General features: G+C 66.7%; 57 protein-coding genes, 2 tRNA genes and 1 pseudogene (1 of these 60 cut by a window edge). 42 read left to right on the top strand and 18 right to left on the bottom strand.

Annotation, left to right across the window (positions count from 1 at the left end; all coding sequences use genetic code 11):
• The 3 genes in view from NM961_RS10395 to NM961_RS10385 are tightly spaced (each overlapping or abutting the next) and all read right to left on the bottom strand, a layout consistent with a single transcriptional unit that may run on beyond the window.
• A protein-coding gene (locus NM961_RS10395; RefSeq protein WP_255914184.1) for a bifunctional DNA primase/polymerase crosses the window boundary here: on the bottom strand, positions 1 to 114 show its 5' end (the start). Its footprint begins 2,145 nt before the window's first position; the window shows 114 of its 2,259 coding nt (coding positions 1-114); the start codon lies at positions 112 to 114; its stop codon lies beyond the left edge, outside the window.
• Positions 111 to 416, bottom strand: coding sequence for a hypothetical protein (locus NM961_RS10390; RefSeq protein WP_255914183.1), 306 nt, complete (start codon positions 414 to 416; stop codon positions 111 to 113). Before NM961_RS10390 ends, NM961_RS10395 begins: the two co-directional genes overlap by 4 nt.
• Positions 413 to 820: a hypothetical protein gene (locus tag NM961_RS10385; RefSeq protein ID WP_255914182.1), complete on the bottom strand. Its 408-nt coding sequence runs from the start codon at positions 818 to 820 to the stop codon at positions 413 to 415. Before NM961_RS10385 ends, NM961_RS10390 begins: the two co-directional genes overlap by 4 nt.
• A gap of 295 nt (positions 821 to 1,115) precedes the next feature.
• On the opposite strand from NM961_RS10385, the gene NM961_RS10380 reads away from it, so the two are divergent.
• Positions 1,116 to 1,424 (top strand): hypothetical protein, encoded by a 309-nt coding sequence (locus NM961_RS10380; protein WP_255914181.1) that lies wholly within the window; start codon positions 1,116 to 1,118, stop codon positions 1,422 to 1,424.
• A 10-nt stretch (positions 1,425 to 1,434) separates the two neighbouring features.
• Here NM961_RS10380 and NM961_RS10375 read toward each other — a convergent pair whose 3' ends face one another.
• Complete coding sequence (locus NM961_RS10375; protein ID WP_255914180.1) at positions 1,435 to 1,647, bottom strand: helix-turn-helix domain-containing protein; 213 nt, start codon at positions 1,645 to 1,647, stop codon at positions 1,435 to 1,437.
• Positions 1,648 to 1,720: 73 nt separating this feature from the next.
• On the opposite strand from NM961_RS10375, the gene NM961_RS10370 reads away from it, so the two are divergent.
• From NM961_RS10370 to NM961_RS10285, 18 genes are all read left to right on the top strand, one after another.
• Complete coding sequence (locus NM961_RS10370; protein ID WP_255914179.1) at positions 1,721 to 2,164, top strand: helix-turn-helix domain-containing protein; 444 nt, start codon at positions 1,721 to 1,723, stop codon at positions 2,162 to 2,164.
• A 2-nt stretch (positions 2,165 to 2,166) separates the two neighbouring features.
• Complete coding sequence (locus NM961_RS10365; RefSeq protein ID WP_255914178.1) at positions 2,167 to 2,481, top strand: hypothetical protein; 315 nt, start codon at positions 2,167 to 2,169, stop codon at positions 2,479 to 2,481.
• A gap of 128 nt (positions 2,482 to 2,609) precedes the next feature.
• A complete protein-coding gene (locus NM961_RS10360; protein ID WP_255914177.1) occupies positions 2,610 to 2,882 on the top strand; it encodes a hypothetical protein in 273 nt (90 codons plus the stop codon).
• Entirely contained in the window at positions 2,879 to 3,100 is a 222-nt protein-coding gene (locus tag NM961_RS10355) for a hypothetical protein (RefSeq protein WP_255914176.1), read from the top strand. The genes NM961_RS10360 and NM961_RS10355 overlap by 4 nt, the downstream gene beginning before the upstream one ends.
• An 11-nt stretch (positions 3,101 to 3,111) precedes the next feature.
• Positions 3,112 to 3,312 (top strand): hypothetical protein, encoded by a 201-nt coding sequence (locus tag NM961_RS10350; protein WP_255914175.1) that lies wholly within the window; start codon positions 3,112 to 3,114, stop codon positions 3,310 to 3,312.
• Complete coding sequence (locus NM961_RS10345) at positions 3,309 to 4,043, top strand: hypothetical protein (protein ID WP_255914174.1); 735 nt, start codon at positions 3,309 to 3,311, stop codon at positions 4,041 to 4,043. Before NM961_RS10350 ends, NM961_RS10345 begins: the two co-directional genes overlap by 4 nt.
• Positions 4,044 to 4,051: 8 nt before the next feature.
• Complete coding sequence (locus NM961_RS10340) at positions 4,052 to 4,324, top strand: hypothetical protein (protein WP_255914173.1); 273 nt, start codon at positions 4,052 to 4,054, stop codon at positions 4,322 to 4,324.
• Positions 4,325 to 4,346: 22 nt separating this feature from the next.
• A complete protein-coding gene (locus tag NM961_RS10335) occupies positions 4,347 to 5,105 on the top strand; it encodes an ATP-binding protein (RefSeq protein ID WP_255914172.1) in 759 nt (252 codons plus the stop codon).
• A 27-nt stretch (positions 5,106 to 5,132) separates the two neighbouring features.
• Complete coding sequence (locus tag NM961_RS10330) at positions 5,133 to 5,690, top strand: DUF669 domain-containing protein (protein ID WP_255914171.1); 558 nt, start codon at positions 5,133 to 5,135, stop codon at positions 5,688 to 5,690.
• Between the two features lie 90 nt (positions 5,691 to 5,780).
• The gene (locus NM961_RS10325) at positions 5,781 to 6,629 is read left to right on the top strand and encodes a hypothetical protein (protein WP_255914170.1); all 849 of its coding nucleotides are present in this window, start codon (positions 5,781 to 5,783) and stop codon (positions 6,627 to 6,629) included.
• Positions 6,626 to 7,000, top strand: coding sequence for an A1S_2505 family phage non-structural protein (locus NM961_RS10320; protein ID WP_255914169.1), 375 nt, complete (start codon positions 6,626 to 6,628; stop codon positions 6,998 to 7,000). Before NM961_RS10325 ends, NM961_RS10320 begins: the two co-directional genes overlap by 4 nt.
• On the top strand, positions 7,000 to 8,091 hold the full coding sequence (locus tag NM961_RS10315; protein WP_255914168.1) for a hypothetical protein: 1,092 nt from the start codon (positions 7,000 to 7,002) through the stop codon (positions 8,089 to 8,091). The genes NM961_RS10320 and NM961_RS10315 overlap by 1 nt, the downstream gene beginning before the upstream one ends.
• Positions 8,088 to 8,753, top strand: coding sequence for an HNH endonuclease signature motif containing protein (locus NM961_RS10310; RefSeq protein WP_255914166.1), 666 nt, complete (start codon positions 8,088 to 8,090; stop codon positions 8,751 to 8,753). Before NM961_RS10315 ends, NM961_RS10310 begins: the two co-directional genes overlap by 4 nt.
• On the top strand, positions 8,750 to 9,013 hold the full coding sequence (locus NM961_RS10305; RefSeq protein WP_255914165.1) for a hypothetical protein: 264 nt from the start codon (positions 8,750 to 8,752) through the stop codon (positions 9,011 to 9,013). The genes NM961_RS10310 and NM961_RS10305 overlap by 4 nt, the downstream gene beginning before the upstream one ends.
• Before the next feature lie 3 nt (positions 9,014 to 9,016).
• Positions 9,017 to 10,609, top strand: a complete 1,593-nt coding sequence (locus NM961_RS10300; RefSeq protein ID WP_255914164.1) for a DEAD/DEAH box helicase — start codon at positions 9,017 to 9,019, stop codon at positions 10,607 to 10,609.
• Complete coding sequence (locus tag NM961_RS10295; RefSeq protein WP_255914163.1) at positions 10,584 to 10,790, top strand: hypothetical protein; 207 nt, start codon at positions 10,584 to 10,586, stop codon at positions 10,788 to 10,790. Before NM961_RS10300 ends, NM961_RS10295 begins: the two co-directional genes overlap by 26 nt.
• A gap of 10 nt (positions 10,791 to 10,800) precedes the next feature.
• Positions 10,801 to 11,022 (top strand): DUF4224 domain-containing protein, encoded by a 222-nt coding sequence (locus NM961_RS10290; RefSeq protein WP_255914162.1) that lies wholly within the window; start codon positions 10,801 to 10,803, stop codon positions 11,020 to 11,022.
• On the top strand, positions 11,022 to 11,993 hold the full coding sequence (locus NM961_RS10285; protein WP_255914161.1) for a tyrosine-type recombinase/integrase: 972 nt from the start codon (positions 11,022 to 11,024) through the stop codon (positions 11,991 to 11,993). The genes NM961_RS10290 and NM961_RS10285 overlap by 1 nt, the downstream gene beginning before the upstream one ends.
• On the opposite strand, the gene NM961_RS23985 is transcribed toward NM961_RS10285, so the two are convergent.
• Entirely contained in the window at positions 11,990 to 12,259 is a 270-nt protein-coding gene (locus tag NM961_RS23985) for a YegP family protein (protein ID WP_305119121.1), read from the bottom strand. The genes NM961_RS10285 and NM961_RS23985 overlap by 4 nt on opposite strands.
• Before the next feature lie 181 nt (positions 12,260 to 12,440).
• Here NM961_RS23985 and NM961_RS10280 point away from each other — a divergent pair, with 181 nt between their 5' ends.
• Positions 12,441 to 12,836: a hypothetical protein gene (locus tag NM961_RS10280; protein WP_255914156.1), complete on the top strand. Its 396-nt coding sequence runs from the start codon at positions 12,441 to 12,443 to the stop codon at positions 12,834 to 12,836.
• A gap of 219 nt (positions 12,837 to 13,055) precedes the next feature.
• On the opposite strand, the gene NM961_RS10275 is transcribed toward NM961_RS10280, so the two are convergent.
• Both NM961_RS10275 and NM961_RS10270 read right to left on the bottom strand, forming a co-directional pair.
• Positions 13,056 to 13,238, bottom strand: a complete 183-nt coding sequence (locus tag NM961_RS10275) for a hypothetical protein (protein WP_255914155.1) — start codon at positions 13,236 to 13,238, stop codon at positions 13,056 to 13,058.
• A 489-nt stretch (positions 13,239 to 13,727) separates the two neighbouring features.
• Positions 13,728 to 14,288 carry a GspH/FimT family pseudopilin gene (locus tag NM961_RS10270; RefSeq protein WP_255914154.1) on the bottom strand — a complete coding sequence of 187 codons (561 nt, stop codon included), beginning with the start codon at positions 14,286 to 14,288 and terminating at the stop codon, positions 13,728 to 13,730.
• Positions 14,289 to 14,448: 160 nt separating this feature from the next.
• Between NM961_RS10270 and uvrB the strand changes: the two genes are divergently transcribed.
• On the top strand, positions 14,449 to 16,482 hold the full coding sequence (gene uvrB / locus NM961_RS10265; protein ID WP_255914153.1) for an excinuclease ABC subunit UvrB: 2,034 nt from the start codon (positions 14,449 to 14,451) through the stop codon (positions 16,480 to 16,482).
• A gap of 155 nt (positions 16,483 to 16,637) precedes the next feature.
• On the opposite strand, the gene NM961_RS10260 is transcribed toward uvrB, so the two are convergent.
• Both NM961_RS10260 and NM961_RS10255 read right to left on the bottom strand, forming a co-directional pair.
• Complete coding sequence (locus NM961_RS10260) at positions 16,638 to 17,627, bottom strand: glycosyltransferase (protein ID WP_255914152.1); 990 nt, start codon at positions 17,625 to 17,627, stop codon at positions 16,638 to 16,640.
• 84 nt (positions 17,628 to 17,711) lie between these two features.
• Positions 17,712 to 17,786, bottom strand: a tRNA-Val gene (locus tag NM961_RS10255).
• 241 nt (positions 17,787 to 18,027) lie between these two features.
• Between NM961_RS10255 and NM961_RS10250 the strand changes: the two genes are divergently transcribed.
• Positions 18,028 to 18,579, top strand: a complete 552-nt coding sequence (locus NM961_RS10250; RefSeq protein ID WP_255914151.1) for an NADPH-dependent FMN reductase — start codon at positions 18,028 to 18,030, stop codon at positions 18,577 to 18,579.
• 55 nt (positions 18,580 to 18,634) lie between these two features.
• Here the strand turns inward: NM961_RS10250 and NM961_RS10245 are convergent, their stop codons facing one another.
• Entirely contained in the window at positions 18,635 to 19,702 is a 1,068-nt protein-coding gene (locus NM961_RS10245; protein ID WP_255914150.1) for a hypothetical protein, read from the bottom strand.
• 292 nt (positions 19,703 to 19,994) lie between these two features.
• Here NM961_RS10245 and NM961_RS10240 point away from each other — a divergent pair, with 292 nt between their 5' ends.
• The 14 genes from NM961_RS10240 to NM961_RS10175 all read left to right on the top strand — a co-directional run bounded on the left by NM961_RS10240 (position 19,995) and on the right by NM961_RS10175 (position 36,498).
• Positions 19,995 to 22,121 carry a TonB-dependent receptor plug domain-containing protein gene (locus NM961_RS10240; protein ID WP_255914149.1) on the top strand — a complete coding sequence of 709 codons (2,127 nt, stop codon included), beginning with the start codon at positions 19,995 to 19,997 and terminating at the stop codon, positions 22,119 to 22,121.
• A gap of 461 nt (positions 22,122 to 22,582) precedes the next feature.
• On the top strand, positions 22,583 to 24,487 hold the full coding sequence (thrS, locus tag NM961_RS10235; RefSeq protein WP_255914148.1) for a threonine--tRNA ligase: 1,905 nt from the start codon (positions 22,583 to 22,585) through the stop codon (positions 24,485 to 24,487).
• Positions 24,488 to 24,531: 44 nt separating this feature from the next.
• A complete protein-coding gene (gene infC / locus NM961_RS10230) occupies positions 24,532 to 25,059 on the top strand; it encodes a translation initiation factor IF-3 (RefSeq protein WP_257385075.1) in 528 nt (175 codons plus the stop codon).
• A 165-nt stretch (positions 25,060 to 25,224) separates the two neighbouring features.
• The gene (gene rpmI, locus NM961_RS10225; protein ID WP_133819098.1) at positions 25,225 to 25,422 is read left to right on the top strand and encodes a 50S ribosomal protein L35; all 198 of its coding nucleotides are present in this window, start codon (positions 25,225 to 25,227) and stop codon (positions 25,420 to 25,422) included.
• A gap of 15 nt (positions 25,423 to 25,437) precedes the next feature.
• Complete coding sequence (rplT, locus tag NM961_RS10220; protein WP_255914146.1) at positions 25,438 to 25,797, top strand: 50S ribosomal protein L20; 360 nt, start codon at positions 25,438 to 25,440, stop codon at positions 25,795 to 25,797.
• Between the two features lie 216 nt (positions 25,798 to 26,013).
• The gene (gene pheS, locus NM961_RS10215) at positions 26,014 to 27,009 is read left to right on the top strand and encodes a phenylalanine--tRNA ligase subunit alpha (RefSeq protein ID WP_255914145.1); all 996 of its coding nucleotides are present in this window, start codon (positions 26,014 to 26,016) and stop codon (positions 27,007 to 27,009) included.
• A gap of 57 nt (positions 27,010 to 27,066) precedes the next feature.
• Positions 27,067 to 29,445, top strand: coding sequence for a phenylalanine--tRNA ligase subunit beta (gene pheT / locus NM961_RS10210; RefSeq protein WP_255914144.1), 2,379 nt, complete (start codon positions 27,067 to 27,069; stop codon positions 29,443 to 29,445).
• 1 nt (position 29,446) lies between these two features.
• Positions 29,447 to 29,749 carry an integration host factor subunit alpha gene (locus NM961_RS10205; RefSeq protein ID WP_255914143.1) on the top strand — a complete coding sequence of 101 codons (303 nt, stop codon included), beginning with the start codon at positions 29,447 to 29,449 and terminating at the stop codon, positions 29,747 to 29,749.
• Positions 29,727 to 30,083 carry a MerR family transcriptional regulator gene (locus NM961_RS10200; protein ID WP_133819103.1) on the top strand — a complete coding sequence of 119 codons (357 nt, stop codon included), beginning with the start codon at positions 29,727 to 29,729 and terminating at the stop codon, positions 30,081 to 30,083. Before NM961_RS10205 ends, NM961_RS10200 begins: the two co-directional genes overlap by 23 nt.
• Before the next feature lie 149 nt (positions 30,084 to 30,232).
• Positions 30,233 to 30,309, top strand: a tRNA-Pro gene (locus tag NM961_RS10195).
• Between the two features lie 1,147 nt (positions 30,310 to 31,456).
• Positions 31,457 to 32,398: a helix-turn-helix transcriptional regulator gene (locus NM961_RS10190; protein WP_255914142.1), complete on the top strand. Its 942-nt coding sequence runs from the start codon at positions 31,457 to 31,459 to the stop codon at positions 32,396 to 32,398.
• Entirely contained in the window at positions 32,395 to 33,039 is a 645-nt protein-coding gene (locus tag NM961_RS10185; RefSeq protein ID WP_255914141.1) for a hypothetical protein, read from the top strand. Before NM961_RS10190 ends, NM961_RS10185 begins: the two co-directional genes overlap by 4 nt.
• A gap of 61 nt (positions 33,040 to 33,100) precedes the next feature.
• The gene (gene pip, locus NM961_RS10180) at positions 33,101 to 34,063 is read left to right on the top strand and encodes a prolyl aminopeptidase (protein WP_255914139.1); all 963 of its coding nucleotides are present in this window, start codon (positions 33,101 to 33,103) and stop codon (positions 34,061 to 34,063) included.
• Positions 34,064 to 34,296: 233 nt separating this feature from the next.
• A complete protein-coding gene (locus NM961_RS10175) occupies positions 34,297 to 36,498 on the top strand; it encodes a winged helix-turn-helix domain-containing protein (RefSeq protein WP_255914138.1) in 2,202 nt (733 codons plus the stop codon).
• A gap of 523 nt (positions 36,499 to 37,021) precedes the next feature.
• Here NM961_RS10175 and NM961_RS10170 read toward each other — a convergent pair.
• Positions 37,022 to 37,609 carry a hypothetical protein gene (locus NM961_RS10170; RefSeq protein ID WP_255914137.1) on the bottom strand — a complete coding sequence of 196 codons (588 nt, stop codon included), beginning with the start codon at positions 37,607 to 37,609 and terminating at the stop codon, positions 37,022 to 37,024.
• Positions 37,610 to 37,748: 139 nt separating this feature from the next.
• Here NM961_RS10170 and NM961_RS10165 point away from each other — a divergent pair, with 139 nt between their 5' ends.
• On the top strand, positions 37,749 to 38,960 hold the full coding sequence (locus NM961_RS10165; RefSeq protein ID WP_255914136.1) for a hypothetical protein: 1,212 nt from the start codon (positions 37,749 to 37,751) through the stop codon (positions 38,958 to 38,960).
• Positions 38,961 to 39,092: 132 nt separating this feature from the next.
• On the opposite strand, the gene NM961_RS10160 is transcribed toward NM961_RS10165, so the two are convergent.
• Positions 39,093 to 40,154, bottom strand: coding sequence for a BON domain-containing protein (locus NM961_RS10160; RefSeq protein WP_255914135.1), 1,062 nt, complete (start codon positions 40,152 to 40,154; stop codon positions 39,093 to 39,095).
• A 412-nt stretch (positions 40,155 to 40,566) separates the two neighbouring features.
• Between NM961_RS10160 and NM961_RS10155 the strand changes: the two genes are divergently transcribed.
• On the top strand, positions 40,567 to 42,099 hold the full coding sequence (locus tag NM961_RS10155; RefSeq protein WP_255914134.1) for an FAD-dependent oxidoreductase: 1,533 nt from the start codon (positions 40,567 to 40,569) through the stop codon (positions 42,097 to 42,099).
• A 221-nt stretch (positions 42,100 to 42,320) separates the two neighbouring features.
• On the opposite strand, the gene NM961_RS10150 is transcribed toward NM961_RS10155, so the two are convergent.
• The 3 genes and pseudogenes from NM961_RS10150 to ku all read right to left on the bottom strand — a co-directional run.
• Positions 42,321 to 42,938 (bottom strand): hypothetical protein, encoded by a 618-nt coding sequence (locus NM961_RS10150; protein ID WP_255914133.1) that lies wholly within the window; start codon positions 42,936 to 42,938, stop codon positions 42,321 to 42,323.
• Positions 42,939 to 43,270: 332 nt separating this feature from the next.
• On the bottom strand, positions 43,271 to 45,781 hold the full coding sequence (gene ligD, locus NM961_RS10145) for a DNA ligase D (protein ID WP_255914132.1): 2,511 nt from the start codon (positions 45,779 to 45,781) through the stop codon (positions 43,271 to 43,273).
• A gap of 45 nt (positions 45,782 to 45,826) precedes the next feature.
• A pseudogene (gene ku / locus NM961_RS10140) lies at positions 45,827 to 46,745 on the bottom strand (non-homologous end joining protein Ku); the annotation flags it as partial.
• 539 nt (positions 46,746 to 47,284) lie between these two features.
• Between ku and NM961_RS10135 the strand changes: the two are divergent.
• Together NM961_RS10135 and NM961_RS10130 are read left to right on the top strand one after the other, a co-directional pair.
• A complete protein-coding gene (locus NM961_RS10135) occupies positions 47,285 to 47,797 on the top strand; it encodes a DUF4142 domain-containing protein (RefSeq protein ID WP_255914129.1) in 513 nt (170 codons plus the stop codon).
• 137 nt (positions 47,798 to 47,934) lie between these two features.
• Entirely contained in the window at positions 47,935 to 49,137 is a 1,203-nt protein-coding gene (locus NM961_RS10130) for an NAD(P)/FAD-dependent oxidoreductase (protein ID WP_255914396.1), read from the top strand.
• A gap of 102 nt (positions 49,138 to 49,239) precedes the next feature.
• On the opposite strand, the gene NM961_RS10125 is transcribed toward NM961_RS10130, so the two are convergent.
• On the bottom strand, positions 49,240 to 49,851 hold the full coding sequence (locus tag NM961_RS10125) for a UdgX family uracil-DNA binding protein (protein ID WP_255914128.1): 612 nt from the start codon (positions 49,849 to 49,851) through the stop codon (positions 49,240 to 49,242).
• 747 nt (positions 49,852 to 50,598) lie between these two features.
• Between NM961_RS10125 and NM961_RS10120 the strand changes: the two genes are divergently transcribed.
• Positions 50,599 to 51,000 (top strand): globin, encoded by a 402-nt coding sequence (locus tag NM961_RS10120; protein WP_255914127.1) that lies wholly within the window; start codon positions 50,599 to 50,601, stop codon positions 50,998 to 51,000.
• Positions 51,001 to 51,273: 273 nt separating this feature from the next.
• On the opposite strand, the gene NM961_RS10115 is transcribed toward NM961_RS10120, so the two are convergent.
• A complete protein-coding gene (locus tag NM961_RS10115) occupies positions 51,274 to 51,939 on the bottom strand; it encodes a choice-of-anchor Q domain-containing protein (RefSeq protein WP_255914126.1) in 666 nt (221 codons plus the stop codon).
• Complete coding sequence (locus NM961_RS23980; RefSeq protein ID WP_305119117.1) at positions 51,890 to 53,413, bottom strand: hypothetical protein; 1,524 nt, start codon at positions 53,411 to 53,413, stop codon at positions 51,890 to 51,892. The genes NM961_RS10115 and NM961_RS23980 overlap by 50 nt, the downstream gene beginning before the upstream one ends.
• Positions 53,414 to 53,528: 115 nt before the next feature.
• Here NM961_RS23980 and NM961_RS10105 point away from each other — a divergent pair, with 115 nt between their 5' ends.
• A complete protein-coding gene (locus NM961_RS10105) occupies positions 53,529 to 54,323 on the top strand; it encodes a hypothetical protein (RefSeq protein WP_255914125.1) in 795 nt (264 codons plus the stop codon).
• Positions 54,324 to 54,451 lie beyond the last annotated feature (128 nt).

The raw sequence follows: 54,451 nt of genomic DNA, 5'->3' as shown, positions 1-54,451 counted from the left end.
GCTGCAGCCCAGGGCGGTGCCGGCGGCCACGACCCAGTGCAGCGGAAACACGGCGAGCCCGCGCGCGGCATAGGCGGCGGCGTACTCGGCCAGCGTGCGCGGCGATTCCGTCACGCGCCACCGTCGAGCTGCAGCGCGGGCGCGGGGTCGCCGACCACGCGCAGGTGAAAGCCGTCCCAGGTGACGGTGCGCGCGGTCTGTACGCCGCCGCTCTGCTGCTGCACGATGGCATCGATCGCGACAAAGTCGGCGCGATGCAGGGAAATGGCATCAGGCAAGGCCCGCCCCCCCTTGATCATGTACGCCTTCATCTTGTCGAACTGCTGCAGGACCTGCGTCACCCGCTTCGGCAGGGTGTAGGCGGAAAGCGCGGCGCTGGTCACGCGCGCCGGCGGTGCCTGGTTCGTGGTCGTCATGGGTTCACCCGGCCGCTCAGGGCCTCGCTCAGGACGCGCGAGCGCATGCGCTCGGCCTCCAGTTTTTCTTCGAGCTCGCGGATGCGGCGCTCGTTTTCGGATTCGCGCTTGCGCACCGTGCTGATGTCGTAGCCGCGCATGTGCAGCATCCACAGCAGCGGCACGTCGTTGCCGACCCTGTCCAGGAACAGCGACAGCCGCTCCCACTTGATGCCTTCTTGGCCGGACTTGATCCGCGACCACTGGCCCTTGTCCATGCAGGCATTGGCGCTTTCTTGCTTGTCGAAGTCGAAGCCTGCGATTTCGGCGGCCAAGCCGATGGCGTCGCCGAAACTGCGCTTTCGCGCGATCTCGTCGACCGAGACTTTTCCGAGTGGCAGCGAGGGTTGCGCAACAGGACTCATGGGCGTTGTGTTTGGTTGAGAGGTGTAAATCGGTAAAAAAAGGGGCGGCAGGCTGCCGCCCCAATGGGCCCCACGGTCACAACGAAATGAAGAATCCCAGCGCGCAGAGACAGGCACCGACGACCATGCCGCCGGCGAAGACGGCCGCGGCTTCGACGCGGGTGTATACGGGGTCGGAACAGGAGGGCGGTTCCGGCGGCAGCAACACCATCGCGCCGGGGCCCGGACTTTGTGGAGAAGGCGGATCTCCGGCATGCTGCGGGGCGCCAGCCACCACAACATCCGGAGACCCGCCATGTACCAAAGCGTCGTTATTCCATGGCTTGCTCGCGACGACTACGACGCTATGCGGAGCCTGCTGCCGAGACGAAGCTGGCAGGCCACCTACGACCTTTGGCTCGCTCAGGCCACCCGGGCTGCAGAGAAGGCGGCAAAGCAAGGCGCTGTCGTCCGGAAGATCGAGGTTCGCCCAGGCGAATTCGCCGCATGGCTCAGTCGGCCCGGATGGCTCAGTCGGCCCGGCGTGGCAATCAAGGCCAATCCCCTGCTCGCCTACGCAATGGAGATTGCCCATCGCGTCCACGCCCAGGGGCAGCCGCACTGAAATAGCCATGTCACGCCGCCTCTTGCTTGGGGCGGCGGTCGGTGCAGCGCGCGCGGTGCAGGGCATCGAGCCGCAGCGCCGCATTCCCCTTGGGCTGTTTCGTCCGCCCCTGGCGGATCTCGGAAACCGCTGAGGTGGAATGGCCAATCGCGGTCGCGATGGCTTCCAGTGTCATCCCTGCGGCGCAGAGATCTTCAACGATGGTTGACCAGTTCGTTTCCATGCCGATCAGACTACAGAATACTGTAGCTGGCAGTCAACAGCATTCTGTTACTGACGGCTGTAATGCTCGTGGCATGACGAGCATCGGCGAACGAGTCCGGGCGGAGCGGAAGCTGCAGGGCATGTCCCGGCAGGACCTCGCGCGCGCTACCGGCATGGGTTACAGCACCTTAGCGGAGCTGGAAAACGGGCGGATGCGCTCCACTACAAAGCTTCACGCCATCGCGGATGCGCTCGCCGTTTCGGCGGCCTGGCTCGAGACCGGGCGAGGCACGAAGCGGGTTGACGCGGCCGAGTTCCTGGCGTCGCAGCTGACGAGATTTGACGACGCCACGATGGCACAGGCAATCGACTTGCTCTACCAGATCGCCGACCACCGCCCTGACGATCACCGCTTTGCGCGGCTTACCTGGCCAATGATCCAAGTCGCCGCGAAGGCTGTCGCGCGCGCGGCGGCCGGCGAATCCCAGCGCAAGATCATTGCTGACATGTTGGCAGAAATTGATCAGGGGGTTTGACCATGCTCGACCAGGTAGCGTTGAAGTCGCTGGCGATTGAACTTGCGTCGGCGATGCCGCCGGCTCCGGCGCGCGAAGAACAAGATTTCCCACGACTTGACCAGTCGCCACGGGCCAGGGCGCTTCGGCGCATTTCCGAGATTGTCAAGACGCGAGGCTGGGAGGCGGCAGTGACGCGCGCGCTCGACCAGCACGGCGCAACATGCGTTGCGGACCTATCTGACGAAGCCGTGTACCAGCTTCGTGACCGCGTAGAACGGTATGAAGACTGCGCCGAAACCTGTTGCGATCCCGACGACGCGCTGCCCGCGCGGTAGGAAAAATGGCCGCCCGTGACGGGGCGGCCATTTTTCGAGCGAAAATTACAGAATACTGTTGACAGTCAATTACAGTATTCAGTAGTCTCTGCCCCGGGCCGCCGGATTCCCGGCAACAGGGGCGAAAGATGGAAGGCATCCAGACTAACCGTGAGCTCTTTCAGCAAGAGCTGGCGCGTCAGTACACCGCGCTTTTCGCAGTTGACCCAGACTACATTGCTGCGCGGAAGCGCCACACGCCCGAAGGCCTTGCTCAGTTGATGACTGCCGGCCTTGAGCGCGGCAGCGCCGACAAGTCTGGGCGGGGCGTGCGCAATACCTGCTCGGTTCTCGGGATCAAGCACACCTACAAGGCAATCTCTGCGTACATGGCGGGCGATTGCCAGGCGGCCCGCGCATGACCGCCGTCACCCCCGCCCAGCGCGGCCGCACCGCGGCCGCCCGCAACCAGATCCTCTACCGCGCCTGGGCCTGTGAGCAGGCGCTCGCTGCCGCCGCGCGCCGGCCGAGTGGCCGCCTCGGGCTCTCCGAATTAGCGCTGCTCGGCGCAGCCGCCCGCCACTCTGCGCTCGCATTCGAGCTGGCACCGGAAGCGGTGTCGAAGGCGGTGCGCTCGTGACCCATCGCAGTATGAGGGCCAGTCCCCGCACGATTCGAGCGACGATCATCGGCCACGCGGTCGGCGTCGAAGTGCTGCTGGTGCGCGCCTCCGACGCGGCAAGCGCCGCCGAGCGCGGGCAGTGCCTGCAGCGCGCCGAGCGCCGCGCCGAATCTGCCCTCTCCTGGGCGAGGCTGCTGAGCGCTCCTGTTGGCCAGGGCGGTGCCGCATGACGCCCCGCGCCTTCTACCTGCTCACGGCCTTGCTGGCGCTGCTACCGGCTGCGGCCGTGGCAATCGGGGCTATGTCGCCGACCACGGTAGCCGTGATCGTTCGCGCGGCACTCTACCTTTCCGGTGGCGTGTTGCTTGTCATGATCGCTGTCGATATCGCGCTCCGGTCTTGGGCGTGGCCTGCGCGGCGCCGCCCTACACCCAAGCTGCCCTTCCGCCCCCTGCGGGCAGCGCCGCCGCTGCGCAAGTCGCTGCGCCAGCGCGCGGTCGCCCGGCTCGGCCTGGTGCTGCTGGAGCGGGTGATGGTGCGGCGCCCGGCCGATGTCGTCATCGGCGGCGCGGCCGCGCCCTACCTGAAGCGCTGGTTCCTGATCCCGCGCAACCGCTGGTTCAACATCTACCTGCACCTGTTCCTGCGCAGCGACGACGACAGGGCATTGCACGATCACCCGTGGCTGAACTGCTCGCTGCTGCTGCAGGGCCAGTACACCGAGCACACCATCGCCGCCGGCGGCGTCCACCATCGCGCGCTTCGTCTCGCCGGCGACGTCGTCGTGCGCCGGGCCAAATCCGCGCACCGCATTGAGCTGCACGCCGGCAGCTGCATCACCCTGTTTTTCACCGGGCCCGTGCGCCGCGGCTGGGGGTTCCACTGCCCTCAGCGGTGGGTGCCGTGGCGCGACTTCACCTCCGCCGACGGCCGCGAAGTCGGCCGCGGCTGCGACCAGTAGGAGGCCGCATGTTCAACGTCGTGCACATTTTCCAGAAGCTGCTGCGCAGACCGGAACGGGTTCCGACTCAGCAGCAGATCCATGCCCGGGTGCGGGCCCGGCTCACCGGCCGCCGCAATCGTTTGTTGGTCACCGGGGAGCGCCTGGCCATTGCCCAGGCCAAGGCCTGGCGCTGGGTCTGCGCCGGCCTCGACGCCCACCAAGCCGTTGCCCGCGCCGTGGCCTGGGCAACCTGCGCCACCGACCCCTTCCCGCCGCCCGGCTGCGCCGCAGCCGCCTAACCCAACCCAACCGGAACCCGCCATGGCTATTTCACTCGCCAGCATTTCCCGCAGCGTCCGCAACTCGCTGCCGCCGCGCGTCGTCATCCACGGCGAAGGCGGCGTCGGCAAAACCACCTTCGCCGCCAACGCCTATCGCCCCATTTTCCTCCCCTTCGAAGACGGGCTCGCCGGCCTCGAAGTCGACAGCTTCCCGCAGATCACGGCCTACGCCGATGCCGTCGCCGCCATCAACAGCCTCCGCGCCGAAGCGCACGAATACGGCACCGTCGTCGTCGACAGTCTCGATTGGCTGGAGCCGCTGATCTGGCAGAAGGTCGCCATCGACAACGGCAAGCGCTCTATCGAAGACATCCCCTACGGCAAGGGCTATGTCGAGGCGGCGCCGCTCTGGCGCGAGATCCTCGACGGCCTCAATGCGCTGCGCACCGAGCGCGGCATGGCCGTGATCCTGATCGCGCACAGCGAAATCAAGCGCTTCGAAGCGCCCGACTCCGAGCCCTACGACCGCTACCAGATCAAGCTGCACAAGACCGCCGGCGCGCTGGTGCGGGAGTGGGCCGACATCATCGGCTTCGCGCACCACGAAACCGCGATCAAGAAAGAGAACACCGGCTTCAACAACCAGCGCGCGCGCGGCATCGCCACCGGCCGCCGGCTCCTGCGCGTCGTGGAGACGCCGGCATGCGTGGCCAAGAACCGCTACAGCCTGCCCGAAACCCTCGAGCTCACCTGGCCGGCACTGCTGGCGGCGATGTCGCCGCAGCCGCAGGCCGCCTAACTCAGCCCCCAGCACGGACACCCGACAATGGCAAACATTGGATTTTTTGACCCGAGCACGGTCCCGCCCCAGCAGGACTTCACGCCCATCCCCGCCGGCGAATACGTCGCGCAGATCGTCGACAGCGAAATGAAGGCGACGAAGACCAACAACGGCCAGTACCTGAATCTGACGTACTCGGTCCTCGACGGCCCCTACAAGGGCCGCCTGCTGTGGACGCGGCTGAACCTGGACAACCCCAGTGCGCAGACGGTTCAGATCGCGCAGCAGCAGCTTGCCGCGATCCTGCACGCCGTCGGCCTCGGCCCGATCAACGACAGCGCGCAGCTGCACCATAAACCGCACCTGATCCGCGTCGAGTTCGTCCCGGCCGGCAGGGACCGCAAGGGCAACATCCGCGAGCGCGACAGCAACGAAATCCGCGGCTGGAAGAAGCTCGAGGGTCAGGCGCCGGCGGGTGCGGGCGCGCAGGCGCAGCAGCAGATGCCGCTGCAGCATCAGCAGCCCACCCAGAACCAGGTTCCGCAGCAGCAGCCCCCGCAGCCCGCAGTCTCCGCCGGCGGCCGCCCCGCCTGGGCGCGCTGACGCTTTCGGCGGCGTCGCGCAAGGATCAGCGTTCCCCCTGTCGCTGACTTGGCGCGGCGCCGCCACCCCTTCATCCAACGAGGATTTGCCATGAAACGCGGAAGAAAGACCGCGGCGGGAGCCGCTGCGCCTGAAATTCAGCCGGCACCGCCGGCTACATCCCTGGTCCTGCGCTGTTGTAGCGCGGAGCTGCGCAGTCACGGTGGCTTCCAGTGGCCCGACCGGATCGGCGCGCTGGTCGAAGCACCGGACTGGTCCCCGCGCGAGGTCTGCGGCTTTGGTCTGCACGGTTGGTTGCACGGCGCCGGCGATCACTCCGTCGCCGATCACGCCGGCAGCGCCGATGCCAAATGGCTGGTGCTCGAAGTCGTCAGTAGCGAAATCGTGATGCTGGGCGGCAAGTGCAAGTTCCCGCGCTGCACGGTGCGCTTCATCGGTGATCGCGGATCTGCTGCGGCGTATCTGATCGAGCACGAACCCCAAGCCAAGGCCGTCGCGGTCATCGGTGCTGTTGCGTGCGATGAATCGGACCAGGCCACAGTTCTGGTGGGCGCTCTCGGCACCGCCACGGCCGGCTACCGCGGCACCGCCACGGCCGGCTACCGCGGCACCGCCACGGCCGGCAACTACGGCACCGCCACGGCCGGCGAGAGCGGCACCGCCACGGCCGGCTACCGCGGCACCGCCACGGCCGGCAACTACGGCACCGCCACGGCCGGCTACCGCGGCACCGCCACGGCCGGCAACTACGGCACCGCCACGGCCGGCGAGAGCGGCACCGCCACGGCCGGCGAGAGCGGAGAGCTTCGCATCCAGTGGCTGGACGAAAAAGCCAAGCGCTACCGCACCGCCATCGCTTACGTCGGCGAAGACGGGATCAAGCCCGACACCAAGTACCGCCTCGACGACAACCACAAATTCGTGGAGGTGGAGTCGTGATTACCTCACTTGCGGCCAATGAAATTTTCGTCTTCGGTTCGAACCTGGCCGGCCACCACGCCGGCGGCGCCGCGCGCCAGGCTGCGGAATGCTTCGGCGCGACCGATGGCGTCGGCGAAGGCATGACCGGGCACTGCTACGCATTCCCGACCCTCGGGCACCAGCTCGAACGACTGCCGCTGCAGCAGCTCGAGGCATCGCGTGACCGCCTCTACAGCTGCTGCCACAATCATCCGCAGTTGCGGTTTCTGTTGACCAAGGTCGGTTGCGGTATCGCCGGCTACGCGGAGCAGGCAATGCAGGATCTCTTTCAGGATCCGCCGCGCAACCTGGTGCTGCCGCACGACTGGCAGCAGGCGCAGGCCGCGTAATGGCGCTACTGCCCGCCATCCCTGCGCCGGACCCCACGCTCGACGCCGTCGACCGCGCCGTCGAAGCGCGCCAAGCCGCGGAGAAGCCGCGGCCGTACCTTGGTATGTCCGCAATCGGCGAGCCTTGTTCGCGGCGGCTCTGGTACGGCTTCCGCTGGGCGGTGCAGCAGCAGTTCCCGGCGGGGACGCTGTACAAGTTCGAGGACGGGCACCGAACCGAGGACCTGGTCGCGGCGCGGCTGCGGCTGGTGCCGGGCCTGACCCTGCACACGATCGATCCCAGCACGGGCCGGCAGATCGGCTACACCGATCACGGCGGCCACTTCCGTGGCCACATGGACGGCGCCGTGCTGGGACTCCTGCAAGCGCCCAAGACCTGGCACGTGTGGGAGTGCAAGGCCACCAACGACGAGAAGCAGGGGCTGCTGCTGAAGCTCAAGGCCGAAGGCGAGAAAGCTGCGCTTGCGGCCTGGGATCCGATTTACTGGGCCCAGGCCGTCGTCTACATGCACTACAGCGGCATGGATCGCCACTACCTCACCTGCACCACGCCAGGTGGGCGCAGCACCATCAGTGTTCGCACCGATGCCGATGCCGATGCCGCGAAGCGCTTGGCGGAAAAGGCGCTTCGGATCATCGTGGCGTCGACGCCGCCGGAGCGGATCTCGGAAGACCCGGAGTGGTACCAGTGCGGCTGGTGCCCGGCGCATGCCATTTGCCACGGCGGCAAGCTCCCGAACGTGAGCTGCAGGACCTGCGCGCATGCCACGCCCGAACTCGATGGCGACGGCCGCTGGACCTGCGCGCTGTGGCGCAGCGACATCCCAGGTGAGGCCCAGCACCTGGGATGCGACGGCCATCGCTACATTCCGGCGCTGGTAGTGTTCGCCGAAGCCGTCGATGCCGATGCGGCGGCGAACTGGATCGAATACCGCCTGCCGGACGGCCGGACCTTTCTCAATGGTGATCCTGGCGCCCTGGGTCCGCGCGCGTACACCAGCGCGGAGCTGCGCGCGATTGATCCAGCATTGATCGGCGACGACTTCGTAGATGCCGCCCGGACGGAGCTCGGCGCGCAGGTGGTTGCATGAAGCCGCGCCCGAATCATCCCAAAGCCTGGGCCGCGAAAGATCGCGACCTGGTGCTGAAGCACTTCGCTGACACGCCAACAGCGGAGCTCGCGCGCCGGCTCGGCCGGCCCGCATACCAGGTCAGCCAATGCGCCGCGCGCATGGGCCTGAAGAAGTCGGCGGCATACCTCGCAAGCCCGGCCGCGTGCCGACTGCGCCGTGGCGACGGCACCGGATCTGCAACCCGATTTCGGCCCGGTCAGGAGCCGTGGAACACCGGCAAGAAAGGGTGGCAAGCCGGCGGCCGCAGCGTCCAGACCCAGTTCAAGCCCGGCCACCGCAGCGGCCGCGCCGCCGCGATTTACCAGCCGGTCGGCGCCGAGCGCATCAGCAAGGACGGCATTCGTCAGCGCAAGGTAAACGACGACATGCCATTCCAGGGGCGCTGGAAAGCCGTCCACGCGATCAACTGGGAGGCCGCGAACGGCCCCATCCCGAAGGGTTACCTCGTCGTCTTTCGCGACGGCAACCGCGACAACGTCGCGCTGGAGAACCTGGAGCTGATCTCGCGCAGCGAAAACCTGCGCCGCAACTCCCTGCACCGATTCCCGAAAGAGCTGGTTTCGCTATGTCAGCTCAAGGGTGCCGTCACCCGTCAACTCAACAAACGAGCCCGGAAATGAAGAACAAAATCGAAGACCTGCGCAACCACCTGTTCGAGATGCTGGAGCAGGTGAAGGACAAGGATACCGACGTCGATCTCGACCGCATGCGCCTGGGCACCGACATTGCACAGACCATCATCAACAGCGCCAAAGTCGAGGTCGATTTCCTGAAAGTCGCCGGCGGCGGCAAAGGCAGCGGCTTCATTCCCGAGGAGCCGAAGACGCTGCCGTCGGCGGGGCAACCTGGCGCGCAGCCTCGCGCAGCAGGCCGGGGCTGATCGATGCAGCTGCGCCCCTACCAGCGCGAAGCCATCGACAGCGCCTGGAAGTATCTGCGTGCCTGCGACGGAAACCCCTGCCTAGTCCTGCCTGTCGGCGCCGGCAAGACCATCGTGATGGCGGAGCTGATCCGCGAGGCCATCACCGCGTTCCCGGGCACGCGCATCGCCGTTGTCGCGCACGTTCGGGAGCTGGTGGCGCAGAACGCGGACAAGCTGCGCCGGCATTGGCCTGAGGCAAAAATCGGGATCTACAGCGCCAGCCTGAACCGGCGAGACCGCTTCGAGCCCGTGACCTTCGCGAGCATCCAGTCCGTGTACGACAAAGCCATGCAGCTCGGGCGCTTCGACCTGGTGCTGGTGGATGAGGCGCACCGGATACCGCTGCGAAGCGAGGGCATGTATCGCACGTTTCTGGAGGGCTGCCAGCGCGCGAACCCGGCCGTGCGCGTGATCGGGCTCACGGCGACGCCGTACCGGCTCGGCGCTGGCATGGTCTGTGGACCCGACTACATCCTCAACGACGTTGCCTACGAAGCTCGAATCGCCGATCTGATCCGTGACGGCTTCCTGTCGCCACTGGTCAGCAAAGGCGGGGCGGCCCGGGCAGATCTCAGCGGTGTCCCCATCCGCAACAACGAATACGCGGCGAAGCAGCTGGAGCAGGCGTCGCGCGCGCCCGGCATCGTCGAGGCCGCATGTGACGAAATCGTCCGCTACTGTAGCGACCGCCGGGCATGGGTGTTGTTCTGCGCCGGCGTCAGCCATGCCAACGACGTTGCGGCGGAGCTGGTGCGCCGCGGCGTGGCCGCCGCAGTCGTGGAAGGCGACATGCCAGCCACGCGCCGGGACAGGGCCATCGAGGATTTTCAGCAGGGGAGGCTGCGCGCGCTGGTCAATGTCAATGTCCTGTGCGAGGGCTTCGATGCGCCGCACGTGGACGCGGTGGTGATGCTGCGGTCGACCAAGTCGGCCGGTCTATACGTCCAGCAGGTCGGCCGCGGCACGCGACTCTGCGACGGCAAAGCCAACTGCTTGGTGCTGGACTTCGCCGGCAACATCGCCGAGCACGGCCCGGTCGACAGCATCACCGTCAGGGCGCCGCGCAAGGCCGGCGACAAAGCCGAAGTCGAGGGCGCGCCCACGAAAGAGTGCCCGCAGTGCCAGGCCATCGTCGTCATCCAGGTCCGCACCTGCAGCTGCGGCTACCTCTGGCCATTCGAAGCCTCGCCGCGGCACGACGCCACCGCCACCGACGCCGAGATCCTGTCGGGCGCCGTCGCCGCAAACAAGCACGCCGTGACGGCGATCCACTATGCGCGGCACGAGAAGCCGGGATCGGTACCGAGCCTGCGCGTGACCTATTCCTGCGGGCTCCGCCTGTTTCGGGAATGGATCTGCCTTGAGCACGGTGGGCTGCCGCGCGGCAAAGCCGTGGCGTGGTGGACGCGGCGCCTGGCGGGCGAAGTGCCGACCTCGATCGACCGCGCGCTGGCGCTCGCACCGCAGCTGGCCCGCCCCACCCACATCTTCGTCGCCGAGCGCGGCAAGTATCCGGAGATCACCAGCCATGAATTCGATCACGCCAGGCCGTAAAGCGGACTGGCTCGAAACCCTGCGCCGCGCCGCGGCGATCGTCGAGGCGCTGCCGGTGGAGCGGCCGTGCCGACTCTGCGACAGCTTCGACAATGGCAGCTGCCGGCGCTGGAGTGCGGAGATACCGGCCGCTGCCCAGGGGCAGGGCTGCGACGCCTTTGAAGACGCGGTTCCATTCTGAGGTGGACGCCATGGACGAGTCGCTGTGGCTCACTGAAGAGCAACTGGCAGAGTTCACCGGCTACCGCTGGCGTGCGAAGCAGCAGCAGGCCCTGGCCGAGATGGGTGTGGCCTTCGCCGTAAATCCCCGCGGCCGCATCCTGGTGCGGCACGACGCCGTTGGCGGCGGCAAGCCCGTGCGCTCCAAGAAGGTGGAGCCGAACTGGGGCGCCATCCACAAGGGAGCTGCGTGATGGGCAGGCGTCGCAAGAGCCTCAAGCACTTGCCGCCGCGTATGCGGCTCCGGCACGGCAGCTACTTCTACGACGACAAGCGCGCCGGCGCAGGGCGGGGCTGGATCAACCTCGGCAGGGACTATGGCCTGGCCCTGGTGAAGTGGGCGGAGCTGGAGGGCCGGCCGCGGGATCAGCCGCGCACCGTCGCGCATGCGATCGGCCACTACCTTGAGACCGAGGGTAAAGCCCTGGCCGCGTCCACGCGTGAGGGCTACGCCCGCGGCGCCGCACGCTTGATCGCAGTCTTCGGCGCCATGGACCTGTCCGACCTCGAGCCGGCGGCGGTCTACCGCTACCTGCGCGAGCACGGAAACGTCCAGGCCAATCGCGATGTGGCGCTGTTGTCCGTCGTCTACAAGTGGGCGAGGGCGTGGGGCTGGCACCGTGGCGAAAATCCATGCGCGAAGGTGCCGCGCAACAAAGAGAAGCCGCGAGAGCGGTACGTGACAGACGAAGAGCTATCGCGCTTGCTCGACCATGCGGGCAACGCCATGGTGCGGCTGATCATCGAGCTGGCCTACCTCATCGGTCAGCGACAGGGCGACGTGCTCGATATCCGCGTCGAAGATATTGACGACGCCGATGGCGTTTTTATCCAGCAAGGCAAGACCGGCAAGCAGCAGCTGTTTGAGTGGTCGCCGGCGACGAAGCGCGTGGTAGAGCAGGCGCTAGCCATCGGCCGACGCGGAAAGCGTGTGTTTCTGTTCGAGTCGAACAGGGGCGAGCGCTACACTGGCGGCGGATTCCGCACGCTGTGGCGCCGCATAAAACTCGCCGCCGGCCTCCCCGATGTCCAGTTTCGCGACCTGCGCGCGAAAACAGCCAGCGACGACGAGTTCGGTGCACAGCACCGGCTAGGACACCAGGACGGACGGGTGACAAAGCGTCACTACATACGTCGGGCGTCGCAGGTCAAGCCAATTCGTTAAGCGATTTGCGCGAACGCCTGTTCCATGGGCGTAAGGGTCTTGATATATGCAGCTGGCACCAGCTCTTTGACGCGATTTGCGGCGCGAAGAGCGTTGTGGTAGCTGGCGTAGCCCTCGCCTGAAGTTGCAATCTTTTCGCCGTTGCCGGCGACGAGGCGCCACCGCCATTGCTTCGCGCTCTTATCCCTGAATATCTCGAAATGCGGTTGTCGCAAGACTGGTCTTGTGACAATCGGCCGAGTTAACGAAGTGATTCTAACGTGCATGATTTTGATCACTATCCGGCGCCGCCCGGGCCGGGAAGATAGAGGCGGCGCCGGCACCCTACGCCTATTAGTGACCTTGCTGCAATGGCTGATAATCCACTAGAATCAATGCTCTTGGCGGCTCATATGTAGAGTCTGTTAATCACTGGGTCGGCGGTTCGAGTCCGTCTCGGGGAGCCAAATGCGAAACGGCCTGCAGCGATGCAGGCCGTTTTTCTTTTCGACGCATTGTTGTGCCGGGATTCTCTTCGCAGCCGTCGCGCAGAACCTGAAACTCAGCGGCAGATTGCAAATGCATCGCTTGCGGCAAGCGTCTGCAATGAGTCGCCAAGCGAACGAAATAGCCGTGCTTTCCGGCGACGAGATCCTCGTGGATTTGTCCGCTCGTTCGCTGCGCGCAATGGCCGGAACTTCCCGTTTCCTTCGCTTCCGGCGAAAGGATGCTGGAGCTGCGGTCTCCGGGAATGCGAAATTCGATACCAGTGATCTCGTATTCCGTTGCCGTTTCCTGCGGGCGGTGCTGTTGCTTTGCAGTGAGGGGCTATCGCCTGGCATGGGGTGCGAATATCTGTGCTGAATCGCGCAACGGGGCGTATGCCGGATGCGCAATACCGCCGCGTGATGGCCGTACCTGTCTGGCGGAAAACAGCGTCGGCAGCCCACCGCCTTCCCAAGTCACCACCGGCGCCGCTGCGCATTCCCTTGCAGCAGAAACGGCGGCGCCGGCAGTGCGGGTTTGCCTGGTGTGAAGCCCGGCTCGCCGCTTTCCGTACGGCGCGGGCGGGCGGTGGAACGTTCAGGCCGCGCTCGGCAGCCGCCGGCGTTCCTCGCGGATCAGGGTTTCGTTGATGCGGATGAATTCGCGCAGCAGATCGTCGCCGGGATTGCTGGCGAGTTCGGCGCGGGCGCAGCGCACATAGGTTTCCAGCCGCTGGATGGTGCGTATGTCGGCCAGGGTCTTGCGGGCAGCGGCTTGCATGGGGCGTTCTCCGGGTTCTCGGTGGCCACGGCGCTCTGCAGCGCGCCGGCCGTTGGCTCCCTCGGTCATGGGGCTTATTCGTCCCGTCAGCGTTACGGGCTTCCCTGTGCCCGCCGCGTGCCCACGTCCTCGGAGCGGGCACAGATTGCCCCGCGCCGGTTCCGCGCGATACCGGAAATCACCGCGCGAACGCCTGGGAAATTTCCTAGATCTGCCGCGGTGGCCGGGAGCGCTGCGCGCAGGTGTGGTTGGGGCGTTGTTTCCTGCGTCGTTCGTGGCGTGCCGTCGTAGCCGTCCTTGCCACGCTGTCGTGGCGTTCGTTCCGTGGGGGGGCTGCCGGTGCTGTCCTGCGGGCCTGTGACGCGGCACGCAGGACGTTCCGGGAAAGGCGCGTGCCTGCGCCAGGCTGCAGGTCCGGCGCTCGACGGCGACGGCCGCAGTTGCGGCGGCCGGGCCGTGTCCGTGCGGCGTATCTGCTCGTGGCGTCGCTCAGGACCCTCCGTGATAGCTGGGCGCGGCACAGGCGGCTGCCGCCTGTTCCGGAGTCGCCCTGCCGCTCCGGGCGCGGCCGGCGTTGTTGAGCACGATGGTGCGCGCATAGGCGGCGCCGCGCCGGCCGCACAGAGTCAATGTGAGGTTGGTGCCTTCGGCGGTGCCGTCGGGACGGTAGCGCACGCGCTGGCGGCCGTTGCTGCTGACCACGCGCAGGCTGTCGTCGTGGCCGCCCTGCAGCAGCAGGGATTCGTCCGGATCGTATTCGGCGTTGCGGTTGCGGTCCTCGAACATGATCCAGCCGCGGTGCCAGTGCGAGGAAACCACGCAGTTCCCGGCCTCGGCCGGGCAGACGACGACATTGTTGCTGCGGCTCACCGCGTTGCCGCGGGCGTGGGCCAGCGTGGTCATCCATTGGTTGACGCCGCTGCTGAGCTGGGTGCGCGCCAGCGCGTCGCCGAGCGCAGGCAGGCCCAGGCAGACCAGGGTGGCCGCGATAATCAGGACAAAAAGCAGCTCAAGCAGGCTGAAACCGTGCGGGCGGGCAGAGCAGGGCATGGCGGTATCCGTCAGGTCAGGGGAGTACAGCCTAGAAATCCGGCCGCGCCGGCGGCAGCGGCATTTTTCCCGCATTGCGCTAGGACAAATCCGATTCCGGCCTGGGCTTGATCGCAGCCGCGGGGCTCCCACCTATACTCGCTGCTCTGCGGAGGATCCCATGTCTGACCGATTCGAATTGGTATCGCCCTACCGCCCCTCCGGCGACCAGCCCACGGCGATCGCGCGCCTGACCGAAGGTTTCGAGGCCGGCCTGGCGCACCAGACCCTGCTCGGCGTCACCGGCTCGGGCAAGACGTATACGATTGCCAATGTGGTGCAGCAGATCCAGAAACCCACCCTGGTGCTGGCGCCGAACAAGACCCTGGCCGCCCAGCTCTACGGCGAGTTCAAGGAGTTCTTCCCGCACAACTCGGTGGAATACTTCGTCAGCTATTACGACTACTACCAGCCCGAGGCCTATGTGCCGTCGAGCGACACGTACATAGAGAAAGATTCCTCGATCAACGACCACATCGAACAGATGCGCCTGTCCGCGACCAAGGCGCTGCTGTCGCGCCGCGATGCGCTGATCGTGGCGACGGTGTCGGCGATCTATGGCCTGGGCGATCCGGACCAGTACCTCAAGATGCGCATGCACCTGATGCGCGGCGAACATACCGATCAGCGCGAACTGATCCGCCACCTCACCGAGCTGCAGTACACGCGCAACGATTTCGAGCTCAAGCGCGGCACCTACCGCGTGCGCGGCGAGGTGATCGACGTGTTCCCGGCCGAAAGCGAGATGGAGGCGCTGCGCATCGAGCTGTTCGACGGCGATATCGAGACTCTGTCCATCTTCGATCCGCTCACCGGCGCGGTGTTGCGCAAGGTGCCGCGCTTCACCGTCTATCCCAAGACTCACTACGCCACCACGCGCGAAAGCGTGCTGCACGCGGTGGAGACCATCAAGGAAGAGCTGCGCGAGCGGCTGGACCAGCTGTACAAGGCGAACAAGCTGGTCGAGGCGCAGCGCCTGCAGCAGCGCACCCAGTTCGATCTGGAGATGCTGGTGGAGATCGGCTACTGCCAGGGCATCGAAAACTATTCACGCCACCTTACCCGCAGCCTGCCCGGCGATCCGCCGCCGACCCTGTTCGACTACCTGCCGCCGGATGCGCTGCTGGTGGTAGACGAATCCCATGTCACCGTGCCGCAACTGGGCGGCATGTACAAGGGCGACCGCTCGCGCAAGGAAACCCTGGTGGAATACGGCTTCCGCCTGCCCTCGGCGCTGGACAACCGCCCGCTGCGCTTCGCCGAATGGGAAGCGCGCGCGCCGCGCTCGATCTTCGTCTCGGCCACGCCGGCGGACTACGAGCTGGAAAAGTCCCAGGGCAGCGTGGTCGAGCTGCTGGTGCGCCCCACCGGCCTGGTCGATCCGGAAGTCGAGGTGCGCCCGGTCGCGACCCAGGTCGACGATCTGCTCGGCGAGGCGCGCCTGCGCATCGCCCAGGGCGACCGCGTGCTGGTCACCACGCTGACCAAGCGCATGGCCGAGAACCTTACCGAATACCTGGCCGACCACGGCATCCGCGTGCGCTACCTGCACTCGGACATCGAGACCGTCGAGCGCGTGGAAATCATCCGCGACCTGCGCCTGGGCGTGTTCGACGTGCTGGTCGGTATCAACCTGCTGCGCGAAGGCCTGGACATGCCTGAGGTCTCGCTGGTGGCGATCCTGGATGCGGACAAGGAAGGCTTCCTGCGTTCCGAGCGTTCGCTGGTGCAGACCATAGGCCGCGCTGCGCGCCATCTGCGCGGCAAGGCCATCCTGTACGCGGACAAGATCACCGATTCCATGAAGGCGGCCATGGAGGAGACCGAGCGCCGCCGCAACAAGCAGATCGCCTACAACCAGGAGCACGGCATCACGCCGCGCTCGGTAGTGCGCAAGATCTCCGACATCCTCGAAGGCGCGCGTTCGGATGCGGCCGACAAGGGCCGCGGCAAGGGCAAGGGCGCCAAGGCCGAGCGCAAGGTGGCCGAGACTGCGGCGGACTACAGCCTGCTCTCGCCGGAACAGATCGCCGCGCGCATCAAGAAGCTTGAGGCGCAGATGTTCAAGCACGCGCAGGATCTGGAGTTCGAGGAGGCCGCGCGGGTGCGCGATGAAATCCACAAGTTGCGCAGCGAAGGACTGATCGGTTCCTGAGCGGCCTGGTTCTCGCGGTTGCGGTGCGGGAGCGGCCTGGCGATGACGTGCTGTGCGCTCAGGCTGGCCGCTGGTTGCGCGGCGAAGGTCCTACCGGTTCCCGGGCTGCCGTGTCCGCGTAGCCGCAGCGCGGGGCCGCGCTGCGGAAGCCGCGCTCAGCCCGGCCGCGCTTCGCTCCGCCGGCGCAGGATCAGGGCGAGGTTTTCCTGCAGCGCCGGATGGCCCGGCAGAAGCCGCAGCGCTTCGCGCAGCAACCCTTCGGCGCGCTCGACATTGCCGGCCTGCAGGTTGGCCATGCCAGCCAGGTTGAGTGCGTTGATGTCGCCGGGCTGCTGCTGCAGCGCACGTTCCAGCGCATGGCAGGCAGCGGCCGTCTCGCCGCGCTTGAGCAACTGCTGTCCGGTCAGCAGCAGCGCGCCGGGTTCGCTGGCCCAGCGGTCGAACTGGCCGGCCCATTTCCGCGTCAGCGCCTCGTTCAGTTCGGCACGCCGGGCGGTGCCGCTGTTGGCGCCGTGGCCCAGGCCGGATTCGCCTTCGTGCGCGTGCCAGATGCTGGTTTCCTCATCCACGAACAGCAGGCTGCTGCGGCTGGCGCAGTGGATGAAGAAATCGTAGTCCTCGTAGATGCTGAAGCGGGTGTCGAAGCGCAGGCCTTCGTCGACCAGGCTGCGATGGAACAGTGTGCCGTTGGGCGTGCTGAGGTTTTCGTAGTAGTAGCGCAGCGGATGGCCGGGCACGCCGCAATGGCCGGTGATGTTGCCGGCCGCGTCGACCACGCTGGTGCGGGCGTAGATCACGCGCTGGTCGGGCCGGCGTTCGGCGCCGAGCAGGGTGGACAGGTGCTGCGGCAGCAGCTCGTCGTCATCGTCGAGGAAATTCAGCCATTCGCCGCGGGCGGATTCCAGCGCCAGGTTGGCCGCCTCCGCGCGCGGCAGGCGCGCATCGGGATCGGGCTTTATCAGGCGCAGCGACCGGCCGTTCACCTGGTCGGGCAGGGCGCCGTGGCGCTGACCGCAGGCGGCGACGACGACGATTTCGAGATTGGGCCAGGTCTGTGCCGCGGCGGACGCGATCGCACGCCGCAGAACCGGCCGCTCCATGCTGCGGATCAGGATGGATACCAGCGGCGGGCTTGCACTGGCCATGGCGGCTATTGCACCTCGCAAACGAAAGCTCAGCAACAAAAACGGCGCGAACCTGTGCAGGCCGCGCCGTTTCTGGTTTCAATTTGGTGGGCGCGACAGGGATCGAACCTGTGACCCCTACCATGTCAAGGTAGTGCTCTACCGCTGAGCTACGCGCCCGGTGAAGGGGCGCGAAATATAGCGGACTCACAGCGGCAGTACAAGCCTCGGATGCAGCCGGGTTGCCGGGCCGCCGGCTTTGTCGCCGCCGCGGAGATGCAGTGTCGCGTTCGCGGCCGCTGACGTCCGCCGCCGCGCGGCATAGAGTGCGTGCTGTTGCCCGCGCGACCGCCGCCCCGGGGTGCGGCGCGCGGCGGCCGCTGCATCCGTAGCTTTCATCGCCACAGCCAAGGAGAATGCCGTGAGCCAGTTCCGTATCGCCGTGATCGTCGGCAGCCTGCGCAAGGATTCGTTCAACAAGAAGCTGGCCCAGGCGCTGGTGCGCCTGATGCCGGCGGAATTCAGTGCGGAATTTTCGCGCATAGACGATCTGCCGCTGTACAACCAGGATGACGACGCCAACCAGGCCGAGCCGGTGAAGCGGCTCAAGCGCGAGATCGCCGCTGCCCAGGGCGTGCTGTTCGTCACTGCCGAATACAACCGCTCGATTCCCGGCGTGCTCAAGAACGCGCTGGACCATGCCTCGCGTCCTTATGGCCAGAGCGCCTGGGCCGGCAAGCCGGCCGGCGTGATCGGCGTTTCCGTCGGCGCCATAGGCACGGCGCTGGCGCAGCAGCATCTGCGCAATGTACTGGCTTATCTGGACATGCCGACGCTGGGCCAGCCCGAAGCCTTCATCCATGCCAAGGACGGCCTGTTCGACGCCGACGGCAACATCGGCGCCGGCAGCCGCGATTTCGTGCAGGGCTGGCTCAACCGCTATCTGGACTGGGTGCGCAAGCAGAACGCCTGATTGGCCGCGCCGGTGCGTCGCGGGAGCCGTGCAGCGGCCGGTTCCCGCAGCCGTATCAGGGCTTCTGGAAATGCTTGACCTGGGCCTTGCCGTACTCCGACAGGAACGGCTGGGCCTGGGCATAGGGCAGGATCACGTCCTCGCCCGCGCAGGCGCTGAGCACATGCGGCGCCTGCGGCGTGAAGGCCAGGCCGCTGCTGCGCGGCCAGAGCGCATTGGGAGTGAAGGCGATGGCCTCCAGGCATTCGCGCATATGCTCGTCCGGTGCGGTGCCGCCGGCGTAGATCTTGCGCAGGCGCTGGTCCAGCGCGGAGTCGGCGGCGATGTCGCCGGCGTATTCGGCTGCCAGCCACTTCTCCATCTTTTCCACCTTGCCTTCGGCCAGGTTGAAGGTCTGCCCGCCGTAGCCCCAGAACGGATGCGCGCCGCCGCAATAGCCGCCCTCGTTGCTGGTGACGACGAGAAAGGTATCGTTCCATTCGACGATCTCGCTGCTCAGCGAGTATTCGTAGCCGTGATCCTCGCCGCGCTGCAGACGGCCGTCGCTGAGGCAGTCGGCGGCGCTTTCCAGCGTGTCCAGGTGGCGCTGCCACAGCAGCTCGTTGACGGCGGCAATGCCCGGTTGCTCGCCCTTGAGGCGGAAGGTCTTGAGTTCCGTGCCGCGCTCGCCGCTGATTTCCTCGTAGGCGCGGCCCTGGAAGCGGGCGGACTGCAGCAGCTGGCTGCGCGCGCCCTGGCGGCGCTGGGCGTGATAGCTCGCAGCGGGCGTGGCCTTGAGTTCCAGGCTGCGGCTGCCGTCGGGCGAACGCCAGCGGCCGCTCAGGCTGCCGGCGCTGCATTCCAGCGTCAGGCGGCCGGTGACTGCATCCTTGCCGTCTTTTTCCAGCCATTCGCCGCCGTCGCCGGGGGCGCGTTCCAGCACCAGTTCGGTCCAGTTCGCGCCATAGTAATAACGGCCCTTGAGCGCCTGCCCGTCCTCCAGCCCGTTGATGGTGCGGAATTCCAGCGAGATCCGGCTTTTGCCCAGCGTGCCGTTCCAGGCCCGTTCCAGGCAGTCTTCGGCATGCAGCGCGGGTGCGGCGAAGATGGCGGCGAGGATGGGCAGGCTGAGGCTGAGTTTCATGGGTGTGCATCCGGCACGGGAGGGCCAGGCAGTCTAGCAATTGTGGCGGACGCCGCCGGTGACAGCGCGTCTACGCCTGAGCCCGCTGCAGCGTAATTCTCTGCGCGATGGCGGAGACTGTCCGTGCCCGCAAACGGCGCATCCGGGCCGCGATGCTGCGTCGGCCCAGGGATTAGTGCAAATCTAATTCTCTGGACCGATAAGAATTAATTCGCAGGGCTGATGATATTCGGTGGCGGATGTAGGCAAGCTCGACCCCTTGGGTTTAACGATTGTCTAACGAGGGGGCAGCATGCGTTCTTCTGCACTACTGAGCGCGATCCTTTTCGCGCTGGCCACGCCGGCGTTCGCCGAGACCGCGCTGGAAACCGAGGCGGATGCCAAGGTCGAGACCGGCGCAAGCGCCGAAGCCGCCGCGACCCCAGACGGAAGCGGGGAACAGCCGCTGGAGCAGATCCAGGTCACCGCCACGCGCGCGGCCCGGTCGAACTTCGATGTCGCCGCAGCGGTGAGCGTCGTCGGCGAGGACGAGATCCGCGAGAAGACCGTCATCACCATTGCCGACTACCTGCGCGCCCAGCCCGGCGCCTTCATCCAGTCGACCACGCCGGGCCAGGCCATTCCCATCATCCGCGGCCTCAAGGGCTCGGAAGTGCTGCACATGGTCGACGGCTTCCGCATGAACACGGCCTTCTTCCGCAACTCGCCCAACCAGTATTTCGCGCTGGCCGATGCGCAGAACGTGCAGCAGATCGAGCTGGTGCGCGGTGCCCAGTCCAGCCTCTACGGTTCCGACGCCATGGGCGGCGTGGTGCAGATCCTCACGCCGGAAGAGCGCTTCCAGGGCGACAGCTGGGACGGCCGCGGCCGCTTCAAGGCGCAGTACAGCAGCGGCGACCTGTCCAGCCTGGGCCGCATCGCCGGCGCGGTGGGCAAGGACGGCATCTCCTTCTCGGGCGGCATCACGGTGCAGGACGTGGGCCTGCGCAAACTCGGCGACGATGGCCAGCGCGTGCCGTATACCGAGTTCAGCTCCTGGGCGGCCGATGCCAAGCTGCTGTGGAGCCCGACGCCGGGCCACGAGCTGATGCTGTCGGCGGCCTATCTCAAGCAGCCCAAGACGCCGCGCGTGGACGAGCTGATTACCAGCTTCCACCAGACCCGGCCCAATTCGGTCGAGTTCTATTTCCAGCCGCAGGACCGCCTGTTCGTGCAGGCGCGCTACGTGATCGAGCAGGACGGCGGCTGGTTCGACCGCGCCGAATTCCACGCCGGCTACCAGAAGATCAATGACGATCGCCGCTCGCGCGAATTCGGCACTGCCAACCGCGAGCTGGAGGAAAATTCCAGCACCCTGCGCGGCGTTACCGCCACCTTCAACAAGGAAGTCGGCAATCACGCCTTCGTCTATGGCGCCGAAGCCTATTACGACACCATCGACAGCTTCCGCCAGCGCCTCAACCTCAACACCAACGTGGTCAGCGCGCGGCCGCCGCGCTTCCCCGACGGCTCCACCATGGACAGCTACGCCCTATTCGTGAATGACAGCATCACGCTTGGATCGCAGTGGCAGCTGGACCTGGGCGCGCGCTATTCCAGCTTCGACATCGAGCTGTCGCCCAACGCCGCCGGTACCGGCGTGAAGCTGAGCCCGGACGATTTCACCGGCAACGCCGGCCTGACCTTCAAAGCCACTGACACCGTGCACGTGGTCGGCAATGTCGGCCGCGGCTTCCGCGCGCCGAACATCTTCGACCTCGGCGTGTTCGGCAGCCGCCCCAGCAATCGCTGGGCCGTGCCCAATACCGATCTCAAGCCGGAAACCGTCATCACCTACGACCTGGGCCTGAAATGGGACAACCCGGGCTGGCAGGCCGAAGCCTTCGTGTGGAAATCCGACTACAAGGACAAGATCACCTCGGTGGAAACCGGCGAACTGACCGACTCCGGCGCCATCATCGTGACCAACCGCAATGTCACCGAGCTGGACCTGTGGGGCGTGGAAGCCGGCGCGCGCTGGTATCTGAGCGAAGAAAGCCAGTTCTACGGCGTGCTCAACTACACCCGCGGCGACGAAACCTATGCCGGCGACACCTACGATGCCGACCGCGTGCCGCCGCTGAGCGGCCGCCTGGGCTGGCTGCAGAAGCTCAGCCCGGTGCTGGAGCTGGACGTGAATGCGCTCTATGCCGCGCGCCAGGATCGTCTGAGCCCGCGCGACCTGACCGACCCGCGCGTGAACCCGGAAGGCACGGCCGGCTGGAACACCTGGAATGCGCGCCTGAGCTATGAGTTCGCGCCGGCCTCGACCCTGGCCCTGCACCTGGACAACATCGCCGACCGGCGCTACCGCGAGCACGGCTCGGGCCTGGACGAGATGGGGCGCAGTGCCAGCGTGGTGCTGGACTGGAACTTCTGAGCGGAGATTCGGGATTGGGCGGAGTCGCCCGGGCCTGATTGCCTGCCGTGCGCCCTGACCGCCGCCGGGACATTGTCCCGGCGGCGGTTCGCGGTTCAAGGCTTATGGTTCCGCGTGCCAGCGTGCCGTTGCTGCCATGCGCCAACCAGCGGCTGGAAAAGCCCCGTCCTTGCGGTCCGGCGTCCGGATACCGTCAAATCCGGAATCGCTAATCCCGAACGGCGCGTTGACACGCGCCGCTTCCGTGCTCTAGTTTCCGGCTGCCGCATTGCGCTTGTGCGATGCATCAAAACGACAAGGTGGCCCGCGCCAACGCGCCGGTCTAGGGTGTGACATGAGCACGCGAACTTTCTTCGATTCCTGAAATTCCCGCGCAGAGCCACCCCAGGAAAGGGCGCTCGGCGCCCTTTTTTATTGGCCGCGGCCCCGACGTTGTGCCGCGGCGGCAAGAGAACAAATCCATGATCAACATTACGCTACCCGACGGCAGCCAGCGTGCGTTCGACCATCCCGTGACGGTACAGGACGTGGCTGCTTCTATCGGCCCCGGCCTGGCCAAGTCCGCCCTGGCCGGCAAGGTCGACGGCAAGCTAGTCGATACCAGCTACCGCATCGAGGCCGACGCCGGACTGGAAATCGTCACGGAAAAACACCCTGACGCGCTGGAAGTGATCCGCCACTCCACCGCCCACCTGCTGGCCCAGGCCACGCAGCGCCTGTTCCCCGACACCCAGGTCACGATAGGCCCGGTGATCGACAACGGCTTCTACTACGACTTCGCGCGCAAGACGCCCTTTACGCCGGACGATCTGGAGAAGATCGAGGCGGAGATGAAGAAGATCGCCGCCGAAGGCGTGCCGGTGTCGCGCTCGCTGATGCAGCGCGATGAGGCGGTCGATTTCTTCAAGGGCAAGGGCGAGAACTACAAGGCCGAGATCATCGCCTCGATTCCGGCCAACGAAGAACTCTCGCTGTATTCACAGGGCGAGTTCATCGACCTGTGCCGCGGCCCGCACGTGCCCAACACGAACAAGCTCAAGGCCTTCAAGCTGATGAAGGTGGCCGGCGCGTACTGGCGCGGCGATGCCAAGAACGAGATGCTGCAGCGTGTCTACGGCACGGCCTGGCTCAACGAGAAGGACCTCAAGGCCTATCTGGTGCAGCTGGAGGAAGCCGAGAAGCGCGACCATCGCAAGATCGGCAAGGCGCTGGACCTGTTCCATCTGCAGGAAGAGGCGCCCGGCCTGGTGTTCTGGCATCCCAAGGGCTGGTCGCTGTGGCAGGTGATCGAGCAGTACATGCGCAAGGTCTACCGCGCCAGCGGCTACCAGGAAGTGCGCTGCCCGCAGATCCTGGACCAGACCCTGTGGCAGAAGACGGGCCACTGGGAAAACTACCGCGAGAACATGTTCACGACGGGCTCGGAGAACCGCGACTACGCGCTCAAGCCGATGAACTGCCCCGGCCACGTGCAGATCTACAACCACGGCCTGCATTCCTACAAGGAACTGCCGATCCGCTACGGCGAGTTCGGCGCCTGCCACCGCAACGAGCCCTCCGGCGCCCTGCACGGCATCATGCGCGTGCGTGGGTTCACCCAGGACGACGGTCACATCTTCTGCATGGAATCGCAGATCGAGGCCGAGGTGACGGCATTCCACCGCCAGGCGATGCAGGTCTACGCCGATTTCGGCTTCGCCGATATCGCGCTGAAGATCGCTCTGCGTCCGGAAAAGCGCATCGGTTCCGACGAGGTCTGGGACAAGGCCGAGGAAACCCTGCGTTCGGCCCTGCGCGCCAGCGGTGTGGAATGGCAGGAGCTTCCCGGCGAGGGCGCCTTCTACGGTCCCAAGATCGAGTACCACATGCGCGACTCCATCGGCCGCGCCTGGCAGGTCGGTACCATGCAGGTCGATTTCTCCATGCCCGGCCGCCTCGGCGCCGAGTACGTAGGCGAGGATTCGGCCCGGCATACGCCGGTCATGCTGCACCGTGCCATCGTCGGTTCGCTGGAGCGTTTCATCGGCGTGCTGATCGAGCACCATGCCGGCAATTTCCCGGCCTGGCTGGCGCCGGTGCAGGCGGTGGTCATGAATATCACCGACGCCCAGGCGGATGCTGTCGCGGCCGCCGTGCAAACCCTTGTCGCGCAAGGTTTCCGGGTAGAGGCGGATTTGCGCAACGAGAAGATCGGCTATAAAATCCGCGAGCACACGCTGCAGAAAGTTCCGTATCTCCTCGTGATCGGTGATCGCGAAAAGGAGAACGGGGCTGTTTCTGTGCGTATCCGCTCGGGCGAAGACCTCGGTTCGATGACCGTCGAACAGTTCGCCGAACGGTTAAAGGGCGAGCAAATCAGAAACTAAGTCTCTGATTTCTCAAATGATTTTGATTCTTGGAGGACGCGCGTATCGCCGCCACTGCTGAAAAAGCCAATCGCCGCAACCACGAGATCCGCGTCCCGCGGGTCCGCGTGATCGGCGCAGACGGGGAACAGGTCGGAGTCCTGTCGCGCGACGAGGCGTTGCGCATGGCACAGGATCTGGAACTGGATCTGGTCGAGATCCAGCCCAATGCCGATCCGCCGGTCTGCCGCATCATGGACTTCGGCAAGTTCAAGTTCGAGATGCAGAAGAAGGCCCACGCGGCCAAGAAGAAGCAGAAACAGGTCGAGATCAAGGAACTCAAGTTCCGCCCGACCACCGACGACGGCGACTACGAGGTCAAGATGCGCAACATGAAGCGCTTCCTGGCCGAGGGCGACAAGGTCAAGGTCGTTATCCGCTTCAAGGGCCGCGAAATGGCACATGTGGAACTCGGCGAGGCGATGGTCAAGCGCATCGCGGCCGAGATCGCCGAGGAAGCCGTGGTCGAGCAGTGGCCGCGCCTCGAAGGGCGCCTGATGGTCATGATGGTCGCCCCCAAGAAGAAGCAATGATCGCGCTGCGGCGCGGTTGAAAGAATTCCCCGGCGCGGCCTGCGCCGGGGTTTTGTGGAACCCGCCCGCGCATGCGCGGGCTTATCAGCCGATTCGAGCAGGACGGAAAGAGTGGCTGCGTGCCACCGCTCGGGTCAGTAACGAAAATCCAGACGGAGCAGTTTCATGCCCAAGATGAAAACCAACCGGGCCGCTGCAAAGCGGTTCCGCAAGACGGCGTCCGGCAAGTTCAAGTGCGGCCACGCCTTCAAGAGCCACATCCTCACCAAGAAGTCGACCAAGCGTAAGCGCAACCTGCGCGGCACGAACCATGTTCGCGCCGAGGACGCAGGCCGCGTGGCACGCATGCTGCCGTATCTCTGAGTGGAGGATTGAACAATGGCACGAGTTAAGAAAGGTGTAACGGCGCGTCGTCGCCACAAGAAGATCATCGCCAAGGCGAAGGGCTACTACAACGCCCGCCGCAAGGTATTCCGCGTAGCCAAGCAGGCCGTCACCAAGGCCCACCAGTACGCCTACATCGGCCGCAAGCAGCGCAAGCGCCAGTTCCGCGCGCTGTGGATCGTGCGCATCAACGCCGGTGCGCGCCAGTTCGGCCTGTCCTACAGCCGCCTGATGAACGGCCTGAAGAAGGCCAACATCACTGTCGACCGCAAGGTGCTGGCCGACATCGCGGTGCACGACATCGCGGCGTTTGGTGCGCTGGCTGAGAAGGCGAAGACCGCCCTGGCCGCGTAACAGCAGCGCGACACCATAGGCGGCGCCGTCCGGTGCCGCCGGCTGCAAGCGGGGAGCGCGGGCGATCAGGCCTTCGCTCCCTTTTTTATTTGCACGAAAAGTTGTTTGCCGCGCCGATCCGCGCCATGTTCTGCTGGCGGCGGGAGGAGGGCAGCGCCGCCGGCCCGCCGGGCCGCGGCTTGAAAGCATGGCTTAAGTATTTTTTGTGGGGTTTGCATGGACGAGTTGCAGACGCAGGTCGACGAATCGCTGGCACGCATAGCCGAAGCCGCGTCGATCGACCAACTGGAAAGCCTGCGCGTGGGCCTGCTCGGCAAGAGCGGCCTGGTGACCGAGCAGCTCAAGGCGCTGGGCAAGCTCGCGCCGGAGCAGCGCAAGCTCGCCGGCGAGCGCGTCAACCGCGCCAAGGAAAGCCTGCAGGAAGCGATCAACACGCGCCGCGGCGTTCTGGAAGAAGCCGCCTTCGCCGAGCGCCTGGCCAACGAGCGCATCGACGTCAGCCTGCCCGGCCGCGTCGCCGACCTGGGCTCCGTGCATCCGGTCTCGCGCACGCTGGCGCGCATCACCGACATCTTCCAGCGCCTGGGCTACCAGGTCGCCGAGGGGCCGGAGATCGAGGACGACCACCATAACTTCGAGGCATTGAACTTCCCGCCGCATCATCCGGCGCGGGCAATGCACGACACCTTCTATTTCCCCGACGGCCGCCTGCTGCGCACGCATACCTCGCCAGTGCAGATCCGCGCCATGAGCGGGCAGGTGCCGCCGATCCGCGTGATCGCGCCGGGCAAGGTCTACCGCAGCGACTCGGACCAGACCCATACGCCCATGTTCCATCAGGTCGAAGGCCTGCTGGTGGACGAGACCTCCAGCTTCGCCGACCTCAAGGGCACTCTGGCCGAATTCGTGCGCGCCTTCTTCGAGCGCGATTTCGAGATGCGCTTCCGCCCCAGCTATTTCCCCTTCACCGAACCGTCGGCGGAAGTCGACATCCGCTGGGACCAGGAAGACGGCAGCGAGCGCTGGCTGGAAGTGCTGGGCTGCGGCATGGTGCATCCCAATGTACTGCGCAACTGCGGCATAGATCCGGAGCGCTACACCGGCTTTGCCTTCGGCCTGGGCGTGGAGCGCTTCGCCATGTTGCGCTACGGCGTCAAGGATCTGCGCCAGTTCTTCGAGAACGACCTGCGCTTCCTGCGCCAGTTCGCCTGATCCGGCCGGCCGCCGCGGCGGCATGTCCCACTCTCCAATTCTGCCGATTGCCGACAAATGAAATTCAGCGAAAACTGGCTGCGCGACCTGGTCGACCCGGCCGCCGATAGAGCCGAACTGTGCCACCGCCTGACCATGGCCGGGCTGGAAGTCGAAGGCGTGGAAGTGCTGGGCGAAGGCCTGGCCGGTGTCCGCGTCGGTGAGATCGTGGCCTGCGAAAAGCATCCGAATGCCGACAAGCTGCTCGTCTGCAGCGTTTCCGTCGGCGCGGGCGAGCCGCTGCAGATTGTCTGCGGCGCGCCGAATGCGCGCCTGGGCCTGAAAGCGCCGGTCGCCACCATAGGCGCAGTGCTGCCCAATGGCCTTGCGATCAAGCAGGCCGCGCTGCGCGGCGTCGATTCCTTCGGCATGCTGTGCTCGGCCAAGGAATTGGGCCTGGATGCCGATGCTTCGGGCCTGATGGAACTGCCGGCCGATGCGCCGGTCGGCGCCGCGCTGGCGGACTATCTCGCGCTGCCCGACGCCAGCATCGAACTCAAGATGACGCCGAACCGGCCCGATTGTCTGGGTCTGCGCGGCCTGGCCTACGACGTGGCCGCGCTGTTCGGCGCGCCGCTGCGCGAGGTCAGCGCAGATGCAGCAGAGCTGCGCAGCGAAGCCGTGCGCAGCGTCGAACTGGCCGCGCCGGCCGATTGTCCGCGCTATCTCGGCCGAGTGGTCGAAGGTGTGGATCCCACGGCGCCCTCGCCGCTGTGGCTGAAAGAGCGCCTGCGCCGCGCCGGCCTGCGTCCGATCAGCGCCGTGGTCGACATCACCGCTTATGTGATGCTGGAACTCGGCCAGCCCATGCACGCCTTCGACAACGACAGGCTCGACGGCGGCATCCGCGTGCGCCGCGCCGCGGCCGGCGAGAAGCTGGCCCTGCTCGACGGCAGCGAAGTGCAGCTGGATGCGCAGTTCCTCGTCATCGCCGACGCCGCGCGCGCCGTGGCCCTGGCCGGCATCATGGGCGGGCTGGATTCGCGCGTCACCGATGCGACCACGAATGTGTTCCTGGAAAGCGCGCATTTTGCACCGCCGGCCATCATGGGCCGCGCGCGCAAGCTGGGCATGCACACCGATGCTTCGCACCGCTTCGAGCGCGGTGTCGATCCGGAGCTGCCGCGCGCTGCGTTGGAACGAGCCACGGCGCTGCTGCTGCAGATCGCCGGCGGCCGTGCCGGTCCGGTGGTCGAGGCGGTCGCCGCCGGACACCTGCCGCAGCGCGGCGCCGTCGTGCTGCGCCGCGCGCGCCTGGCGCGCGTGCTGGGTATGGAAGTGGCCGATGCGGAAGTCGAGCGCATCCTGCGCGCGCTGGGCATGCAGGTGGAAAGCGCCGCCGGCGGCTGGTCGGTGACGCCGCCCTCGCGCCGCTTCGATATCGAGATCGAGGAAGACCTGATCGAGGAAGTCGTGCGCGTGCATGGCTATGAGCGGGTGCCCACGCGTTCGCCCAGCGGCCAGCTGCGCCTGGGTCTGCCGCCCGAGGTGCAGGTGCCGGCCGACCGCCTGCGCGCCCAACTGGTCGCGCGCGGCTACAACGAGGCGGTCTGCTACAGCTTCGTCGCCAAGGACTGGCTGCAGCGCTGGTCGCGCCTGGACGGCAGCGTTGCCCTGGCCAACCCGCTCAGCGCCGACCTGGCGGTGATGCGCACCTCGCTGCTGCCCGGCCTGGTCGAGGCGCTCAAGCACAACCTCAACCGCCAGCAGGAACGGGTGCGCCTGTTCGAGATCGCGCGTGTGTTCGCCGCAGGCGGGCAGGGGCCGGTGGAGACCCGCCGCATCGCCGCGGTCGCCTGCGGCCGGGCGCTGCCCGAGCACTGGGGCGGCGACAAGCGCTCGATCGATTATTTCGACCTCAAGGCCGACCTGGAGACCTTGGCCGGCCTGTCCAGCAGTCTGGCCAGCCTGGAATTCCACCCAGCCGGGCGCCCGGACTTCCACCCAGGCCGCAGCGCGGAAGTGCTCATGGCCGGTCGATCGCTGGGCTTCATAGGCGCCCTGCACCCGCGTCTGCTCAAGGCGCTGGATCTGGACCAGGATGTCTATGCCTTCGAGCTGGACCTGGATGGGCTCGCCGCTGGTCGGCTGCCTGCGGCCGTCGAGCTGTCGCGTTTCCCCCAGGTGCGCCGCGATATCGCCGTCGTGCTGCCCGAGAGCGTCTCTTGGACTCAGGTGGAAAGCGTGCTGCGGCGTATTGATCCGGGCGTGTTGCGTGAACTTGTGGTATTTGATCGCTACAGTGGAACCGGCCTAGGTTCCGGTCTAAAGAGCCTCGCTATTGGCTTGATTTTGCAGGACAGTTACCGCACTCTTACGGATCAGGATGCAGACCATTTCGTGGCTTCGGCCTTGGCTGCCCTGGAACGCGAATGCGGCGGAAGATTGCGGGGGTAGCATGGCGCTGACCAAGGCGGAAATGGCTGAGCGACTGTTCCTGGACGTAGGCCTCAACAAGCGCGAGGCCAAGGAATTCGTCGATGCGTTCTTCGATGTAGTGCGTGAGGCTCTGGAAAAAGGGGAGCAGGTGAAATTGTCGGGTTTCGGCAATTTCGATCTGCGCAAGAAGAATCAGCGTCCCGGGCGCAATCCCAAGACCGGCGAGGAGATCCCGATCTCCGCGCGGCGTGTGGTTACGTTCCGGCCGGGTCAGAAGCTGAAGGTCAGAGTCGAGGCCTATGCTGGATCAGGGCAGCAATAGCGAGCTCCCGGTAATCCCGGCCAAGCGCTACTTCACCATCGGTGAAGTCAGCGAACTGTGCGGCGTGAAGCCGCACGTGCTGCGCTACTGGGAACAGGAGTTCACCAATCTCAAGCCGGTCAAGCGGCGCGGCAATCGCCGGTATTATCAGCGCCACGACGTGCTGATGATCCGGCAGATCCGTTCGCTGCTGTACGACCAGGGCTTCACCATCACCGGCGCGCGCCAGCGCCTGGATGGCCAGCAGCAGCGCAATGAAGTCAGCATGTCCAGCCAGATCGTGCGCCAGGTGCGCATGGAACTGGAGGAAGTGCTGCAGATACTGCGGCGCTGAGTGGTGTTGTGATTTTGCCGGTCGGTGCGGCGTTTCTGGCCGCGGCGGCTGGTTGTGTTTCTGGTATCTGCAATTCGGTTCTGCTGCATTGCGGTTATCTGGCCGGCGTCTGCTATACTCGCCGGCTCTTGCATCGCCGATCACCGCGTCGGGGCGTAGCGCAGCCTGGTAGCGCATCTGCCTGGGGGGCAGAGGGTCGTGGGTTCAAATCCCGCCGTCCCGACCAATTTCTGGTGATGCAGGCCAATGAGTTAGGCGGATCGCTGCAACGGCGAAACTGAAACGCCTCATTATTCCTCACTGTTTCCTCTCTGGCGCTTGAGTCGCAGACTTGGCGTGGCTGGCGTTTTTCTTTGATTTTTCTTGTCCCTACTGGGTTCAGGCCGGCTTGGGTGACGTTTGTTGTCCCAATTGGGTCTTCTAGCGGCTCTCGCGGTTTGTGGGTGTCTTGAGCTGGGTGGCGACGGTGTTTGATTCGAGCGGGTTGGTGCGCCTTCGGCGCGGAGTTGGTTGATTTAGAAGCGGTTTCGTCCGCTTGCGGCGGCCGACCTACTTTTTTTGCTTGTGCAAAAGAAGTAGGCAAAGAAAACACACCCCAGAAGCCGCGGCCTACGGGCATCCTGCCCTTCGGCTTCGCGAGGCGGCTACGGGGTCGCGAAGGGCCATCCTGGCTCTGCGCACGACTCGCGTCCATCCCTGGACGCTACCCGCGCTGCGCGCGGGCTGATCCTGCGCCGCCTCGCCGCGGCTTATGGGGCCGCGGTAAGGCGGCGCACATCCTTGTGCGCAGGAGAGCACAGCCACAGCCACAGCCACAGCCACAGCAGGGCAGAGCCCGAGCACCATCACGAGCAACGGCAACGGCAACGGCAACGGCAACGGCAGCCACGGTTCCGCAAGCGGCGACCGAATCGGGATCGGAAGCGGCGTTCGAGGCAGTATTCGAGGCGGCATTCCAAGGGCGCCCAAAGCGGCAAACGGCAAAAGCAGCGCCCGGTTCGAGCAGAGCTTGGGAGCGAGGGCGCCGCCTCGATGGGCTGCAGGAGCCGCGAATCCGCCTTCTCCAGCCGCCGAAGCCCCGACGTCGCCGCCCTCGGGGCCTGTCTCAGGCACTTTTCAGCCCGCTTCGATACGTTGCAGAAATGCGCCTTGTCGCCCAGGAGGCCGCTTTCCAGCACCGCCGCTGCGTTTCTGCTTGTCCGGACAGTTTGCCGAACTCTCCGTGCAAGCTGTTGATTTTCGGTGACCTCGCCGAGATTTCGCCGAAACCTCGCCGCCCGATGTTGCGGATTTCGCCGCGAACTCGCCCGCCACTCGGGACTCGCTGGGCGGCGCTTCCTAGTGTCGGCCCATCACCACGAGGAGGGCGTGACATGAACTGTGTGCACTGGCGGCATGAAGGCAACGCGGCGTTTCCATCCTGGCGTGACCGGGAGGATTACCTGGAACGGTTCGGTCCGCGTGCCCTGGTCTGGGTAGGCGATTTGCGCGAACTGCATGCCTGGGGCTGGAGTCCGCCGGCGCTGTGCATCGCCCTGCGCGGGCGGGTGCATGTGGACAACCGCGGCTGTGGTGTGGAGCTGGGCGCCGCCGATGTGCTGCTCACCGAGGGCGGCAATGGTCTGCGCATGGAACCGGCCGGGGCCGGCGAGGCCCGCGTCGCCGTGCTCTGGCTGGCGCCGGCGACCCTGCGCGGCCGTGCCAGCGTGGATCCGCTGCCGGCATTCTTCGCCCAGGACGGCGAGCTGGCCACGGCCCTGGGCCGGCTGGCCCAGTCCACCCAGGACCTGTCCGTAGACACCCATGCGGCGCTGGACCAGGTACTCAACCTGCTGGCCCGGCGTCAGCAGGAAATGGCCCAACTGCTGGCCAACTGCCCCGGCCGCAGCGAGCGCCACCGGCGCCAGCTGTATGCGCGCCTGCTGCGTGCCAAGCACGTGATCGACCATGGCCAGGCCGTGCCGCTGGACCTGGCTGCGCTGGCCCAGGTCGCCAGCCTGTCGCCCTCGCACTTCCTGCGCCTGTTCCACCGTGTGTTCGGCGCCTCGCCGCACCGCTATCTGGTGCAGCAGCGCATGCTGCGCGCGCGCCGCATGGTGGTAGAGACCAGCGTGCCTATTGGTACCATCGCCCAGCGCATGGGCTTCATCAATCGCTGTGCCTTTGCCCGCCTGTTCAAGCAGCAGTTCGGCACGCCGGCGACGCGGTTGCGGCGCATGGCGCTGATGCAGGCGCGGGCCAGCGTGACGCGGGCCTTCGGCCTGGCCAATGGCGGCGCGCGAATCGCGTACAGTCACCAGCCGGAGGCGGCATGATCGGACAGGTGGGGCAGATGAAGAAGCGTGTCGGCGGCGCGGTTGCCGGGTTGGGCTGGAAGAGCGGGCTGGCCGTGCTGCTGCTGGCCTGGAGCGGGTTCGCGGCGGCGGTGGATCCGCGCGTGGCGCAGGATTCGCGCCAGGCGTTCAAATCCTTCGCCCAGCCGCTGGTCGGCAGCTGGGACTGCAGCCTGCGCAGCTGGGACGACCGTTTCCGCGAGCGCATGGTGGAGACGCCGCAGAAACGGCGCTTCGAATGGGTGCTGCGCGGCAATTTCCTGCAGGAAACCGTGCACGCGGTGCTGCGCGGCGGCGATACCGTCCATGTCGGCATCAACCTGCTCAGCGTCGATCCGGAAACCATGCACATACTCGGCAGCGGCTTTGACGCGGTGACGCCGGACCGGCGCATGCTGCTGGACGCGGAGCTGGCGCCGGATCTGCGCCATCTCAGCGGCAAGGTGCAGATGCGTCCTGGCAAGGAAGGGGCCGAGGCCGACCAGCGCTTCGACTGGCAGTGGACCGACACCGACCGCACCCGCTCGCGCCTGTACTCGCGCGATTCCAATGGCCGCGAATTCCTCAACCACGAACTGATCTGCAAGCGCGCCGCGGACGCCGCCGCCGGCAGCGGGGAGTGAAATCCGCACAGCCGGGCGGCCGCGGGCTAAACTCGCCGGATCGCCACCAACGGATGTGTCCATGAACTCGCCCAGGCTGCCGCGCCGCACGCTGTATCCGGAAATCGAACCCTACGACAGCGGCAGGCTGCAGGTTTCCGAGCTGCACAATGTCTACTATGAGCAGTGTGGAAATCCGCAAGGCAAGCCCGTGGTTTTCCTGCACGGCGGCCCGGGCGCCGGCTGCAACGCAAATTCGCGCCGCTTCTTCGATCCGGCGCACTACCGCATCATCCTGTTCGACCAGCGCGGCTGCGGCCGCTCCACGCCGCATGCGGAGCTGCGCGAGAACACCACCTGGCACCTGGTCGCGGACATAGAACGCCTGCGCGAACACCTGGGCGTGGAACGCTGGCAGGTGTTCGGCGGTTCCTGGGGTTCGACTCTGGCCCTGGCCTATGCCCAGACCCATCCCGGGCGCGTCACCGAACTGGTCCTGCGCGGCATCTTCATGCTGCGGCGCTGGGAGCTGGAGTGGTTCTACCAGAAGGGGTGCGACGCGATCTTCCCGGATGTGTGGGAGTCGTACCTGGCGGCGATTCCTGAAGCGGAACGCGGCGATCTGATGAGCGCCTATTACCGCCGCCTGACCAGCAGCGATCCGGCCGTGCGCAGCGCGGCGGCGCGGGCCTGGGCGGTGTGGGAGGGCGCAACCAGTTTCCTGTATCAGGATCCTTCGCATATCGCCGCCACCGGCGAGGACCAGTTCGCCCTGGCCTTCGCCCGCATCGAATGCCATTACTTCGTGCACGGCGGCTTTTTCGATCACGACGACCAGCTGCTGCGCAACGCCTCGCGCCTGCGCGGCATTCCCGCGGTGATCGTACAGGGGCGCTACGACGTGGTCTGTCCGGCGCGCTCGGCCTGGGATCTGCACCGCGCCTGGCCCGAGGCGGAACTGCGCATCGTCGCCGACGCCGGCCATTCGGCGATGGAGCCGGGCATCAGCCACGAACTGATCGAGGCCACCGACCGCTTCCGCTGAGCGCGCATGTTGCAGCCCTTGCGGGTAAGCCGGGGCGGCGGCGGCGCGGTCGTGTATTCGGCACTCCCGGTACTGTCGGCAGTTGACCGCCGCGCGGTCAGTGCCGACAGTGTCGTCGTGGTGCGGGACTTGTCGCCGGCTGTGTCCGGTGGCCGGGTTCCGCGCCGCGGGCGCCGGGCGGACGGCCGTGCGGCGCCTGCCGGACACAACTGAGACTGAAGCCGGGGATTTGGGTGAGCGCCAACGTTCGCGTGTTGCGACCACAGGAACAGACACGATTTGCACGCCTCGGCGACTGGCTCGTCGATCTGGCCAGCAATCGCCTGTTGCGCGGCGACCGCGAGCTGCGCCCCACGCCCAAGGCGATGGCGGTACTGCGCCAGCTGATGCTGGCCAACGGTGCGCCGCAGACCCGCGCCGAACTGCTGGATACGGTCTGGCGCGACGCCTATCCCACCGATGACGTGCTCACCCACGCCATCACCGAGCTGCGCCGCGCGATCGAGGAAGATCCCAAGCTGCCGCGGCATATCGAGACCATACCCAAGGTCGGCTATCGCCTGCTGACGCCGGTGGAGTGGCTGGAACAGCTGCCCAGTCCGGCCGGCGAAGCCGCAGCCGAGGCGGCCGGCGTGGAAGCGCCGCGCGCGGCGGAGCCGCCGCGGCGGCCCATGGCCATGCTGATCGTGTCCGGCGCCATCGTCGTGTTGCTGGCCCTGCTCGCCGTGTTCGGCCGCGCGCCGCCGCCGTCGCCGCTGGATCTGCGCAATCCAGTGTTCGCCGTCAACAACCTGCCGCAGCGCCCGGTCACGGCCGAGCCGGACAGTGAAACATTCCCGAATATTTCGCCCGACGGCACCTCGGTCGCCTACAGCGCGCGCTACCCCGGCGACGAGGGCATGCATATCTATCTGCGCGGCCTGTCCGGCTCGCCGCCGATACGCCTGAGCCGCAGCGACGCGGGCGAGGAAACCTATCCGGTGTGGTCGCCCGACGGCACCCAGATCGCCTTCGTGCGCCTGCAGGGCGAGCAATGCCGAATCGTCGTCGTCGCCGCCCTCGGCGGCCGCGAGCGCGAGGCCGCCGCCTGCGAGCCGTTCTTCATCGACTATTTCGACTGGAGCCGCGACGGCCGCTCCCTGCTGATCTCGCGCCGCCGCGCCGATGCCGACGGCAAGACGCCGATGGACGGGCCCAAGACCCTGCACCGGCTGGCGCTGGAAGACGGCCAGGTCACGCCGCTGGAATACCTGCGCGATCCCAACCAGCCCGACATACAGCCGCGCGTCTCGCCCGACGGCCGCCGCATCGCCTTCCGCCGCGGCGCCGTGCCGTACAGCGATCTGTACGTGATGGCCAGCGAAGGCGGGGCGCCGCGCCAGCTCACTCGCCTGCGCGCGCGCATCCGCGGCTACGACTGGCTCACCGACAATCGCCACATCCTGCTTTCCTCCGATCACGGCGGCACGCAGGGGCTGTATCTGCTGGATACCGAATCCGGCGAGCTGGCCAACCTCGGCATCGCCGGCGGCAGCTATCCCGCTGCCAGCCGCGGCCGTGCGCTGGCCGTGTTCCAGCAGGATTCCGCCGACGTCAATCTGCAGAGCTTCCGCTTCGACGCCGCGGTGGATGCGGCCGGCGAGGGCATAGCCTCATCCACGCGCAGCGAATCCTGGCCGGCGTTCGCGCCGAACGACGACCGCCTGGTGTTCGTCTCCAACCGCGGCGGCGATTCGCAGCTGTGGCTGTCCGAACCTGGCGCGCGCACCTCCTACCAGATCACTCACCACAAGAACGTCGAACTCAGCGCGCCGAACTGGTCGCCGGACGGCCGCCGCGTGGTTTACGTCGCGCGCGGCGGCGGGCAGAGCCGGCTGTTCTCGGTAGAGGTGGATTCCGGCCAGACGCGCCAGGAAAGCGATGCCGGCGACAACGTGCGCTACGGCACCTACGCCGCCGACGGCCGCAGCCTGTTCTACATCTCCGACCGCGACGGCGCCTGGCATATCTGGCAGCGCGACCTGGCCAAGCGCAGCAGCCGGCGCCTGTCCGATGCCACTGCCTACAGCCTCAGCGATGGCGTCGGTAATGGAAAACTGTATTTTGCCAATATGGGGGAAGGCGGCCTGTATGCGCTGGACCTGGCCAGCGGCAAGCAGGAGCGCGTCAGCGGCGCGGTGCAGTTCTGGAACATGAACGCCTGGCGCGCCGATCCCACCGGCCTGTACTACCTGCAGTCCGGCGAAAACATGAAGCCGCAGCTGTTCCGCCAGGATTGGGACGGCAGCGCGCCGCGCCTGCTGCGCACGGTGGAGTGGGCCGTGGCCGAAGGCGGCCTGACCCTGGACCGCCTGGCTTCCCGTGCCGTGCTGCCGGTGGTCGCGCGCGACGATACCGATGTGATCCTGCTCGACCTGGGAGAGTTGGTGCAGTAGCGCGGCGGGTTGTATCTCGCAGCGACAGAGGGAATCGCAGGTACGGCGCGCCGTCGATGGTGACCGTGGACGGTTCGTGCGGCGCCAATGCGGCCCGTCGCGCGCTGCGCGGTTCCGCCGGGCGCCAGCTTCTGTGTGCGGATCAGCGCGCCGCCGGCGCCTGCAGCGGCGCCGCCGCACTGGCGCGCATTCCCATCAGGCGATCAGCCAATGCGGTATGCGGGGTGCGGCAGTCAGCCCGATGTCAAGGACAGGCGCGGTGACGCGGGGAACGGTTTGCATCCTTCAACGCAGCATCATCCCCGATGCTGTCCGCCCTGCGGACTTGGCGATGGCCTGTGCCGTGGCGCATGTACAGCAACATCGCGCCACAAGTGCTCCGCTGACGCCACACTGGACATGCGTGCAACCTGGTCTGCGCGAGAAAAACCGGGTCGCACAGTGCAGGCGCATCCTGGCCGTCCTCCGATACGCGGCAATCAGCGCTGCGCGACGGAAACTCGGAAGCCCGCTGCATGCTTGTTTATTTCTGTCCGGTTGCGCCCCGGCGCGGTTCGTCCTCGACGATCACCGCTTCCGTGCTGGGCTCTTCGGATACCTCGGCTTCATCCAGCGCATCCAGATTGATGCGCTTGACCGCCTCGGCCATGCCCTTGATGAAGAGGAAGTTCACCGAGCCGCCGATTACCGAGGCAAACAGCGGCACCACGCGCGCGGCGGTGGAAATGGTCATCTTGGTCAGGATGGCGGTGGCGACGTTCACCAGCATCTGCCGCGTCAGGATCACGCCGACTTCCACGCCGAGCGAAATCGCGACGATCTTCATGAAATCCTCGAAGCTCAGCGCCTCGTAGCGGCCGCGGCGTGCATAGATCACGGCCAACGTCACGCGGAACTGCTGCGTCACGGTGTTGAGCACGTCCACCGGCAGGCCGACCACCGCGGTGAAGGCGCCGCCGAGGCCGGTCACCGCGCCGGTGACCGCCGCCAGCGAGGCGCACTCGGTGATGAACTTGTCCAGCCCCTTGGCATCGACGCCGGCCTTGATGCTGTCGTGTTCGATATGGCTGTAGATCTTGTGCAGGGCGTCGCTGAGGTAGTCGTGCAGCATGGCAGGTCCTTCGGGCGGCAGGGCGCCATTGAAGACCAGGTGCCTGCCCGGTGCAAGCGCCCGCGGGGCAACAGGACGGCCGGCGCCCCCCTTGATCGCGGCTTGCCGCGATGGCGCCACGCGCTATCGTTGCGGCCCTATGGCCAAGTCATCATTTCCGCGTTTCCTCGTCCCGCTGAGCACCGCACTCGCGCTTGCCGCACAAGCCGCCGCTGCCGCGGAAACCTGCGCGCCGCAGGTCCTGCGCGAGGCCGCCGCGAAGCTGGCCGCGCCGGGCGCCGTGCTGCAGAAGGCGCTAGCGGCCGCGGAGCCGGATCCCGACCTTGCTCCGCCGCTGCGTCAGGCCCTCGGCCGTCTCAAGCCCGCGGTGGCGGAGCTGGTCGATGCGCACCTGCGCTGTATGCCGGCCGGACAGGCGCCGGACCTTGCGGTCCTGGCCGCGACCCTGCACACAGCCGCGAATGGTGTTGACGTCGGCAAAGGCAACGGCAATGGCAACAGCGATGCCGCCGGCGAAAACACGCTCTTCCGTTTCGAGCCCGCCTTCATCGCCGAAGCCGGCTGGCTCGCCGTCGTCGCCGGTATCGGCATTCCCTGCGGCTCGGATGCGCAGCTGCTGCTCTACGCGCCGCGCGGCGGGCGCTGGCAGCGCCTGCTGCGCTGGGCCAGCGCGGACTATGCGCGCATCGACGGCGCCTGGGAGGCGCTGCAATACCGCGTCTCGCCGCGCGATGCGCAAGGACGCCGCTTCGTAGCCGTCAGCCATATCCGCCCCTGGTGCAGTTCGGCCTGGTCCAGCATCGACTACAGCGTGCTGCGCCCGGCCGCCGACAGCGAAAAGCCGCAGCTACTGCTACAGGGCAGCGACAGCCTGTGGTGGGGCGGCGAGGATTTCGGCCGGCTCAGTGTCGATGCGCGTCACTTCGAGCTGCGCTTCCACGCGGCCAGCATCGACAGCGGCGTACACAGCCGCGAATTCATCCGCCGCTACGACCTCGGCGGCGCCAAGCCGCGCCGGGTGGCGCCTGTCGCCGCCACGCCGCGGGATTTTGTGGACGAGTGGATAGTTTCCGATTGGGCCGAGGTGCGGCAGTGGTCCGCCGTGCCGCTGGATGCATTGCAGTCACGGCATGAGATGTTGCACGCCCTGCGCCAGCACTACGCGCCGTTTGAATTCGGCGCCAGCAGCGTCTGCGACGGCGGTGCCGCCACGCAGGTGGAACTGCGCAGCGGCGGAGACGAAGCCGCACTGTTCTTTCGCGTGGAGGGCGCCGCCGCGGCGGACTACCGCCTGAGCGGCATTTCCGGCGCGCCGGATCCGGAGTGCACCGCAACAGCGGCGCCGGAATGAGGCGGTAGCGCATCCGGTGTGCGGGTGGGCGGCGCGCAGCACCGCTGGCGCCGTGTGGCCCGCCGCGACCGAAGCTGCGCCGCGGCGGTGCCCTAGCGTGTGGCGATGGCGCCGGCGTCTTCTACGCTGCCGTCAGTTCGTGCCGGATTCGTTGGAACTGCCGCTGGCGGCCGATGAACCGGCGGCCCCCGGCGCTTTCGCCTGCGCCCCCTGGCCCAGCAGCGAATCCGCTCCGGGCGCGCCTTGCGGCTTCACCGTCAGCCGGTTCTGCACGTCCTTCACGCCGCTGCAGCGGTCGGCAATATCTTCGGCGCGGTGCTTGAGCCTGCGCGTGTCCACGCTGCCGCTCAGCGTGACCACGCCATCGCTGACCTCGACCAGGATGTCGCCGGCGTCGATGGCTTCGTCGTCGGCCAGCTGCTCGCTCACGTCCTCGCGGATGCGTTCGTCCGAGCGCGCGTAGTTTTTCGGGCCGCGGCCGCGCTGGCTTGTACGGGATGGATCCTCGTAAAGGCTGCCGCTGCGGTCACCTGCGCGGCTGAGCGGCAGCTCGTCGAAATCGCCGACGCTGCCGCCGTAGGCATCGATCGCATCGCCGTCCTCGTGTCCGTAGGCGTGGGCGCCGGCCTGGGCGTATGGCCCTGCGGCGTCATAACGCCGGCCGCTGTAGCGGCTGCTGTCGTAGCGTTCGTGCTGTGCCGCGCTGTGCCAGTCGGCGCGATGGCGCAGATCGCGGGTGTCGCCGCGGCCGGCAGAAAGAATATTGCGGCCGTAGCGGCGGAATTCGTCGCCGTAGCCATAGTGCGCGATGCGCTGTTCGCTCAGGTGCGGCGAGCCATAGGCCGGACTGGGATAGGGCGCGGATTCGTCCTGATCGCGCTCGCCGCCGTGCCAGGAGGATTCCGCCGGTTCGTCGTATTGATGCCAGGCGCTGCGCCGGGGCGAAGGCGGGTGCTGATGCCAGGCACTATGGCCGGTGTCGGGCGGATCGCGGCGATAGGCGCCGCGCTGGAAATCGCCGGGATAGCGCTGATATCCCTCGGCATATTGCGGATAGTCCTCGGAACCGGCGTAGCGGTTTTCGTCCTCGCGGCCGTGGTAGTACCCGCTGCGGTTTTCCTCGTCGCGCTCGCCGTAGGTATCCGGATGGCTGCGGCCGGAACGCGCGGCGCGCTCCACATCGTATCGTTGCATGGCGTTGACTCCAGTAAGGACAGGGTCGGCGGCGGTGGGCCAGGACAGATGGAGCAAGACATATGCCACGACGGAGCCGTGGTCATGTCCAATATGAATATAAAAATTTATAAGTTACTAAATTTCTTTATAGTCATGGCATGAGCGCGACAAAGCCAGCCCGCGCGCCGCGAACGGGCTCTGGCACAGGCATGGCATGCAACGTGCTGCTTCGTTCATCGTTGTCTTTCGCGCGCGCGGCGGACGCCGCAGCTGTCATTGCGGCCTGCATAGGCCAGGTCGATCGTGCGGATGGCCCTGCGCGCCGGTCGCGATCGTGCAGTCACGCACGGACCCGCAGCCGGCGCGCGCACAAAGCAGCGAATCGCGCCAGCCGGCGCCGTCATGCCGTCGTCATTTCCAGGAGCCCGCCATGAACGCTGAATCGCAGTCCCTCTGGATGGAGCAGCCTCTGCCGCCGCTGGCTACCACCGGCGGCCGCCCTGATGCGGCCCAGGTCTGCGTGATCGGCGCCGGCATCGCCGGTGTGTCGATTGCGCTCAGGCTGGCCGAGGCCGGCCGCCAGGTGTTGCTGATCGACCGCGACGGTCTGGGCGCCGGCGAGACCGCGCGCACCAGCGCGCATCTGGCCAGCGCACTGGATGACCGTTACTACCGGCTCGAACACTGGCACGGCAAGGATGGCGCGGCGCTCGCTGCGCAAAGCCATGCAGCGGCTGTGGACCTGATCGAGGAATGGTCGCGCCGCTACGCCATCGACTGCGATTTCGAGCGCATTCCCGGCTACCTGCTGCCGGCGCCGGGGGCCGATGTGCAGGAGCTGGAACGTGAATACGAAGCCGCGCTGCGCGCCGGGCTCGACGTGACCCGGCTGGAAGCGGGGCTGGCGGCGCTGCCGGCCTGGGGCCCGGTATTGCGTTTTGCCGGCCAGGCCCGGTTCCATCCGCTGAAATACCTGCTCGGCCTGTACACGGCCGCGCTCGCTGCCGGTGTGCGTTTCATGCGCGCCGAGGCCGGCGATGTGGAAGACGGCGAGCAGCCGCGCGTGCTGCTCGCGGACGGCGGCCTGATCCAGGCCGAGTCCGTCGTCGTCGCCAGCAATGTGCCTTTCCACCGGCGCGTGGCCCTGCATACCAAGCAGGCGGCGTATCGCAGCTATATGCTGGCCGGACTGATTCCCGCCGGCCGCATGCCCGATGCGCTGATCTGGGACACCGCCGACCCGTATCGCTATCTGCGCCTGCAGCCGGCCGGCGACGGCAAGGACTGGCTGCTGATCGGCGGCTGCGATCACAAGACCGGCCAGGCGCCGGCGCGCGATCCGCTGGAGGAACTGCGCGAATGGGCCGGCGAGTACTGTAAGGAACTGGAAAATATTCAATACGCCTGGTCCGGACAGATCATAGAGCCGGTGGACGGCCTGGCCTTCATCGGCCGCGATCCCGGCGCGCGCAATGTCTACGTGGTCAGCGGCGACTCCGGCAACGGCCTGACCCACGCGACCCTGGCCGCTCCGCTGATTACCGCCCTGATCGTGGACGGCGAACATCCCTGGGCCGCGCTGTACGACCCGGCGCGCAAGCGTCTTACCGGCGATTGGCTGGAGGAGAACGCCAACGTCGCGCTGCAATACCGCGACTGGCTGGCTGCCGGCGACAGCAACGATGTTGCGGCGCTGCCGCCTGGCCAGGGCGCAGTGATCCGCCATGGCCTGCATCGCTTTGCCCTGTACCGCAACGAGGACGGCAGCCTGAGCGCACTGTCGGCGCGCTGCCCGCACCTGGGCTGCGCAGTGCGCTGGAATGCACTGGAACGCAGCTGGGACTGTCCCTGCCACGGCTCGCGTTTTGCCGCGGCGGACGGCCATGTGCTGAATGGGCCGGCGCGCTCAGGGCTGGAACCGCTGGCCGGCGAGCGCATCGATGGGGTGAGCAGCGCCGCCTGAGCGGCGGCGTGCGTGTCGTGCCGCAGGCCCGGAAACACGTAGGGCGGCAGTCGTATCAGGGCGCGTGCTCCCGCGCGTGCGAGGTGAATTGCGGCTTGCGCTTGAATGCCCTCGGGACGCGAGTTACGTGGAATGCCCTGGCGCAACAACGCGGCGGCACACGCGGCCGCGACCGGACCGCGCCGCGCAGGAACGGCCATTCGCCGTTCGGCACCCGGCGTTCAATGCACCCAGGCCACCCGCTCGCGCTGCTGTTCCAGGCGTGTCGCGTCCAGCGCCATCTCGACCTCGCTGGTTTCCTGGTCGGGCGGCAGCACCGCGGGCAGGCCCAGCGACTCTATCCACAGCTCCCGCGTCCAGCCCTTGGTGCAATACAGCCGGCGCGATTCCTCCTGCTGCACCTGTTCGTGCGCGGCGCGCAGTACGTGGGCCAGTTCGCCCTTGCTCGCCTGCGCGACCAGGCCTATCAGTTCCCAGTTGAGTTGCGCCTTGGTCCCGGCCAGCACCACGCATTCGGCGGCGGTGATCTGCGCCGCGACGGGATCGCCGGCGAGGTAGGTGAGTTCGATCGCCCGCACCAGGGACTTGCCCTGGAATGCGGCGATCTGGCGGCCCATGGTCTGGGTTTCCGGATCCAGGCCCAGCCGGCGGAAGGCATCAAGCAGCACGTCGCGGTGCAGGCGCGTGTGCGCGAGGCAGGTTTCCCATTCCTCGTGCAGATCTTCATTCATCGCACAGGGCAGGGCGGCGGAATAGATCCTGATAGCGCCCAGTTCGGTTTCCAGTGCCTGATAAAGCAGTTCCTGCGTGTGCAGGGCTTCGGGAAATTTCTTGCTCATGACAGTCTCTTGCGGAAAAGTGGCAATTGCCGCGGCTGGTGATTGCGGCAGGAACGTGTGTCTGACCGGACCCGGCGACTCCACCTTGGGCGCAAGTCGCATGCCATCCGCTGGACCCTGCTGCGCCGCGGGGGATACGGCGACGGCTGCTGCGATATGCACGAAAGGCCAGCATCGTGCCTGTCGATTTGCACGGTCTGGAAATTGGGGATTTATGAATTTTTACGCGAAGCGGTACGGAATCGCTGTGTCTGCCTGGTCCTGCAGCATCCGCGCCGCTGCGATGCCGTGTGCAGGCAGACGCGGCAGATCGGCTTGCCCGGCTGCACCCGTCAGCGGCCTCTGCGCGAGCGTGCGGCCGGGCCCGGCAAGGTCTGCTCCAGGTCGTACAGTTCGCGCCACGGATCCCGGCGGCGGCTGCGGATCTTGCGCAGCGCGTTGCGCAGCGTATAGGCGTCACTGCTGCGCAGCCGCGCCAGCTCCGACCATTCCAGCGGCATGGCCACCGGCGCGCCGGCGCGCGCGCGCAGCGAGTAGGAGGCCACCGACGTCGCGCCGCGCGCATTGCGCAGCCAGTCGACGAAGATGCGGCCTTCGCGCTGCTGCTTGCTGGCGACGCTGACGAAGGATTCGGGCCGCTCCGCCGCCAGCGTGTCGGCCAGATCCTCGGCGAAGCGCTTGGCCTGGGCCCAGCCCACCGGCGGCGACAACGGCACCACCACATGCAGGCCCTTGCCGCCGGAAGTGCGCAGGAAGGATGTCAGTCCCACGCCCTGCAGCACTTCGCGCACGGTGCGTGCGGCCGCCTTCACCTTGGCCCAGCCCACCGATTCGTGCGGATCCAGGTCGAATACCAGGCGGTCTGCATGGGCCTGATCCTGCGCCAGCGCGCCCCAGGGGTGGAATTCGAGCACGTTCATCTGCACCAGCTGCAGCAGGCCGGTCACGTCGTCGACGGCGATATAGGCCTGCACGCCCTGCTTTTCGCGCACGGCGACCGGGCGCACATGATCGCCCCAGCCGCGTCCCGCATGCTTCTGGAAAAAGCAGGTGCCGGCCGCGCCGTCGGGGCAGCGCAGCACGGACAGCGGCCTGCCGGCGATGTCCTGCAGCAGCAGCGGCGCCACGGCGCTGTAGTAGTCGGCCACGTCCTGCTTGGTCAGGCCGCTGCCGGGGAATACCTCGCGTTCGGGATGGGTGAGGCGCACGTCGGCACCGGCTGCCACATCGGCCGCGGAGGTGGCTTTTGTGCCGGTTTTTGCGCGTGATCGGCTTTTGCTGGTTTCCACGACATCCCCTTTTCCCGACAGCAGTTCCTGCGGCGACTTGTCCTCGCGCAGTGCTTTCAGCGCCGGCTGCCGCAGCAGGCCCTGGCGGCCCAGACCCTGGTGATAGACCTCGATGACCAGCTCGGGCCTGACCCAGACGGCCTCGTCGCGCTCGCGCCTTTCCAGCAGGCTGGTATCGACGACCGGCTCTGCGCGGCGCAGCGGCTGCAGCTTGTGCAGCAGGTTGCGCAGCAGCTCGTCGCTGAAGCCGGTGCCGACACGGCCCGCATAGACCAGGCCGTCGGCGCCTGGCCGCGCCAGCAGCAGCGCGCCCAGGCCGATGCGGCTGCGCTTGGGCGGGGTATAGCCGATGACGATGAACTCGTCCGACGCACGGCTCTTGAGCTTGATCCAGTCGCCGTTGCGCTCGCCGCGGTACGGGCTGTCCACGCGCTTGCTGATGATGCCTTCAAGGCCGGAGCGTACCGCCTGCGCAAGCACCGCGGGGCCGGCGCCTATGTGATGGGCGGAATAGCGCAGCAGCGGATGCGGATGCGCTTCCAGTATCTGCTGCAGCCGGTGCTTGCGCTGCAGCAGCGGCACCTCGCGCAGCGAGCGGCCGTTGCAATAGGGCAGGTCGAACAGCATCAGCGCTACCGGCACGTTCTTCTTTTCCAGCGACAGGCGCGCCTGCAGATCGTTGAAGTCGTCGCGGCCTTCATTCAGCGCAACCAGTTCGCCGTCGAACTGGGCCGACGTCAGCCCCAGCGTGCCCAGCGCCGCGGCAAGTTCGGGCAGGCGCGCCGTCCAGTCCAGGCCGTTGCGCGACCATAGTGTGGCCTTGCCCGCACGCACGGTGGCGAGCAGGCGATAGCCGTCCCATTTGGCCTCGTGCAGCCAGTCGTCGCCCGCTGGTGCCGTGGTTTCCAGGCGGCACAGCTGCGGTGCGAACGGCCCGGGATCCAGGGCTTCGCGCTTGCCTTCGGCGCCATTCGTTTTCTTCGCCGCTGCGCGCGCCGTTCCCTTGCGTGCGGACTTCGCCGCGCGCGGCCTGGCGGCAGGCTTGCCGCGGTCGGCGGTGAAATCATCCGCCTCGCTCTTGCCGGCGTAGGCGTCCTGGTGCTTGATCAGCAGCCACTGCGGCTTGGGCGCGTCGCGGCGCGTGCGCACCAGTACCCAGGAGCCGCGCAGAATGTTGCCGTGCAGGGTGAATTTCAGCTCGCCCCTGGCCAGGGACTGGCGCACATTGCCTTCCGCCTCCCAGGTGCCGTGGTCGAAGATGTCCACGTGGCCGGCGCCGTAGTTGCCTTCGGGGATATCGCCTTCAAAGCCGGCATAGGAAATCGGGTGGTCCTCGACCTGGATCGCCATGCGCTTGACCTTTGGGTCGAAGCTCGGGCCCTTGGGCACGGCCCAGCTTTTCAGGCTGCCGGCGTATTCCAGGCGCAGGTCGTAGTGGCGGCGGCGCGCATGGTGCAGATGCACGACGAAGATATGGCTGCCGGCCTCGCCGCCGGCGGCGGGTTCGGGCGTGGAGCGGAAATTGCGCTTGCGCTTGTATTCGCTCAGGGGCATGGATCGCACTCTCGTGATCGAAGCGGGATCAGCCTGCATTCCTGTGGACGATCGCCGCCGCGGCGTTGCAACGGCTGTCCTGTCGGTTGCCGCGGTTTCACGAGCCGCGGCGCCGGCCGCCCGCCGCGCGGGTCTTCTTGCGCGCCGCGGTCTTGGTGGTGGTCGGTGCGCGCTTGCTGCCGGCGGCGAGGCTTTGCTTGAGCAGCGAGACAAAATCGACCACGTTGGTCGCGGTTTCTTCCGCCTCTTCCTCGGCGGCGGATTCCACGGCGATGCCCTTCTTGCCCTTGACCCGCTCCGCGATCACCTTCTGCAGGCGCTCGCGGAATTCGTCGCGGTAGTCGTCCGGCTTCCACTCGCTGGCCAGCGCATCGACCAGTTTCTCTGCCATGGCCAGCTCGCTCTTGCTGACCCGGTGGGCGGACGAGGGAAAGGTATATTCGTCCGGCGAGACGACTTCGGCCGGGTAGCGCAGCAGGTTCATCAGCAGCGCATCGCCGCGCGGCATCACCGCGCACAGATGCTCGCGGGTGCGGATGACGACGCGGCCTATGCCGATGCGGCCGGATTTTTCCAGCGTCTGGCGCAGCAGCACATAGCCTTTTTCCGCGCGCTTGCCCGGCAGCAGGTAGTAGGGTTTCTCGAAATATTCCGGGCCTATCGCGGCGGCGTCGACGAAGGTTTCCAGGTCTATGGTCTCATGGCTTTCCGGCGCGGCCGACCGGATCACGTCCGGCTCCAGCACGACGTAGCTGCCCTTGCGGTACTCGTAGGCTTTGACGATGTCCTTCCACGGCACTTCGTGGCCGGTCTCGCTGTTGACCCGCTCATAGCGGATCGGCTTCTTGTTGCGCGCATCCAGCATGCGGAAATGCAGATCGACGCTGCGTTCGCCGTTCATCACCGCCACCGGGATATTGAGCAGGCCGAACGACAGCGTTCCGTTCCAGATCGGGCGTGCCATGAGCTTCTCCTGGTTCGTCCAGGAGCGGCGTGAAATTCCCTGCCGCTCCGGCGCGGCGCCGTGGACGCTGGTCGCAGCGATCACGCCTCGCGCACTCCTCGGTGCAGCAGGCTGCGCCGATGATCTGTCTCATGCAAGCGGCGCGCCGTGTGATCGCGGCTACCGGCAGCGCCCTGCGCAGTCATCGCTGTCTTGCGTGCAGCGACGGCAGTGGCACAGTCCAGTCCGGCTTTTCCCGGCCAGGTTGACGCCGGCCGCCGAGGGATCCGTGTCGTGCGGAATCCGCTGCGCCTTCGGGACCGTCCGTGCAGGCTGCAAGGAAAGCGTTCCGGTCCCGCCTGGCCGCGGCAACGCACGGAGGGCGCGGTGACGCCGCGGTGCGCATCCAGCCGGCGGCGGAGGCGGGGCTGTCTTGCGGCATTTGCGACAAAATCCGCGGCGACGCGCTGCTGACTGCGCTGCGCGTCGCCGCCACAGATTTCCCGGCATGGCGCTTGCTGTTTCCGCTCCACCGTTGTCGTCAAAGGAAGATGCTCGCCATGAAGATCAAGACCCTCACATTGCTGGGCCTGGCCATGCTGGGAATCGGTTCCGCCCTGTCCGCCGCGGCGGCGGAAACCCTTTCAACGTCGGATGCGGATTTCCTGCGCAAGGCGGCCGTTGCCGGCATGGCGGAAGTCGAACAGAGCAAGGCCGCGGTACAGCTTTCCAGCAACGAGAAGATCAAGGCCTTCGCCCAGATGATGATCACCGATCATGGCAAGGCCAATGACGAACTCAGCGCCCTGGCCAAGAAGAACGGCTGGACGGTACCGGCCGAACTCGACAGCGATGCGCAGAAGAAAGTCGGCGACGTGCGCAATGCCGGCGCCCAGGTCGACACGGTCTATGCGCGCAACATGGTCAAGGATCACGACGAAGCGGTCGCGCTGTTCAGCAATGCGGCCACCAACGTTACTGCGCCGTCGCTGCGCAGTTTTGCCCAGGAAAAGCTGCCGACGTTGCAGCAGCACAGCAAGAAGGCGAAGGAACTGCCTGGCGCGGCCAAGTGAGCTGACGCCGGCGGCGCGGGGCGCGGCGATGGCCGCCGTGTCCTGCGCCTGCATGGACGAAGATGCGCGGGTCCGCCGCTGCGTTCGCGGCCGAACGGATCGCGGCGCAGGGCAGGAAGCGATGGATGCATTCCACGATGGATCTCAAGAGCGGCTATCCGTTCTGGGCGGTGAAAAACGGCCTGCTGCGCACCTTTCCGCGGCTGGAGCAGGATCTGCGCTGCGATATCGCGGTGATCGGCGGCGGCATTACCGGCGCGCTGATCGCGCACGAGTTCGCCGCGCACGATCATGAAGTGATCGTGCTTGACGGCCGCGATATTGCCTGGGGCAGCACGGCGGCAAGCACGGCGCTGCTGCAGTACGAGATCGACACGCATCTGCTCGACCTCGCGCAGCGCTACGGCGAGCCGGCCGCGGCGCTGGCCTACCGTTCCTGCGCCGCGGGTGTGGAGCAGATCGGCGAGCTGGCGCGCCAGTTCGGCGGTTTCGGCTTCGCGCAGATGAAAAGCCTGTACTACGCCAGCACGGATGATGCGGCGGCCGGGCTGCGTGCGGAGTACGAAGCACGCCGCCGGCTGGGCCTGGATGTGCGCTGGCTGAGGAAGAGCGCGATCGCTGCGCATTACGGACTGTTCGCCGCCGGCGCGATCTTGAGCCGGCCTGCGGCGCGCTTCGATCCGTACCGCGCGACACACCGGTTGCTGGGGCGTCTGAAGGGCCGCGTCTATGCCCGTACCCGCGTGGAGCGCATGGAGCCGGGCCGGCGCAGTGTGTTGTTGCATACGGCGCGGGGCGTGCTGCGCGCAGGCCACGTCGTGGTCGCCGGCGGCTATGAAAGCCAGGGCTGGCTGTCGGCGCGCGTGGCGCGCAATCGCAGCAGCTATGCCTTTGCGACCGAGCCCATGGCGCGTGCGCAGCTGGGGCCGTTGCGCGACACGCTGGTCTGGGAAACGGCGCGGCCGTATATCTATCTGCGTTCCAGCGACGATGGCCGCCTGCTGGTCGGCGGCGAGGATGATGCGATCGACATTCCGGCCCGGCGCGACGCGCGCCTGACGCGCAAGACCGGGACCTTGCTGCGCAAGGCTGCGTTGCTGTTTCCGCAGATACCGTTTGAACCGGCCTACAGCTGGGCCGGCACCTTTGCCGAGACCCGCGACGGCCTGCCTTATTTCGGCGCACATGAAGAAACCGGTCCGCGCGTGCTCTACGCGATGGCTTACGGCGGCAACGGCATCACCTATTCCGTGCTGGGCGCAGGGCTACTGCGTGCGACGGTGGAGCGGCGCAGGCATGCCTTGGCCGGGCTCTTCGGCTTCGGCCGGCATGCCGGGTGAAGCCCGGCGCGAGTTTGCTGCTGTCGCGGCGGATGATCCGTCGGAGCGGCGTTCCATCCGGCGGTTGCGTTCGCTGACAGAAGCGGCGCGACGTTCTGCGTATCACTCCTGCAGCTGGCGCAGGTCCCGCACGAAGGCCGCGTAGGCTTCCGCACGCTCGGCCGCATCGCGCAGCCGCAGCAGATACGAGGGGTGCACCGTGGCCAGGCCGCGCGCGCCGCCCGGCAGATCGCGCCAGGTACCACGCTGCTTGAGCAGGCGGAAGCTGCGGCCGAAGATGGCCTGGGCCGCCATCGCGCCCAGGCAGACGATGCGCGCGGGTTGCACGCGCAGCAGCTCTGCATCCAGCCAGAAGCGGCAGGCGGCCTGTTCGGCCGCGTTCGCCCGCGCATGCAGACGCCGCTTGCCGCGCAGCTGATATTTGAAATGCTTGACCACATTGGTGACGTAGACCTGGGCACGGTCCACGCCGGCCTCGGCCAGCGCGCGGTCCAGCAATTCGCTGGCCGGACCGACGAAGGGGTGTCCTGCCAGGTCCTCCTGATTGCCCGGCGACTCCCCGATCAGCATGATCCGGGCGTTTTCCGGCCCTTCGCCGAATACGGTCTGCGTGGCCGGCTGCCACAGCGGGCAGGCTTTGCAGGTACGGGCAGCGGCGCGCAATCTGGCGATGGACGGTGGTGCTGGCGCAGCTTTGGCGGACGCTCGCGGCATGGTGGTTCCCCGGTATGCGTTTCCGCTGGAGCATGGGGCCCAGTGCAAGGCTTGCAACAGCACAAGTGCAGCTTTTGCCGCAATGTATTCAGCGCCGGTTGCCGCTGCGGCAGGATGCGGCCTCGGCCTATGGCTGACGTCGGGGCGGGCGCCTTGGTGCAGGGGCTTGGAGAAGCGGCGATCCTTGTCGGACAGGTCCGGTTCCGATGTCGCGCCGACATCGTCTCCGCCTTTGCGGTCACGCTGAGGCTGGCTGGCGATGCAAGAGAGTTATGCAACCACCGCGCCTTGGCAGTGATTCGGCGCTCCCCGACTCGCCATGGATGTTCGCTGCTGCGTCACCGCCCGTGCCAGCCGGGCTGATCGAGAATCGGCAAATTCCGGATGGTTGCGGGCAGACGGGCGGGTCCATGCCGGCCCTGGCGCTCGCCGCATCGGACCTCCAGCCCCGGGCGGAAGATGGATTTGCGCAGACCAGGGCAAAGGCTATGTCCAGCGCGGCCAAGCGTGCCGGCGGGCGATCTGCGCAAAGCCGGCGAGGCGCGTCCGATTTCGCCGCAAGAGAGGCATGCTAATAATTTAATTTTATTAAATGGTAAGAAACGTGGAGAAGCCTGCCTAGGCAGCCGGCTCCGCGTTTCATACCTTGGTCTATGCGCGCACGATGACCAATAGCCTATGCGCAAAGTCCCGCAGCCCTTACCATTGCGGTTGCGTTGCAACCGTTGAAGGCCAGGGGGGAAATTCATGGAAAGATTCGATGATCTGCAGCAGAGCTACGGCCGCTGCCTGCGCCAGAAAGACTTCATCGAGCGGTTTTATCAGATATTTCTCGACAGCCACCCGGAAGTCGCGGCCATGTTCGCGAAAACCGATTTCAACACGCAGCGTTTCGCCCTGCGCCGCGGCATCAGCGTCGCCATCGAGCACGCCAACGGCAGCCGCCTCGCCGAGCGCACCATGAACGAAATGGCCGATGCGCATGCGCGCAAGGGCCGCGTGCCGGTGCGCCCGTCGCTTTACGTGCACTGGGTGGACAGCCTGATCAAGGCCGTCGGCGAGACCGATCCCCAGGCCAACCCGGCACTGCTGCAGCGCTGGCGCCTGGGCATGGACAAGGTTGTCGCGCACTTCACGGCGCATTACTGAGCGGTGCAAGGTTCGCCTGGCCGTGCCGTTTTGCCGTCACGGCCGCTGTACTTCGATTGCCAGAGCTTTCTCGACGGGAAAATCCATGCGGCCGCTGACGCTTGCATGGATGAAATTTCCAGTGAGATTGGGTGCGCCACTTTCATGGTGTTCCCGAAGTTGAGTCCTGGGCGCGAGTCCGCTGCAATCGACTTTCGGCGCGCAGGACTGTGGCCTCCGATTCGCGGGCGAGGCGGGAAATCGCGCCCATGCCTTGGGCGTCCGCGATGTCACTCACTCAAAGCCGTTCGCAAACACCTCGTCGGTATACAACTGGAACGAACCCAGATCGCAGCCGCTGCCGGGGCGCGGGATGCCGCGCTGGTCGATGGTCACCGCGTTGCCTGCGGTATCGGTGCAGCTGCCGGTGGCGTGCGCCGGGCTCGATGTGGTTATTGCCATCGTAAAGGGGGCATTCGCCGAGCCATTGGCGGCAAGTGCGCCGAGTGTGGGATCGGTCGTGATCCAGCCGGCCGGCAGTGCGTCGGCGCCGTTCACCGCGGCGGAAGTCATGATCAGATTTTTCGGCGCACCGCTGCCGTTGACCACGCCGGCGCTGGCGACATTGGCGCTGCCATTCGCCACCGTGGCGGGTTTGTCGCTGACCAGATCGCGGCCGCCGCTGCTGTTCGACAGGATGCTGTTGCTCAGGCGCACGCTGGCCGTCCTGCTGCCTGAGGTGGCAGCAGCGTTGTAGCCCAGGCTGTAGATCGCGCCGCCATCGGCACTGCCGGCGCTGGCGCCCGAACCCGCCGACACGGTGTTGCCGGCCAGGGTCGAGAAGGCGATCGACACGGTGCCATTGAGATTGAAAATCGCGCCGCCGTAGCCGCTGCCGCCGTTGCCGCTGCTACTGCCGCCACCGGCAGCCGTGTTCGCGGTCAGGGTGGAGTTGAGCAAAGCCAGCCTGCCGGCGTGATTGAAAACCGCCCCACCGAAGCCGGCGCCACCGCCGCTGTTGCCGGAGGGATCGCTGTTGCCGCCGCCGAAGCCGCCGACGCTGACGGCGATGAAGGCCGCCACCGCCGGCGCCACCGCCGAAGCCACCACCGCCGCCGCCGGCGAACGAGGTGCCACTGTAGCCGCCGCCACCACCGCCACCGACGCCGCCTCCGCCGCCGGCGATATCCGAGCTGCTGCCGACGCTGGAGTTGCGGCTGCCGCCGCCACCGTTGCCGAAGCCGCCGCCGGCGCCGAAGTAGCCACTAGGCTCGGTATAGCCGCTGGCGCCGCCAAAGCCGCTGCCGCCGATGCCACCGTAGGCCGAACTGCTGCCGTAGCCGCTGAAGCCGCCGCCACCACTGCCGTCGCCGCCGCTGCCGCTGCCGGGAGAACCGCGAACGACGTGGCCGGGGACGTCTTCGTAGCCGCCGCCGAAGCCGCCGCCGCCAGTGTATGTCCCTCCCGCAACGCCGCCGTGGGATGGGCTGACGGGTTGCGCACCGGAGCTTGTCTGGCCATGGGGTACGGTGCCGCCCATGCCGCCGCCGTTTAGGCTGTTCGCATCCGCGCCCAGACCGCCGCCGCCATCGCCGTTGCCGCTGCTGCCGCCGCCGGCGCCGCCGCCCGTGGCGCTGTTGCTGTTCAAGGTTACCGACGCCAGATCCAGGCTGCCCTGGTTGTAGATCGCCCCGCCCATGCCCGCGCCACCACCACTGCCGCTGCCGCCCAGTTGCCGGCCGCCGGTCAGGGTGAGATTGCGCAGGGTCAGATGCCCCGGCCCCGGCGTGTTGTAGCCGGGCGTGGCGCTGTTCGCTGCGTCGGCGCCGACGAAGAAGAAGCGCAGAGGTGCCGCAACGGCGGCGGCCAGCAGCGTGACGCCGTGACCTTCGATGGTGATGTCGCTGGCGATCGGCGGCAGCGCATTCGGGCCGTACCAGAAGTTGTCGGGCGTATTCCAGCTCAGCGTCTGTCCCGCGAGCGCGGCCAGGTCCAGCGTATTGGGGCCGGGCAGGGCGCCAGTGCAGGCGCTCACCGTCGTGCCGTTCGCGATGGCGCTGTCACTGGTCGCCGAGTAGCGCAGTGGCTCGATGGTACTGGCGCCCGGCGGCGTGCTGCCGTACGGGTGTGTGGTATCGCCGGGATTGTTGGCCCGATTCGCCGCATGAATCGCCTGCGCCAGCGTGCAGGTGCCCGCGCCGGCCGTCACATTGCCGTCGGTGACAGCGACCGTGCCCGCCCGCGCCACGCCGGCGACGGTGGACAGCAGCGTGGTCAGGAACGCGATGGCGGTTCTGCAAGCGGCCATGAATGGATCACCCCTGTGAGTACGCATGCAGGCAAGGCGGCGCTGTGCAACCTGTCCGCGAGCCGGCATGAACACCGCGTTGATCCGGCTTTGGCGGGAAGTATAGGGAGCGCCGATCGCGACCAATTGCCTGAGCGTCTCAGCGATTGAGGCACGGGATTGTCGCGTTGTTGTGACTTGGATGGGATGATGAGCGTGCTGTTCGTGGCGACACCAGCGATCACACCGGCAGGAAGGAGACATGGCGATTCACTATCAGACGATCAATCTGCGCGACCTCTCGGAATGGGCAAATACTGGCATCAGGCGTGCCGCGATGTTCATGGGGCTCGGCATCAATGCCGCACTCGACCCCGAATTTCGCAAGTACCAACTGACGCAGGTTTCTCGACTTCAAGTTATCGATCCGAATCTAGCTGAGGATCGCATCGCAGGAGCAAAGCAGCAGTTTAAGATCTGGATCGAGGCAGCTGGCTTTCGTGAACTCGCCGAAACCTATACTAGCTTCCTAGACCAAGTCTTTGTCGCTCTCCAGATGATTTTGGCATCCCGCGTGCAGGACGATGTGCCCCTAATCAAGAAGCGCTGCGACAAATTCACCAAGATCTCGCTCAAAGAAAAGCTCGACAAGATCGGGGCTATCGTCGGAACGCCATCGAAATATAGCGTGTATCTTCTGAGTCTCCAGTCGGCGCGGAATTGCCTCGTTCACCGCATGGGAAGGGTGGGCGTCGAAGATCTCGATGACCAAGGCGAGCTCGTCGTCAGTTGGCTCGGCCCTGATCCAGGCAGCGCTCAGACAGTTCCAGGTTTGCTGAAGAACGCGGCCACACTCACTGTCGTCGAACGGAAGATCGTTTTCCGGAAAGGCGATCAGATGATGCTATCGGCTGCGCAGATCGCTGAAATCTGCATCTTCTATCAGCAAGCCGCAAATGAAACGTGTGCAGGGATTGGGACCTATTCTGTCGCCAACGGCGTACAGAGCTCGTGGATCGATTCCGGCAGCTGCCCTACATCGATTCACACTGAATAGCATGGTTCTGTACTGACCCAGTGAAAACCTGCTCAGGTGTAACCTTACCCAAGGAGACACCCCATGAGTGCAGTGATGGAAGAAGACATCAAGCGTTGGACGGCGCGGCGCAAGTCAGCGCTGGTGCT

The organism is Tahibacter harae, assembly GCF_024437735.1.
In the GTDB taxonomy this organism is placed as follows: domain Bacteria; phylum Pseudomonadota; class Gammaproteobacteria; order Xanthomonadales; family Rhodanobacteraceae; genus Tahibacter; species Tahibacter harae.
Note: the sequence above shows the minus strand (reverse complement) of the source record. Positions and strands in the feature narration are given on the sequence as shown.

Bases quoted from the DNA above. Each gene is read 5' to 3' on its own strand.
- NM961_RS10200 (WP_133819103.1), top strand. From the start codon at position 29,727: ATGCTGGATCAGGGCAGCAATAGCGAGCTCCCGGTAATCCCGGCCAAG.
- NM961_RS10340 (WP_255914173.1), top strand. From the start codon at position 4,052: ATGTTCAACGTCGTGCACATTTTCCAGAAGCTGCTGCGCAGACCGGAA.
- NM961_RS10260 (WP_255914152.1), bottom strand. From the start codon at position 17,627: ATGGCCAGTGCAAGCCCGCCGCTGGTATCCATCCTGATCCGCAGCATG.
- pheS (WP_255914145.1), top strand. From the start codon at position 26,014: ATGGACGAGTTGCAGACGCAGGTCGACGAATCGCTGGCACGCATAGCC.
- NM961_RS10360 (WP_255914177.1), top strand. From the start codon at position 2,610: ATGGAAGGCATCCAGACTAACCGTGAGCTCTTTCAGCAAGAGCTGGCG.
- NM961_RS10165 (WP_255914136.1), top strand. From the start codon at position 37,749: ATGGCCAAGTCATCATTTCCGCGTTTCCTCGTCCCGCTGAGCACCGCA.
- pip (WP_255914139.1), top strand. From the start codon at position 33,101: ATGAACTCGCCCAGGCTGCCGCGCCGCACGCTGTATCCGGAAATCGAA.
- uvrB (WP_255914153.1), top strand. From the start codon at position 14,449: ATGTCTGACCGATTCGAATTGGTATCGCCCTACCGCCCCTCCGGCGAC.
- ligD (WP_255914132.1), bottom strand. From the start codon at position 45,781: ATGCCCCTGAGCGAATACAAGCGCAAGCGCAATTTCCGCTCCACGCCC.
- NM961_RS10325 (WP_255914170.1), top strand. From the start codon at position 5,781: ATGAAACGCGGAAGAAAGACCGCGGCGGGAGCCGCTGCGCCTGAAATT.
- NM961_RS10150 (WP_255914133.1), bottom strand. From the start codon at position 42,938: ATGAGCAAGAAATTTCCCGAAGCCCTGCACACGCAGGAACTGCTTTAT.
- NM961_RS10355 (WP_255914176.1), top strand. From the start codon at position 2,879: ATGACCGCCGTCACCCCCGCCCAGCGCGGCCGCACCGCGGCCGCCCGC.
- NM961_RS10155 (WP_255914134.1), top strand. From the start codon at position 40,567: ATGAACGCTGAATCGCAGTCCCTCTGGATGGAGCAGCCTCTGCCGCCG.
- NM961_RS10205 (WP_255914143.1), top strand. From the start codon at position 29,447: ATGGCGCTGACCAAGGCGGAAATGGCTGAGCGACTGTTCCTGGACGTA.
- thrS (WP_255914148.1), top strand. From the start codon at position 22,583: ATGATCAACATTACGCTACCCGACGGCAGCCAGCGTGCGTTCGACCAT.
- NM961_RS10170 (WP_255914137.1), bottom strand. From the start codon at position 37,609: ATGCTGCACGACTACCTCAGCGACGCCCTGCACAAGATCTACAGCCAT.
- NM961_RS10295 (WP_255914163.1), top strand. From the start codon at position 10,584: ATGAATTCGATCACGCCAGGCCGTAAAGCGGACTGGCTCGAAACCCTG.
- NM961_RS10370 (WP_255914179.1), top strand. From the start codon at position 1,721: ATGACGAGCATCGGCGAACGAGTCCGGGCGGAGCGGAAGCTGCAGGGC.
- NM961_RS10275 (WP_255914155.1), bottom strand. From the start codon at position 13,238: ATGCAAGCCGCTGCCCGCAAGACCCTGGCCGACATACGCACCATCCAG.
- NM961_RS10300 (WP_255914164.1), top strand. From the start codon at position 9,017: ATGCAGCTGCGCCCCTACCAGCGCGAAGCCATCGACAGCGCCTGGAAG.
- NM961_RS10305 (WP_255914165.1), top strand. From the start codon at position 8,750: ATGAAGAACAAAATCGAAGACCTGCGCAACCACCTGTTCGAGATGCTG.
- NM961_RS10270 (WP_255914154.1), bottom strand. From the start codon at position 14,288: ATGCCCTGCTCTGCCCGCCCGCACGGTTTCAGCCTGCTTGAGCTGCTT.
- NM961_RS10245 (WP_255914150.1), bottom strand. From the start codon at position 19,702: ATGAAACTCAGCCTCAGCCTGCCCATCCTCGCCGCCATCTTCGCCGCA.
- NM961_RS23985 (WP_305119121.1), bottom strand. From the start codon at position 12,259: ATGCACGTTAGAATCACTTCGTTAACTCGGCCGATTGTCACAAGACCA.
- NM961_RS10350 (WP_255914175.1), top strand. From the start codon at position 3,112: ATGAGGGCCAGTCCCCGCACGATTCGAGCGACGATCATCGGCCACGCG.
- NM961_RS10375 (WP_255914180.1), bottom strand. From the start codon at position 1,647: ATGGAAACGAACTGGTCAACCATCGTTGAAGATCTCTGCGCCGCAGGG.
- NM961_RS10285 (WP_255914161.1), top strand. From the start codon at position 11,022: ATGGGCAGGCGTCGCAAGAGCCTCAAGCACTTGCCGCCGCGTATGCGG.
- NM961_RS10290 (WP_255914162.1), top strand. From the start codon at position 10,801: ATGGACGAGTCGCTGTGGCTCACTGAAGAGCAACTGGCAGAGTTCACC.
- rplT (WP_255914146.1), top strand. From the start codon at position 25,438: ATGGCACGAGTTAAGAAAGGTGTAACGGCGCGTCGTCGCCACAAGAAG.
- NM961_RS10385 (WP_255914182.1), bottom strand. From the start codon at position 820: ATGAGTCCTGTTGCGCAACCCTCGCTGCCACTCGGAAAAGTCTCGGTC.
- NM961_RS10335 (WP_255914172.1), top strand. From the start codon at position 4,347: ATGGCTATTTCACTCGCCAGCATTTCCCGCAGCGTCCGCAACTCGCTG.
- NM961_RS10365 (WP_255914178.1), top strand. From the start codon at position 2,167: ATGCTCGACCAGGTAGCGTTGAAGTCGCTGGCGATTGAACTTGCGTCG.
- NM961_RS10345 (WP_255914174.1), top strand. From the start codon at position 3,309: ATGACGCCCCGCGCCTTCTACCTGCTCACGGCCTTGCTGGCGCTGCTA.
- NM961_RS10240 (WP_255914149.1), top strand. From the start codon at position 19,995: ATGCGTTCTTCTGCACTACTGAGCGCGATCCTTTTCGCGCTGGCCACG.
- NM961_RS10120 (WP_255914127.1), top strand. From the start codon at position 50,599: ATGGAAAGATTCGATGATCTGCAGCAGAGCTACGGCCGCTGCCTGCGC.
- NM961_RS10160 (WP_255914135.1), bottom strand. From the start codon at position 40,154: ATGCAACGATACGATGTGGAGCGCGCCGCGCGTTCCGGCCGCAGCCAT.
- NM961_RS10310 (WP_255914166.1), top strand. From the start codon at position 8,088: ATGAAGCCGCGCCCGAATCATCCCAAAGCCTGGGCCGCGAAAGATCGC.
- NM961_RS10125 (WP_255914128.1), bottom strand. From the start codon at position 49,851: ATGCCGCGAGCGTCCGCCAAAGCTGCGCCAGCACCACCGTCCATCGCC.
- NM961_RS10185 (WP_255914141.1), top strand. From the start codon at position 32,395: ATGATCGGACAGGTGGGGCAGATGAAGAAGCGTGTCGGCGGCGCGGTT.
- rpmI (WP_133819098.1), top strand. From the start codon at position 25,225: ATGCCCAAGATGAAAACCAACCGGGCCGCTGCAAAGCGGTTCCGCAAG.
- NM961_RS10130 (WP_255914396.1), top strand. From the start codon at position 47,935: ATGGATCTCAAGAGCGGCTATCCGTTCTGGGCGGTGAAAAACGGCCTG.
- pheT (WP_255914144.1), top strand. From the start codon at position 27,067: ATGAAATTCAGCGAAAACTGGCTGCGCGACCTGGTCGACCCGGCCGCC.
- NM961_RS10380 (WP_255914181.1), top strand. From the start codon at position 1,116: ATGTACCAAAGCGTCGTTATTCCATGGCTTGCTCGCGACGACTACGAC.
- NM961_RS10390 (WP_255914183.1), bottom strand. From the start codon at position 416: ATGACGACCACGAACCAGGCACCGCCGGCGCGCGTGACCAGCGCCGCG.
- NM961_RS10105 (WP_255914125.1), top strand. From the start codon at position 53,529: ATGGCGATTCACTATCAGACGATCAATCTGCGCGACCTCTCGGAATGG.
- NM961_RS10315 (WP_255914168.1), top strand. From the start codon at position 7,000: ATGGCGCTACTGCCCGCCATCCCTGCGCCGGACCCCACGCTCGACGCC.
- NM961_RS10135 (WP_255914129.1), top strand. From the start codon at position 47,285: ATGAAGATCAAGACCCTCACATTGCTGGGCCTGGCCATGCTGGGAATC.
- NM961_RS10190 (WP_255914142.1), top strand. From the start codon at position 31,457: ATGAACTGTGTGCACTGGCGGCATGAAGGCAACGCGGCGTTTCCATCC.
- NM961_RS10330 (WP_255914171.1), top strand. From the start codon at position 5,133: ATGGCAAACATTGGATTTTTTGACCCGAGCACGGTCCCGCCCCAGCAG.
- NM961_RS10280 (WP_255914156.1), top strand. From the start codon at position 12,441: ATGCGAAACGGCCTGCAGCGATGCAGGCCGTTTTTCTTTTCGACGCAT.